Below are 55181 nucleotides of genomic sequence, written 5' to 3'. Positions count from 1 at the left end.
TACCATCTAAACCATGTTTTTACTTGAGTTTCATTTTTAATGTTTAACTCCTGCATTACTTGTTTTGTAGTATATCCCTGTAATTTCATTTCTACGGCTTTATTCTTTGTATCGACAGAATAGGCCACACGTTTTTTAACCATAAAAAGACACCTCCATGTGCATTTGATTATATTGTACCTAATCCAACTTGGAGGTGTTTTTATTTAATTCTCATTTACGGGGGTCAGTGCCGTGAGCATGCCCACCCTTTTTAAGAAGAAGGCCGATTGAGCTGGCTTCAAACAAATAAGTGCCTCAAAAGTTGGACCTAAGATCCAGCTTTTGAGGCTCCTTTATACTTTGCAGGCTCCTTATTCTTCCCGATATAAATCTGCCTGTAGGGCATACAAATCAGCATAGTAGGCGTTACGCTGAAGTAACTGGTCGTGATGATCAAAGCCGACGACTTGGCCGTCTTTTAGGACTAATACCTTATCGGCTTTTTTGACCATGGCCAAGCGGTGTGTGACAAAGAGAACAGTCTTATCTTCCGCCAGTTCAAGGAACTTGGTGACAAGTTGATTCTCTGCGCGTGCATCTAAGGCAGCAGTTGGCTCATCTAGGATGAGAATGGGTGCTTGAGAATAGAAGGCACGTGCCAAGGCAAGCTTTTGCCATTGGCCACCCGAAAGCTCGCGGGAATCTTCAAAACGTTTGCCTAGGGTTTGGTCCAAGGTTAGCAAGTCGCCTTCTTCAATTCCGCCACGTTGCAGGCTGGCTTGCAAGGCAAGGGGGTCATCGGCTTGGTCAATTCGTGATAAGGCCACATTCTCTCGGACCGTCAGGTCAAACTTAGCGAAATCCTGGAAGACGGCGCTGAACTGTTGCCGGTAGTGGACGATATCTAAGTCCAAAATATTATGGCCATCAAACTCTACCTGACCCTGATCCGCCAGATAGAAGCCTAATAAGAGTTTGATTAAGGTAGACTTACCGGCCCCATTTTCGCCGACCAGGGCGATTTTTTGACCACGTGCCATGTCAAAGCTGACCTGGGATAGGGTGGCTTTATCTGCGCCTGGATAAGTGAAGCTGACATTTTGAAATTCGAGTGAGTCAAATTCGCTCGGAACTTCTTGATTTCCAAAACTGGTTTCTTCCTCAAGTTCCAAGAAGTCAAAGAAATTAGACATATAGAGGAGCGTATCATAGAGCAAGCTCGAATCCTCTACCAAGCGGCTGACACCTTGAATGGTGTAGGTGATTGCAGTCGCAAAAATCATAATAGCGCCCACGGCGAAGAGTCCGGACTTGACCCCTTGAACAAGATAGGCAAAGCTCAGGACACTGACAAGGCCAGTCACTACTAGAAAGGCAGTTGAGAGCCAGAGCTGACGCCGTCGGTTGCCTTGAACTGCGGAGCGTATTTGGCTGAAAATTTGCCGATACTTATTTTGGAAGTAGCCATGCAAATGATAGAGACGGACTTCCTTGATATAGTCTGCTGTCAGTACAAGGCTCGCGTAGTAGCTTAGTTTGCGCGAATCCTCACTGTTAGCAACCAAGGTTTCAAAGGCCTGTTGCTGAATCCGATAAGCCATCAGACCTTGAGGAATCAGCACCATGATTAAGACCACCGCAATCAGCCAATGGAATTGGCTGAGGAGGGCGAACATGGAAATCACCAAGAGGGCATTGCTGATGAGACTGGTCCCGAAAACTAGCAGATTGACCGGACGCCAACTGGCTTCAGAACTGATTAAATCAATTTTATTGTAGAAGTCATGGTCTTCATACCAAGCCAAGGTCTGGATAGATTCCGCCTTTTTCATTATCTGATCATTAAGGGCAAAGGTTAACTGGTCAGTCAAGCGACCCTGTAAATAAAGGTTGAGAGGGGTCATGGCATTGCCCAGTATGAAAGCTAGCCCCCAAGCTAATAGGAGCCAGACTCCTTCTTGTCTACCACTTGCCAGTTCATTCATGAGCTGGTTAATCAGATAGAGCGTTAGGGAAGGCAGTAAGGCTTGTAGGGGAATGGTAATCAAAAGTCCCAGAGCTAAGCCACCCGCTGCCTGCCAGACAAAACGAAGACTGCGGTAGTAGAGCGACATATAGGATGTGAAAGTAGAAAATAAGCTCATAAATTATTGGCTCAAGCAGCTTATCGCGCTTGAGTCAGATTCCCTGAGTCGTAGGAGTGATTTGGGGAAGAGTAGCTTTCAGATAGACTAGCCACATCCTTACTAGTATGAAATGCTACCTTCCCATTGTTTGTTTGAGTCACTGAATCTTTACCCCAAATCATGTTAGCCAAAGGATACTTTGAGTCATGATTAAGGAATCCATAGAAAGCAAAATTCGACATGCATAAACCTCCGTTCATCGTGATGACTATTATAAGTGTTAATCGATGACGACTAGCATTGTAAATAAGTTTAAGGCACATCCTTTGTTTCAAGGAAGTGACCTAGTTAAATTGAGTCATGGGTATCACTTCTTTCAAGTAAGACTAGGGAGTCAGATACATAGGTTTACTAGTATTATACAAGGGAAAGTTAGAAAGTCAAACCAATTTCTAGTGTTAATCTAATTATATGTGTATAAAATTAGAATGGTGATATGCCCCAAATATGAGAGAGTGGCTAAGCGTAGGGATAGTTAGCTGCACGTTAGACCAAAAAGCAGTAAATCATAAGTGATTTACTGCTGATTGCTTTTTGGGCGCTTATTTAGATTTGTCAATTTCCTTAGCTATTTTGCTCTTTCTAAGTTTTCTCTTTGCCACCTTATTTAAGAGAACCAGGGGATTGAGGCTGTATGATAGTTGCCAGTGAAAGTAGTTGATCCACTCTATGAGGGCGAAGAGCCAAATGGCTACTGCTATCAGGCTAACTGGCCAGGAGCTGAATTCGATTAGGATGATTGGCATGCCGAGGGCTAATAGGATGAGGTCTACTTGTCTGAGTAGGCCATAAATCCGGCCTGTCTGCTTGATCGCAAAGCTGGGCTTGCTAAGGCGCTTGATCAGAATCCACCAATAAAGGGAACCTTGTAGCAGGATAAGGCTGACTAGCAAGAGGGGGTAAGTGATGGAAATCAGGGCTTGTGGTGTGGTCAACCATTTTTTGAAGAGGAAGAAATTGAGCCAGAAGACGGCAAGGGCGACTAATTCGCCACTGGCTAGACTATAGAGTTTTTGCTTGATATAAGCTTTCACAGTATGCAACACCTCCCTTATCTTAAATTCTAAAGGGCTTAGGAGCCAAATACAAGTTAAATTGAAAAAAGGGCTTCCATATTGCTTGACACTGGTGTATAATGAAAAAAACATTAAATCAAGAGGTGAATTTAATGAAAGAAACTAGGTCGCTTAATGTCAATTCCCTCAATAGCACGGGCTATTATTGTTCTTAATTTATGGTATCTAGCGAGTTAGGAGGAAACACCATGAGTCATACGCACTATACCCTAGCAACCAATCGTCAGTACGCAAGCAAGCGGACCTTATTTTATTCACTTCTAGCAACTTTCATACTAGTCCTATCGCTTCTCACGCCTAGTCTAGCCCTGGCTCAGTCTAATGCCTTGTCAGGTACTTATCTAGCGCAATCTGCCCACCTCATTAAGAAGGTAAGTGTTACGGAAACCGGTATGGAGCTTGAGATTGATGCTGAGCAACTAGCTAAGCAAAGTCAAGCCTTCCAAACTTTAATGACCGTCAACCAGCGGGCGCTGGCTAAGAAAATCAAGCCCGGCATGACTAGCCAGGAAATCGAGAAAACACGCCAAGAACTGGGTTTGGATGTGGCCGCCTATCAGAAAGCCCTAGGCCAAGAAGTAGAACCAGATAAGATGGTAGAAGTCCTTGAGAATCAAGTGTCCGGTCTCTACGCCAATGTTAGAGAGACAGGGACCATCTATCTGCGGCTAACTAAGCCTGAACTGAGCCAGTCAGAAAGCACTATTCGGGTTCGCCTACTAGGCGAAGAAGTTCTGACCTTGACTGAAGTCTCAGATCAGGGCTTTAAGTTGGATCAGGTTGCCTTTGTTAAGGAATAATCTCTTAAGCACCTTGCCTGAGGGCAGGGTGTTTTTGTCTTTGGGAAGGCCTTTTGGGCTTGCAGTTGCTACTTTATCCCGCTACAATAAAATGAGAAGACATAAGGAGGCCGGTCATGACATTTCCAGCAGGATTTCAAGCAAAATACTTAGCCCTATTGGGCCCAGAGGAGGGGCAGGCCTTCCTAGATTCCTTTAAGCTAGAGGCGGAGTCCGGCTTCCGGGTCAACCCTCTCAAGGCCAGTCAGTCAGCTTTGCCTGAATCAGCCCAGCCCATGCCGGGCACTCCTTGGGGTTACTATGGCAAGGTGGCAGGCAGCTCGACCGCCCATGTGACGGGCTTGGTCTACTCTCAGGAGCCAGCCGCTCAAATGGTGGGACAGGCAGCCGCACCCCAGCCAGGGCTCAAAGTCCTAGACTTGGCAGCAGCTCCTGGGGGCAAGTCGACCCATTTGCTGTCATACTTAGATAACCAAGGCCTCTTAGTAGCCAACGAAATTCATCCCAAGCGCAGCAAGATTTTGGCTGAGAACCTGGAGCGCTTCGGGGCTCGCAATGTGGTGGCAACCAATGAGTCGCCAGAGCGCTTGGCCCAGATCTTTCCGGCTTACTTTGACCTGATTGTGCTGGATGCCCCCTGCTCGGGGGAGGGCATGTTCCGCAAGCAGGCTGAGGCCATGGACTACTGGACGCCGGAATATCCCAGCCAGTGCGCGGCGCTGCAGCGAGAAATTCTGGAGCAGGCGCTGCTCATGCTTAAGCCAGGCGGGACCTTGGTTTATTCGACTTGCACTTGGGCGCCTGAGGAGAATGAGGACATTGTGGCTTGGTTGCTGAAGCACTATCCGCTGACCTTGCTTGAGGTGCCTAAGCTCAATGGCATGGTGCCGGGCCTGACCTATTCTGAGACGGCCCGCATGTATCCGCAACATTTCCGGGGCGAGGGGCAGTTTGTGGCCAAGTTCTGCTATGAGGGGCAGGAGACTGATAGCAAGTCTCGTAAATTCAAGCCCCTCAAAGCCAAAGTGACGGCTGAGCAGCTTAAGCTCTGGCAGGACTTTGCGGCTAGTCATCTGACCGTGACCTTGCCAGGCGTCCTCCAGACTTTTGGCGACCATCTCTATCTTTTGCCAGAGGGTCTGCCGGATTTAGGCAAATTACGGATTGCCCACAAGGGTCTGCATTTGGGTGAATTCAAGAAGAAGCGCTTCGAGCCTAGCTTTGCTCTGGGCTTGGCACTGCGTCCGGATGAGACGGTCAGCCAGGTGGCCCTGTCCGAAGAGCAAGTTACTCGCTACCTAGCCGGCGAGACGGTCGATTTGGCAGAGGACAAGCCAAATGGTTGGTACCAAGTCCTAGCGGGCGGCAACGGCCTAGGCTTCGCCAAGGTCACCGGCCGAGTACTCAAGAACTACTATCCAAAAGGCCTGCGCCTGCGCCGCAACTGAGTGGAAACAGGAGAAAGGCTAGGAGCTAGTGGACCACTCCGTCGAGTGGACCACTAGCTCGGGTCAGAAACCCGGAAAAAGGCGGAAACTGGGGCAAAAGCTGTGAGCCAGTGGACCACTCCGTCGAGTGGACCACTAGCTCGGGACAGAAGTCCGGAAAAAGTCGGGAACCGTGGCAAAAGCTAGGAGCCAGTGGTCCACTCTGTCGAGTGGACCACTAGCTCGGGACAGAAGTCCGGAAAAAGGCGGAAACCGTGGCAAAAGCTGGGAGCCAGTGGTCCACTTTGTCGAGTGGACCACTAGCTCGGAGAGGAATCCCGGAAAAAGGCGCAAACCGAGTCAAAAGCCAGCAACCAAGCAGCAACCACACAAAAAAAGCGAGGCAGCACTGGGCTGGCTCGCTTTTGCTTTGTCTAATAAGAGATTATTCAGCTTCAGCGTCTGAGGCTGGAATAATAGAGGTTGGGATTTCGTCGATGGTGCCGAAGTACCAGTCAACAGAGTCGCCGGCTTTGAGGACTTGAGTTTTAGCCCCGTGATCAGCCACTTGGCCGTTTAAGAGGTAAACCCAGGTATTTTCGCCGTCGTTGACGTTATCGAAGAAGTTGTCGATGACTTGTTCTTCTTCATTGTATTTGAAGCGGATTTCCTTGTTGGATTCCATTGCTTCGAAGACGGTCTTACCAGCGGCATTTGGTACATCAAAGCTACCGATGACTTCGCCGTGCACATAGAACTTGAAGGTAACGGTGGTAGATTTTTCTTCGCCAGAAGCTTTGGATTCGCTACTGTGACTTTCGCTAGAAGTGCTAGCAGAAGAACTAGAAGCAGCAGAAGAGCTAGATTCTGAAGATGAGACAACTTGGGCAATGTTAGAGCCAGAGACTTGAGGACTTGGTTGGTTGCCTTTCAATACCCCTGATAAAATAGCCCATAAGGCAATAATAATCGCAATTAAGAAGACAATCGCCGCAAGTACAAGTGCTAATCGTTTGTTTTTCATACGATCCCTCCTGATTAAGTGTAGTTACCTATACGTTACCAATAATCAAGCGGAAAGTCAAATCTTTCGCAATTGTAACCGGATTAGCTAGCATATTATTTCCGTCTTGACGGGCTTTTGGTTATAATATAATGAAGGAAATATATCATGTCAAAAGGAGTGCCGTCATGAGAGTAGAGACCCATTCAGCCCAAGACACCCAAGCCTTGGCAGCAAGCCTGGCTCCCGTCTTACCTGCAGGAACCTGGATTCGCTTGGAAGGGGATCTGGGGGCTGGCAAGACCACCTTTACCCAAGGATTGGGCAAGGCCTTAGGAATTGCGCGGGCTATTAAGAGTCCCACCTATACTATTGTGAAGGAATATGACTTGGAAGGCCAAGCGGCGCCTCGTCTCATTCATATTGACGCCTACCGACTGGAAGAAGGGGGCGCTGACACGGTGGACTTGGCTTCCTATCGCCAGCAGGGTGACTTGGTCCTGGTGGAGTGGGCTCAGTTTATCGAACCCGAACTCCCGACGGCCTATCTTGACCTGGCACTCTCATACGGTCAAGAGGTCGACGACCGGGTCTTGACCATCCAATGGGTTGGGGGCCAGGAGCCAGAATGGTTGAGCCAATGGAGCAAAGAGGTAGGCGACCATGCCAGATAAGCAGGATGTAGAAGTCATTATTCGTCAGGCAGAAGTTAGTGATGCTCGCGCTATTTTGGGTATGTTGGGCCAGATTCGCCAGGAATCACCCTATGTGGTCCTAGCCGATAATTCCGATGATGTGGATGCGCAAGTGACCATTATCGAGCAATATGACCAGCATCCCCACGCCCTCATGCTAGTCAGCGAAGTGGATGGACAGCTGGTGGGCTTTGCGACGGTTCAACCTCAAGGACTGCCGGCGCAAGCTCATGTGGCCGAAATCGGGGTATGCCTAATTGCCGAGTATTGGGGCTATGGCATTGGCTCCCTTTTGATGGAGACCATGCTAGACTTTGCCCAGGGGGTGGGACTGCGTGTCCTGCATCTGGAAGTCATTGCGGACAACCTGCCAGCCATCGGTCTTTATAAGAAATTCGACTTCCAGGAGCGAGGTCGACTGACGCAACGCGTGGCCCGTGGCGGCCGCTACTACGATACCATCCTGATGGAACATGTACTCAAGGATTCAGGCCAGTAAATTATGTGAAAAGAGGTTAATTTATGGTGGATTTAGCCAAATTACAAGATAGCTTAGGGACTTTGACTATCAAAGCCAATGAACCCTTATCCAATTATACCTACACCAAGACCGGGGGGCCTGCTGATCTCTTAGTCTTCCCACGTTCTGTGGAAGAAGTCCAAACGGTCCTAGCGGCAGTCAAGCAAGAAAACTTGCCTCTAACAGTTCTGGGCAATGCCAGCAACCTCATCGTCAAAGACGGTGGTATCCGGGGCCTAGTCATGATTCTAACAGACATGCAGGAACTGGTCCTAGAAGGTAACCAGTTGAAGGCAGCCAGTGGGGCGGCCTTGATTGAAGCCAGCCGTCAGGCGGCTGCTGCCGGACTGACTGGCTTGGAGTTTGCCTGCGGCATTCCGGGTTCCATTGGTGGAGCCATCTATATGAATGCCGGCGCCTACGGGGGTGAGGTCAAGGATGTCATTAGCCAGGTGCAAACCATGACGCGTGACGGCCAGCTCAAGACCTACGCGGGAGCAGATTGCGACTTCAGCTATCGCCACAGTCGTTTCCAAGAAGGGGACGAGGTTATTTTAGGCGTCACCTTCGATTTAGCGCCAGGAGATCAGAGCGCCATTGATAGCAAGGTGGCCGAGTTGACCCACCTACGTCAAAGCAAGCAACCGCTAGAATATCCGTCTTGCGGTTCAGTCTTCAAGCGGCCTGAGGGTTACTTTGCCGGCAAGCTCATTCAAGATGCTGGCCTGCAGGGCTATCAAGTAGGTGGTGCGCAAGTCTCGACCAAGCACGCGGGCTTCATTGTCAATGTAGACCATGCGACAGCTACCGACTACTTGGAAGTCATTGAACACATTCGGCTGGTGGTCTGGGCCCGGACTGGGGTCTTCATGGAGCCAGAAGTACGAATTATTGGCGAAGATTAAGAATTTGGGACAGGTTATAAGACCTGTCCTTTTTGCTTGGCGTTATGCAAACTTAATCTAAAAAATTCGCAAATATCGTTGACTATTGGGCGGAGATGGTTCACACTAGAACAGTGAGATGAATTTATGGACAAAGGAGTGGGAGACTATGACCTGCCGAGTCATCAAACTGGCCGTGTTTGCCCCCCCATTAAGTGGGCATCTCTATCCCGTTCTGGGCTTGATGCAACCCTTATTAGATAACCCTAACTATGATATTACCGTCTATACAGGCGTGACCAAGGTACCGGTAGTTCAGGCTTTGGGCTTTAAGTGCCAGGCCCTCCTGCCTGATCAGCCAGATGTCTTCGACAATATTGCCTCGACCGATACTAAACTCAATGCCTCCACTCTCTACGGGCAGATTCAGGCTGCCATCACCATGTGTCAGGACCTCATGACCCAGGTAGAAGCCATTCTGAGAGAGACTCAACCTGATGTGGCCACCGTGGACTTTGTCTTCGCCCCCCTCGGCATGGTCTGCGATAAGCTAGGCCTGCCATGGTTGACGACCAACCCGACACCTTTTTCAATCGAAAGCAAGACCGACGCGCCTGCCTTCCTAGGAGGGCTTAAGCCGCCTCTTAACTGGCGCCAAGCCTTGCGCAACCGTCTAGGGCGGGGCGCCGTCCATGGCTTCAAGCGCCTAGTCTATCGACTCTTTGTTAAGAAGGCCCTTAAGCGATTTGACCCCGTTATCTACCAGCAGTTTAAGCTCTATCGTCAAAATGGCGAAGAGGGCTTCTATTCGCCTTATGGCATTCTGGCTCTGGGTATGGAAGAATTGGAGTTCCGCAAGGACTTTCCAGCTCATCTGACCTGGTTAGGCCCGACCTATCCTAAGAAGCCAGTAGCCGATTTCCACTTGCCAACTGACCTGCCAACAGTCTTGGTGACCAATGGGACCCTGCTACCTTGGGGCAAGGAATCCCTGCTGACCATCGTCAAGCGTCTGGCGCAGGCTCATCCGGATATTTGCTTTTTGGTGACGGCCGGCAGTGAAGCCCGCCAAAACCAACCGGTAGAAGCCATTATGGACAATGTCTACCGCTATCAGTACATTGATTACGAGGCGGTTCTACCTCATGTCGATTACGTCATCCACCACGGTGGGGCCGGCATCCTCTATGCTAGCATCCGCCATGGCAAGCCGGCCTTGGTCATTCCCCATGACTATGACCAGTTTGACTATGCGGCGCGACTAGAATGGGCCGACGCCGCCTTGGTAGCTAGCCTCAAACGGCCAGACTCCATTGAAGCTGGCTTTAAACAGCTGCTAAGCCGGACGGATTGGACCGCTATGAAGACCTTGCAAGGCCAACTCCTGGATTATCCAACCCAGGAACGCCTAGAAGCGGCCATTGCCCGCGTCCTCAAATAAACTAGACTCAAAAGGTTGAAGCTTTTACTGCTTCAACCTTTTTGATTTGCCCACAAAAAAAGCCCGGGCAAAGCCCAGACTTAATTTACATGATTAAACTTGTTCTTGGTAGTTGGTCTTGGTTTGGTTAAGCCAAGTGTAGACAATCCCAATTAAGAGGCCACCACCTACTAGGTTACCAAGGTAAGAAACACCCCAGTGGCGTAGGACATTGACTAATTCAAAACCTTTAGCTCCTTTGAAAGGTGAGAAGAGCAAGATAGACATAGAAGCGAAGTTAGCTACCACGTGTTCGTTGGTCATGTAAACAAACATGAAGATTGCAGACAGCACTAAGGTGAGGCGTGCTGCTTGATCCTTAACTAAGACGAAGCAGAGAATGGCAATGTTAACTAAGACGTTAGCCACAATCCCTTCAAGGAAGACTTGGCCGTTGCCACGAGCCAGTTTTGTTTGGATAATGCCGACCAGGGCTGAGTTCTCATTGAGGTTAGCAAAGGCTGCGGTATTGCCTAAAAGATAGCCAGCGAATAGGGTCCCAACTAAGTTGAAGATGGAACAGATTAAGAGGACTTTGAGTGCTTTTTTCCAATCGATGGCCTTGCTGAAGGTCCCTGCCGAGAGGAACATCATGTTGGAAGTAGCTAGTTCCCCGTTGAGGAAGACAGCGTAAGCCAAACCGAAGGCGAAGATGAAGGCGAAGAAGAAGCGGCCTAAGCTTGGGTGCAGGGTGTTGATTTGATCAGCAGCAACAGCCCCAGCTGCGGTTGACAAGGTCAAAAAGGCGCCGGCGTAAATAGAGCGCGCTGCGTAGCGACCAAGGCTCTCTTCCAGAAGCGCTGCTTTCTTGGTGCAGGCTTTTTTAATAAAATCTACGAATGGTGATAATGACATATCTGACATGGTTTTCCCTCCAATAAAAGATAGTTTCATTATAGCGCATTTTTGGGGGCTTGATAAGTAGCTGAGGCAATAAAATGACAAATTTTCGACAGCCTTTTCATTTGGCTGAGCTTGTGCTAGAATAGGCCAGTAAATAAATTAAGTAAAGGAGTCTCTTATCTTGAGCCAACGCCGTCTCATCTTACCTAGCCTCATTGTCCTAACAGAGCTCGTAGGCCTCACCTTCAATCTCTATCCTAATAAATGGCACCAGTTAACCTACTATACCTTGTTATCCAATATTTTGGTCTTAGCCTTCTTCGCTTGGCTAGTGCTGGGGCGCCCGGCGCTATCTGCTAGCCTGACCCGCATCAAGGGGGCAGTGACAACGGCCATTCTCCTGACCTTCTTCGTCTACCTGGTCTTGTTGATGCCGACTGCGACACCCGAGCAGTTCTGGCGGGTCCAGAACTTTGCCCTGCATTTTATTGCGCCTGTTCTGGTCATTCTAGATTGGCTGCTCTATGATGCCAAGGGCCACTATCGTTGGTTTGAGCCCTTGACTTGGACGGTGTTGCCCCTTATTTATATGACCTTTGCCCTGATACGGGGCGCTGTCTTCCATCTGCCCATCCCTAACGAGAAGGCCTCGCCTTATCCTTACTTCTTCCTCAACATTGACCGGATTGGCTGGTGGGGCTTGGTCAAATATTTTGTCGCCATTTTGGCGGTCTTCCTCTTGCTAGCCTATGGCATGCTAGCCCTGAAACGGGCCCCAAAAGTAGGGCGTTCTCATGAAAAACACTAGTACAGATTAATTCTCATGTAAAACAGACCAAAGGCGGAATCTAAAAGATTTGCGCCTTTTTTGTTTTTTTTAGACTGAACACTTTTTTTTTAGGCCTAAAGGGTGTAAACTAGGAGTTAGAGTTTTATCACTAGAAAAAGGAAGTGGCCAAATTTTATGGTAATGTTCAAACGCTTAGCTAATAACATCAAGGGCAAACACCTCAAGATTGTTTTCCCAGAAGCTAACGACAAACGTGTATTAGGGGCAGCTGTTCGTCTACGTGTAGATGACTTAGTAGAGCCAATCCTCTTAGGGAATGTAGAAGAAGTCAAGGCCTTGGCAGCACAAAACAGCTGGAATATCGATGCCTTCACCATTATCGATCCAGAAACTTATGCAGAATATGACGCGATGGTAGCAGCTTTCGTAGAGCGCCGTAAGGGCAAAGCAACCGAAGAACAAGCACGCGACTTGCTCAAAGACGTGTCCTACTTCGGGACTATGTTGGTCTACATGGGCTTAGCTGATGGCTTAGTCAGCGGGGCCGTTCACTCAACTGGTGACACCGTTCGTCCAGCCTTACAAATTATCAAGACCAAGCCAGGCATTACCCGTACATCTGGGGCCTTCATCATGGTACCAGCTGAGAGCGATGGTCAAAAATTAGTCTTTGCCGACTGCGCCATCAACATCAACCCTTCAGCGCAAGAATTAGCTGAAATCGCAGTAGAATCTGCTCACACTGCTAAAATCTTTGACATCGAGCCACGCGTGGCCATGCTCAGCTTCTCAACCAAGGGCTCAGCTAAGGCACCTGAAGTGGACAAGGTGGTAGAAGCAACTAAGTTGGCACAAGAATTAGCGCCAGAAGTGCTCATCGACGGGGAACTCCAATTTGACGCTTCTTACTCAGAAATCGTGGCGGACCAAAAGGCGCCAGGTTCTGAAGTAGCCGGTCATGCGACCGTCTACATCTTCCCAGACCTCCAATCAGGTAACATCGGCTACAAGATTGCGCAACGTTTGGGTCGCTATGAAGCCGTAGGTCCAATCTTACAAGGTTTGAACGCGCCAATCTCTGACTTATCTCGTGGTTGCGTGGAAGAAGATGTCTACAAGGTAGCCATTATCACCGCTAACCAAGCTTTAGCAAAATAAGCCATCAAGAAGAGGCTGGGCAACCAGTCTCTTTTTCTTAGCCATGAGCCTGCAGGGCTCGTCGGATAGGCCTTCATGTGCTATAATAAACCATGTGCTAAGAGCACCTAGTCCCCGTACCTCAGTAGGATAGAGGATTCGCCTCCTAAGCGGACTGCCGCAGGTTCAATTCCTGCCGGGGACGTCATTAAGTAAGAGAGTCTGACCATTCGCCCGAGCGAGTGGTCAGACTTATTTTTGTGGGCAAAATTACTTGGGCTGCTAGCAAGATAGTGTTAGCTTATTGCCAGCTTGGCCCTGGCTAATGGTAGGGCTTCATTTGGCTAGAGAATAGGACTTTAATAGCCTCTTGAGGAGGGCTAGATTTCTAATTTATGAATTTATGATGAAGATTATTGATTTAATCTAGACTTCTTATTGACATGGCCCACAGGATTGATTGAATGTGGTAATATATGGATAAAGGAGGCGAGAGTATGAATCGCTTAAGAAAAATTGGCGCTGCCCTTGCAGTTGCCGGAATGTTAGCGACCTATGTACCTTCTGGACTGGTCCTAGCACAAGTGAATCCTAACTCACCGATTGAAGTATCGGTGGATATTCTGTTGCAAGTTGATGCCAATCCGCCAAAACGTCAGGAAAATGCAACCTATGAAATCCTGGACGAGGCAGGCAATGTCGTTTATCGTCATGAATCTGACGCACAAGCTAGCGAATCACCTAAGTTAACCGCAGGTAAGTATCGTTTACGCTTGTATGATGGTCAAGGTTTCAAACGTGCGGACAAGGTCCTCAAGGCACAAAAAGTTGAAACTTCTATTCCTAAGCGGTCAGAACAAGATATCGCCGCCAACAAGCAATTACAGGAACAGTCTGACAAGGGCAGTCTCAAGACAGACGACCAAGGTCAGGCCTACTATGAAGTGACCTTCGAAGTTAAGGCAGGCCCAGACTTAGAAAGTGCTGATCATCAAAAGATGGTGTCCAAGTTAGCCGTTACCCTGTCTGACCAAGATGGGGCAGCCAGTGCGCCACAAGCGCCAGCCCAATCCTCTAGCCAAGCACCAGCGGCTAAGCGTAACTTGACAGTCAAGGTCTTAGACCAAGCCCAAGAAATTGTGCCGGGTGCCACGGTCACCGTGGAAGGCCAAACAGCTGTGACGGATGAAAACGGGGATGCCCACTTCAAGGATCTCACTCCTGGAACAGTTCACTATGCCGTGACCCAATTGCCAGAAGGCTATGAAGGTACGCCAAGCGGTGAAGCTGAACTCCCAAGTGACACCGACCATTCTATTACCTTACAAGTGTCTAAAAAAGCTGAGTCTCAAGTGACTAAGCGCGACTTAACCATTAAGGTCTTAGACCAAGAACAAAAACTTGTACCAGGTGTCACTGTGACCGTTGAAGGTCAAACAGCCGTGACGGATGAAAACGGGGATGCCCACTTCAAAGGCTTGACGCCAGGGACGGTTCACTATGCGGTGACCCAATTGCCAGAAGGCTATGAAGGGACACCGAGCGGTGAAGCTCAATTACCAAGCGACACCGACCACTCAATTACCCTACAAGTAACTAAGAAGGCTGAATCTCAAGCTGCTAAACGTGACTTGACGGTTAAGATCTTAGACCAAGAACAAAAACTTGTGCCAGGTGTGACGGTGACCGTTGAAGGTCAAACAGTTGTAACGGACGAGAATGGGGATGCCCACTTCAAAGGCTTAACGCCAGGGACGGTTCACTATGCCGTGACTGACTTGCCAGACGGTTATGAAGGCACGCCAAGTGGTGACGCAGAACTACCAAGCGACACTGACCATTCCATTACTTTACAAGTGACCAAGAAAGCTGAAAATCCAGCAGTTCCTGCAGCCAAACGTGATCTGACGGTCAAAATTTTAGACCAAGACCAGAAGATTGTTGCGGGTGTCACTGTAACGGTTGAAGGTCAGACAGCTGTAACGGACGAGAATGGGGATGCTCACTTCAAGGGGCTGACACCAGGGATGGTTCGCTACGCAGTGACCAAGTTGCCAGACGGCTATGAAGGCACGCCAAGCGGCGAAGCTGAATTGCCAACGGATACGGATCACTCCATTACCTTACAAGTAACCCGTAAGGACCAAGCTTCCGCTTCAAGCTCATCTTCTTCTCAAACTGAGAAGCGCGACCTGACGGTTAAAATCTTGGACAATGCCGGTAAGGAAGTGCCAGGCGTTAGCGTCAAGATTGGCGACCAAGTACAAGTCACCAATGAATATGGCCAAGCTGTCTTCAAAGGCTTGACCCCAGGAACCTTCCACTATGAGATTGTCAACTTGCCAGAAAATTACACAGGTGCCCAAGCAGGTGATGCTGAATTACCTGCTGACACTGACCACTCCATCACTTTGACTGTTCAACGTCAACAGGCAGTAGCCAATGTAACGGTTAAAGTTGTAGACGAAAACAACCAGGTGGTCCCAGGTGTGACAGTTTACTTAGGTGAGTTGGAAGGCCAAACGGATGACCAAGGGAATATTCTCTTCGAAGCCTTAGAAGCAGGTAAGTATACTTATGGCATTAAGGAAGTGCCAGACAGCTATCAAGCTGAAACAGGTGCCCAAACCTTAGATGTAGCGCCAGGGGCGGATTTACATCCAGAACTCAAGGTGCGCCGTAAGTCTCAAGCAGCTAGCTTAGAACTCAATGTAGTCAATGTTTCAGGCCAGGCAGTAGCGGATGTGACCTTAGCAGTTGGCAGTCAACAATTGAAGACGGATGCTCAAGGTAAAGTGACCTTTACTGATCTCAAGGCAGGGGACTACGACTACTATGTGGTAGCAGTACCTGAGCCTTACCAATTGGATCAAACTAAGATTAAATTAACGCTAGCCAACGGACAGACAGCTAAGCGGACGATTCAATTAGCTGAAAAAGTTGCGGCATCATCCAGTTCTAGTGCTTCATCTGACAAGGTGACGGCCACTAAGACTTCTAATGTGGAACGTAAGGACGGCAAGTTGCCATCAACGGGTGAACAAGTCATGGCTTGGTTAACGCCACTGGCTTTAGCCCTAGTAGCTTTAGCTGGCGCTATTCTCTTCTTCCGTCGCCGCAAGACTCAAGCGTCTGCGGATGACAGTCAAAACGAGGATCATGAAGCTTAATAAAGAATAGCTAGTCACCTCGCTTTAGAAAGTATTCTAGGCGAGGTGATTTTTGTGTGAAGTAAGAAAATGCTTGGCATAAATCATAAGAAAGTGTCGCATTTTCTGGATGAGTGGAGTATAATAGGATTGTAGTCAAGGATATGAATATAGTGAGGGCGATAGCATGCGGTCAAAGGACAAGAAGAATCTACTTTATAATAGCTTATTGGCACTTATTTTGTGCCTGGTCTCTATTGTCTGCGTCTTATCCGTCATGCTCTTCCTACAGACCATTGAAGGACAGGACAGTTCCCAAGAGACTAGCTCAAGTCAGTTAGCCTTAACGGGTCAATCTCAGTCTTCAACTAGTCAAGAGTCCAGTAAGAAGGAAGCAGAAAGCAAGCCCCAAGATCTGGTTAAGGGTTCTAACCATAACCAAGCGGCTAATTCTTATGCCTATAAGGCCCAGGATGTGCGTAAGCTACTCTACGATTCTAAAGCCTCAGATAAAAAAATAGTATTTTTAACCTTCGATGACGGGGTTAACTTTGAAGTGACGCCTAAGATTTTAGATATTCTAAAGGCTAAAAAGGTGCCGGCCACCTTCTTCGTGATTGGCAAGACGGTGGGAGACAAGACCCGGCCCTTGTTAGAACGGCAAATTCGGGAAGGTCATGCCATCGGGATTCACTCCTACAGTCATGATTACAATCGTCTCTTTCCGGGCGGGGTAGTCGATGTCAATCAAGTAGTCAAGGAAGTCAAAGAAACCCAGGCCTCTATGCAGGAAGTGCTAGGTCGGGATTTCCACACGGCTGTCTGGCGTTACCCAGGTGGCCATATGTCCTGGAAGGGGACCGAAGAACTGGATGCCTCCCTTAAGAAACTAGATGTTGACTGGATGGACTGGAATGGCATGTCTGGCGACGCGGAAACACCGTCTGCTCGCCCAACCACGCCGAGTGACATGTTAGCCTATATGGAAAAATCCTTCTATGTAGCGCCAGATGCCAAGGTGCGGGTCATTCTCATGCACGATGCATCGGATAAGCAATTGACCATTGAGGCCCTGCCTCACATTATTGATTACTTCAAGTCTCAAGGCTATGAATTTGGGGTGTTAACATGAGTCCACTTGCTTGGTTAGGCCTAGGTTTGGGCATGACCGCCTATGCCTTGGCCACTTTTTGGGGCTGGCGCTTAGGCCCTAAGTTACAGGAGCGTCCCTGGATTCGCAGCCAACTACTCTTGTTGACCTGCGGCATCTGGCTAGAATTAGTCTTCTTCGATTTATTGCCTTCTACCCAGCCTACCCTTATGGGAATTTTGGGTTTCCGCATGGCTACTTTGTTTAGCCTCATTCTCTTCTTTACCCCGGTTATCCTCATGTCAGGTCTTCATTCCTTTGTGGGCTGGGCACCGAGCGGGCGCTTGCGCCTAGGGATGTTCACCCTCCAAAATATGCTGGAAGGGGTCCTGATTTACAGCCTCTGCCGGGTCAATCCCTGGTTAGGGACAGCCTATCTCTTCCTAACGGCGCCACACGCCTTAGTAGAAGCAATGACCATTCGGGAATTAAGCCGTCCAGCCAAGGCCGGTACCTGGCTCTGGTTGGTGGTTGGTAACTTGGCCGGGCTAGGCCTGGGCTTTGTCCTAATCGAGGGCATGGGCTCCTTAATCAGCCTAGCCGTCTTCAACCAACTCATGGCTGGCTATCTCTTCTATGTGGCCTTTGTAGACCTCTATCAAGAGGTTGTCCGCCAGGCTAAGCGCCCAATCATTCCCTACGCCGTCTTCCTAGGCATGGGACTTATGGGTCTCTTGAATGTGTTAGTTTAATTGAATATAAAAATAACGAGCTAGGAAGCATCCTAGCTCGTTTTTCTTATCCTAATAAATGTAAGCCCATCATATAGACGGCCGTGCCTAGCGCGATGCTAAGGAGGAAGTTACGCTTCCACAGGTGGCAGACAACTGTGATAAGGGCTGCGCCAATCATGAGCAGACTGTCTTGGGGCTGACTAGGGCTGAGATGGCGGAAGGCATAGACGACTAGGAGTCCCATGACGGCAGTGGGTAACACTTGGCCTAAGTAGCTAACGAAGGCTGGTGGCCGCTTGTGAGCTGGGAAGATCCAGAAGGCTAGAAAACGTGTCAGCACAGTTCCTAGAACGACTAGGGCGATGGTGATCGCTTGTTGCCAAGGTGTCATGCGCTCACCTCCTGGTCTGGCTGCTTCTTCTGTTGCCAGTAGCGGTAGCCAAAGAGGACTAACATGAGAATCATGGCCGGAATCATAAAGTTTTCCGGTCCGAAAAGGACCAAAGAGAGGACCGATGCGCCTAAGCCAATAAAGGCAGCGGAGTGTTGACGGTGGGAACGCCATTGTTCAATCAGCAAGACAATGAAGAGGGCATTGAGGACGAAGTCCATGCCCTTGACATTAATGGGCAGGTAGGGGCCAATAAAAGCCCCCATGGCCGTTGCGCAGACCCAGTAGAGCTGGTTGAGCCAGGTCACATGGAAGTAGGCCCAGCCGCGGTCAAGGTCTTGAGGTAAGTCGAGCGTCACATTAATGGAGAAGGACTCATCACACATGCCGAAGATTAGATAGGGCTGCTGCCAGCCCAAATGGTGGTACTTGTCCAACATGGCCAGGCCATAGAAGAGATGGCGGGCATTGACCATGAGGGTCAAGAGCAGGGCCTGGAGTGGGTTGAAGGCAGCAAGCAAGAGCTGCAAGGTCACAAACTCCATGGAACCAGCGAAAATAAAGAGGGACATTAAGACTGGCAAGTAGGGAGGGAAGCCCTTGCTGACGGCTAACATGCCCAGGGAGAATCCTAGGAAGAGAAAGCCCGTCATAATAGGAATGGTCTTAGGGAAAACATAGGAGAGTGCACGTTTCATTGATTCACCTCGGCATCGTTAATAGTCCCATTCTAATTGCCTTCCTTGGCCCTGTCAAGTCCACCTGACTTATGGTATAATGTCCAAGTGAAGATTTAACGTGAAAAGAGGGAAGTCACCATGACCTTATATTACCAAAGTACTCGTAACCCAGAAAACCGTGTCACCGCCTCTCAAGCCATCCTTAAGGGGATTGCGGAAGACGGGGGCCTCTATGTGCCTGTGGCCCATCCTAAGTTGCCAGTCCCTCTGGCTGACCTAGTGGGCAAGTCCTATCAGGAGGTTGCCTTTACCGTCATGAAGGCTTATTTTGATGACTTCAGCCAGGAAGAATTACAGGCCTGCATCGATGGAGCCTATAACAGTGACAAGTTTGACACGCCAGAATTGACCCCAGTCAAGAAGGTAGGGGATGCTTACTATCTGGAGCTTTTCCATGGCCAGACCATCGCCTTCAAGGATATGGCCCTGTCTATCCTGCCTTATCTCATGACCACTTCGGCTAAGAAACAAGTCTCTGACAAGGAAATCGTCATCCTGACTGCCACATCCGGTGATACCGGTAAGGCGGCCATGGCCGGCTTTGCGGATGTACCCGGCACTAAGATTGTGGTCTTCTATCCTAAGGGTGGCGTCAGCCATATCCAAGAACTGCAAATGCTGACTCAGAAGGGTGATAACACCTATGTAGTAGGCATTACCAGCAACTTCGATGATGCCCAAAGCCAAGTCAAGGCCCTCTTTGGGGATCAAGCGCTCAAAGAACAGATTGCTGCGGCAGGCTACCAATTCTCAAGTGCCAACTCCATCAACATTGGCCGGCTCATTCCCCAAGTGGCTTACTATGTCTTTGCTTACTTGCAACTGGTGAGCCAAGGTGTCATTGCCCTCGGCGACGCCATCAATGTGGATGTGCCAACCGGTAACTTCGGTAACATTTTGGCGGCCTACTATGCGCGTCAAATGGGCTTGCCAATCAAGACCTTTATCTGTGCCTCTAACAAGAACAATGTCTTAACTGACTTCTTCAAGACCGGCGTCTACGACCGTCAACGTCCTTTCTATGTGACTAATTCGCCATCCATGGATATCCTCATCTCTAGCAACCTAGAGCGTTTGATTTACCATGCGACCGGTAATGATGCGGCTCAAACGGCTGCTTATATGAAGCAATTAGTGGACCAAGGTCACTACCAAGTGACGCCTCAAATGCAGGCAACTTATGCTGATTTCTATGGGGGTTACGCCGATGAGGCCCAAATCGAAGCCAGCATTAAGGCCGTCTACGAAGCGACTGGCTATGTCTTAGATCCTCATACGGCAGTAGCCACTTCGGTTTACAGCGACTACCGTCAGGAGACAGGCGACACCACGCCAACCTTAATTGCTTCGACCGCTAGTCCTTACAAGTTCCCACGCTCTGTTATGCAGTCCTTCCAGGACTTAGACCCTGAGGTGGATGACCTGACCCTGGTGGACCAATTGGAAGCTATCTCTGGCGTGCCACAACCTGCGGCCGTTCTCGAAGTCAAAGAAGCCCAAATCCGTCATAATGAAGTCGTAGATGTAGCCGGTATGAAGGCCAGCATTCTGGCTAAGTTGGGGATTGAGTAATGGTTAAAGTAAGCAGTAAGAAGTTCCAAGAAGCGTTACTGCAGAAGAGAGGTTTTACGGGCTATAAATTGATTTTTGATGGGCTTTTGACCAGTATGGTGGGGGTCTTCCTACTATGGCAGGGGGCAGAAGCTACCCGTAAAATGTTGAGTGTGTTTGCCCTCTATCTCATTACTTTCGGTGGGTACAACTTGCTGACTCACTATTTACGGCGAGTCGATAATCGATCCGCTTCTTTTCTTGAATCTTTAATCCGAATCGTGATGGGTTCAATCTTATTATTCGTGAATCGGCGGACGGACATTACGGTGACGGTGCCGATTATTCTGGTGGCAACTTATCAACTATTAATGGGTTTGATTCACGCCATAACTTACTATCTCTATCGCAAAGATGGAATTTTACCTCGTGGACGTTATCTTTTTGATGCTATAGTCCTCTTGATTCTAGGCTTGAGCACTTTACTGGATCTGGCGACTAATCTAAGAGTCGAATATATTATCGTGGGTATCTACTTACTATTTTATGGTTTTAGTTCAATAAGGGATGGCCTCTTCTTCGAAAGTGATGCTTCTCGAACCAATCTCAAGCGACGAGGCCGAGTGTCTTTACCTATTATCTTGGTTGCCCTAATGCCACGGGCAAGTTTGGAGTTCCTTAACCGACATCTCTATGATTTAGATTATGAGCCTCAGGACGAATTCATCTATCGAGAGATTAAGAACAATCAGAAGCAAAACTTGGAAATCTTTGTCCATGTGGCCGAAGAGGGATTTGAGGCCCTGGGACATGTTGATGTTTGCTATCAGAATCAGGTGATTGCCTATGGTAACTACGATGCTTTGAGCGAGCGACTCATGGGCTCTATCGGCGATGGGGTGCTCTTCAAAGTCAGTCGTGACCTGTATATAGAGTTTTGTAAGGCGCAAGGCAAGATGACGCTCTTCGGCTATGGTTTGTGCCTATCACCAGAACAAAGCCAGGCTCTTGAGCAAGAGATTGCAAAACTTGATGCCCAATTGGTTCCTTGGCAGCCTTCCGACCAGATCATTGGTCAAGGAGATCAGGCCCAGCCCATGTATGCCTATCGGCTACAGGCCGGAACAGATGCGCGCTTTTATAAGTTTAAGTCTAGTAAGTTTAAGACTTATTTCGTTTTAAGTACCAATTGTGTGCTTCTGGCAGATACCCTTATTGGCCGAGCTGGGACGGATATTTTGAGCCCACGAGGTATTATCACGTCAGGAACTTATCAAGCATATTTAGAAAGAGAATATGCCAAGCCTCATAGCTTGGTCGTCAGTCGTACGATTTATAAGGAGATTCAAAACTATGGTGATGCAGAACAAAGAAATCAATTATCGTCATGATAAGGACCTTGCTGATGCCCAGCTGAGGCCGCTCTATCAGGCAGTCGGTTGGACTGCCTACCTAGACCAGGTATCTGACTTGGGTCAGATGCTGGCGGCGTCTCAAGATGTCATTAGCGCCTGGGACCAGGACCAACTAGTGGGGCTAGTCCGCACAGTGGGCGATGGCCACTATGTGGCCTTGATCCAAGACATCTTAGTTCTGCCAGCCTATCAGAAGCAGGGCATAGGCCGACAATTGCTGAATCGTATTCAGGAAGCCAGCCAAGCCTATCGCCAGGTCTTCCTGGTGACGGACACCACGCCTTGGAACCAGTCTGTCCGGGAATGGTACGGGCGCCGCGGCCTAGTGGGCTTTGCCCAGGCCCAGCTAACGGGATTTATCGCCAATCAAGGAGATTAGGACGCTGTCCTAGTCTCTTTTTATTTGCTATGGCTAGGCAAATAATTCGTACTGGGGACCTTAACGTGGTAGACTAAAGTCATCATAGTAGAAAGGAGGGGACTGAGATGTTGGAAGATAAACTCGACCAAGCTGCTGGCAAAGCCAAGGAAGTGGCAGGTAAAGTAACTGGCGACAAAGGCCTTGAAACTGAAGGCGTCGTAGAAGGCGTAGTTAGTAAAGCCAAAGAAGTGGCTCATGACGTGGCTGAAGCTGCCAAAGGTGCAGTGGAAGGCATCAAAAATTCCTTGGGCAAATAATCCAAGTAAAATAAGCTTAGCATCACCAGTACCCCTCGTTCTAGGGGTGCTTTTTTTGTGCGTGGAGGAAAATAAATTGATAAAAACGACATAGAAAAATATGAAATGAAAGGCGGTAACAGTAGAATATTTTAATAGTACCAAAGTTAATAGAAGAATTAAGCCTGGTTCAAAGTGGATTTATCTCAAACTTACCCTTTTACTTTTGTTGTTTTATGCTATACTAATTTTGGAGAGAGGAAAATCCAAACATTAGGTGATAATATATGCGAAGACAACTATTAGATGGTGTAATCATAAATGAATTTGATGAATATAAGATTATTGAGATAACAAATCTTTCTGATGAATTAAAAGATAAAATTAAGGATGAGCTTACAGTTATTTGTCACGGACAGTGTGCTTTGAGCGGTATCACACAATATTATAGTTTTGAAAAAACAATTCTTGAACTAGTCAACTGTAGATTATCTCCAGATAAAAATAAGAGAGTAGGAGCAATTGGAGAGTTGCTATTAAATGTTATAATTCGAATGGTAGGAGGTTTGGAAATCATTTCTCCTTTCTTTAATATGGAAGAAAGGAATGTAAAAAAAGGATTTGATATCATAGCATGTGATGCAAGTAATGGTATTTGGATAATAGAATCTAAAGCTGGTGAAGTAGGGTCTGACTCTAATTCGAACAAAAAAGTGGAAGAGAGAATTAATGAAGCGAAAAGGGATTTGCAGAAACGGCTAAACGAAGAGAATGCTCAACTTTGGCTTAATGCTATTAATTCAGTTCGTGCTAGTATGGGTGGGTCGGATGAAAAGAATGTAGTTCTTAAAATCCTTGGAGAAAAAAGCGATACAAATGTTAGTACTGATAAAAATGTAGTCCTTGGCGGGACTGTATTTTGTAGCTTTGATTCAAATATCGATGAAGCAAAAGTTGAGTCTATTTATGAAAAAATAAGAGAGCAAGAATTGTTCTCAAATGTGAAAATCATAGCGATACAAAAGAAAACAATGGAAGCTGTCGTTGAGTATTTAAGCGGCTTAACAGAGGTTGTAAAATGAAAAAATTAACATTAAAAAGATTATATAATACAACATTTAAAGAGCTGTATTGGAAATTACTTACTACACCGGATAAGATGGATGTTAAGGATTATGAGGTTTTGCTTTCTCTAGGTACGTATTTTGTTGGACGAGAGAATGAACATATTCGTAAATTGGGATATAGACTTTTTCTTTTATATAGTAAGCATACTAAAGACTATAAGCCACTTTATGAATTGAGCCTAAATAAAGGTCTTATCCCAATCTCGCAGTTTATTTATGAGAATATGCGATATGGTGAAGACTTTGGTAATTTGCATACTGAGATTAATACCGCAGTTAATAAAGAATATAAAGTTGGAGATCAATACAAAACAGTGGGCCAAAGTGAATTGCACGAAGCGGTTATGGCTTGTAGACATAGTTCTTATATCGTAGTAGCACCAACCTCTTACGGTAAAACTGAATTAATCTTGTCATTTCTCGATACCTCTAAGTATCAAAATATTTGCATAGTAACACCAACTAAATCACTTTTAGCTCAAACTAAGAAACGTATTCTAAACCATATAGGCACTCGGAAAATAATCACGCAACCTGAAATGTATTCAGAAGGCGAGTCTAATATTATAGCTGTGTTAACACAAGAAAGGCTTTTGAGATTGTTGCAAAACAATCCAAATTTAAAATTTGACATTCTAGTAATTGATGAGGCGCATAATTTACTGGATAAATTCTCTAAAAGTAGTTCTCGTAGCATCTTGCTTGCTTCTGTTATTATAATATGTCATACAAGAAATGATCATCTTTCTTGTAGATATCTAACCCCTTTTTTGAGTTCGAAAGATAGCATTATTTTAAAGTATATAGCTGAACAACCGGAATGGTTTACTGTATCTGAGACTATGAAATCTGAAATGTTCTATGTACATGATCTTGATGACAGTACATTTGGTGTACTTGATCAATTCTCAGGAGACAAAGAGAAAATAATATATAAAGAGAAAAAGAGAATATACTCAAAAGATGCCGAAATAGTTATTGATTATGCCGATAAAAAGAATATTATATATTTAAATACGCCTAAAAAGATTGAGAGTTTTGCAAATGAGTTAACTAGTAATCTAGGTATTTCTATGAACGACAAAATAAAGAAAGCTGTCTCTGATTTAAGGGAATTTATCCATGAAGATTATGAGTTGGCAAACAACTTAGAACGAGGGGTTATTTATCACCACGGATCAGTGCCAGAATTCGTTAGATATTACATAGAGAATTTATATTCTTATGTGCCAGAAATTCGTTATATTATAGCTAACTCTACTTTACTGGAGGGAGTAAATATTCCTGCTACTAAGATGTTTATTTTAGATCCTAAAAGAGGTAATGGAAACTTAAAATCTTCTGATTTTAAGAACTTAATTGGGCGAGTTTGTCGTTTTGGTGATATTTTTAATCCTGAAACAGGGAGTTTAGATTACTTACTTCCGGAAATCCATATAATTAAAGGGAGGTATTGTAGTAAGAACTTCAATGTATTGAAATTCTTTAAAAGTAGACATGTTTTAGCCGAAAATGAAGATGATATAAAAGATGAGATTTTCAATCCTTTATTAAAGAATCACATGCAGATTGATAAAGATGTTATCGAGCAGGCAGAAGTAATGCTCGAGAATTTCTCAGATGATAATATTTTAACGGAGAAAACAGTTGCAACGCCGAAGAGCCTAATAGGAAGGCTGTGTTTTCAAAATAATGTGAGGATATTCGATGTTTTACTTGTTGAAGAAAAACTAAATGCTCAGCTTGCAGGAATGCAACAAGCGCACAAACTGGAAAATGTTTTTAGTCTAATGAAGTCTCTTTTCTTTGATTATATAGCAGAAGATGAGAACTCATCGAACAACATAAAACGTTTAAAAGAACAACGTGCTCAACAATTTTATATGATGCTTATCAATTGGCGCATGAGCGGAAAAACTTTAAAGGAAATGATTACTCAAATCGTGGCCTACTGGAATAGGCTAAATAAGCAGCAATCTAAATTTGTCTATGTTGGAAATTGGGGAGACAAAACTAGAGGAACAAACAGTCACCAAAAATACTGGACGGACATAGGCGAAAAAAGTAATCAGGAAAAAGTAAATTTAGCGATAGTGAGACTCAAAGAGGAATTTGATTTTATTGATAATGAAATAATCAAGTACATAGAAATTCTATATTCTCTTGAATTGATTGAGGAAAAGCTATACCTTAAACTCAAATATGGGACAAGTAATAAAGACAAAATAGCATTGCTAAACTGTGGAATTAGTAATACCTTGACGAATATCCTTTTTGACAAATATAAGGAATTTTATGAAGTAAATACCCTAAATAATGAAGTATCTTTTAAAAAGAAACTAATCGAGACTATGGAAAGCAATGGTGAAAATGGTATTCTAATATCAGAACTTTCTATAAATTTGCCAGTTAACTAGCGCTGTTTGTTATAAAATACAGTGAAGTCATAGGGGAATTTGAGTTTTGTATTCTCAATGACTAGCATACAAGGAGTTAGGAATAATTGACGTCACCTTATGAGTATTTGTTCAGATGTAGTGAGGAAAATAGTTGCTGATAAAGCACTTGCATTCCCAACAAAGTAAGCGTATACTAAAGGTAATTCACCAAGGAGGTACTTGTGCCGATGAAAGTTAACTAAAATTGTCAATTACTAAATAAAGGATTAAGATGGCTTTATTTAGTGCGGTCAATTTTAGTGAAGAGGTACAAGCAGCTAGGGTAGGTGCAGCTTATATGAGGGCGCAGACTCTTTCTTTGGCTTCATCCATTTGCTTCCAAACAGGGACCGACGCTAGATAGGGCATCGGTCCCTCTTTATATAGGAGGTAGCAGATGTTACACGTTGAAAATTTTACCATGACCCATCAACAAGACCTCAAGGTCTTAATTCCCTCCCTGTCCTTTGACTTGAAGCCAGGCGACAAGCTAGCCCTGATTGGCGAAGAAGGCTGTGGCAAGTCCTCGCTCTTGAGCTGGCTCAGGCAGCCCGATCAGTCCCTACCTTATGTCGAGGTGACGGGCACCTGTTCTAATGCCTTCGGCCGGACGGTCTGGATTGGCCAGACTTTCCCGGCTCAAGATGAAGGCCTGACCATCGAGGCTTATTGCTTTGATCCGGTCTTAGCCGAGCAAATAGACTATGGTTACTTCTATCAGCTAGTCAGCCAATTAGGCTTTGACCCCGACCGTCTCACCAGCCAGCAGCTCATGGGGACTCTGTCAGGGGGCGAAAAACTCAAGTTACAGTTGGCCCGGACCCTGGCCTTGGAACCGGACTGTCTTCTCTTGGATGAGCCTTCCAATGACTTGGACTTGGCCACGCTGAACTGGCTCAGTCGGACCCTGGCTAGTTTGCCGGCAGCGGTTCTCTTTATTTCCCATGATGAGGCCTTCCTGTCTCAAGTGGCCAATCGCATGCTGCATATTGAGACCATTCATAACCACAAGGCCAGTCGGGTTCATCTGGTCAATCTGGACTATGAGACCTATCGCAGTCAACGGGAGGCCCAGTTCCAGCGTCAGGGCCAGCTGGCCCGCAAGCAGCAGGAGGAGCAGGCTAAGCAGGAGGCTCGACATCGGCAAATGCATGACAAGGTCCAGCATCAATTGCGTCAGGCCCATGATTCTAGCCTTGGTCGTCTCTTGGCTAAGAAAATGCGCAACGTTAAGTCTGTAGGCCGTCGCTTGGAGCGTCAGGCTGAGAACCTACTGGAGATTCCCATTCAAGAGGATGCCATCTTGGTCAAACTGCCTTGCCCCCATCCCTTGCCCGCCAGCAAATGGCTGATCAACCAGCCGGACTATGTGGTCCGCCTAGAGGGGCGCGCGCTGACTCAACCCCTGACCCTGGAGTGGCGAGGCCAGGAGAAAATCGGACTAGTGGGCCCCAATGGGGTGGGCAAATCCACCTTGTTGAAGCAAGTCCGTGACTGGCTGACCGACCGGCCGGGCATTCGTTTGGGCTATATGCCCCAAGATTATCGCCAGGTCCTGCCTCAGGATCAGACGCCCTTGGACTTTCTCCAGGAATCGGGTAGCCAGGAGGAGAAGACTAAGCTCATGACCTATCTGGGTAGCCTACGCTTCGACCCTGATGAAATGCGTCATCCCATTAGCCAACTGTCTGGGGGCCAGCAGGCCAAGTTGCTCCTGCTTAAGTTGAATCTGATGGAGGTCAATGTCTTGTTACTGGACGAGCCTAGCCGTAACTTCTCGCCCTTGTCTCAGGCTGAAGTAAGGCAAATTTTCCGCGACTTCCCTGGGGCCATTCTGGCGGTTTCCCATGACCAACGCTTCCTAGACCAAGTCTGTGACCGGCGTCTGGCTTTAGCACCGGCTGAGAAGCAATAGCGGGCTTGCCTTGCCTTGTTGAAGGCTAGGTCTTTGTGATAGAATGAATAGGTATTGGACTTGAGAGGAGCAAATCAATGAAACACCACGAAGGAATCCTGCTAGCTATTTGGATTGGTTTACTAAGTAGCCTGGCGGGGGCAGTCAATATGACCACTCTGTGGCTGGTAGCCACGCCATCGACCCATATGACGGGCAACCTGTCCCAACTAGTCCTAGCCTTGGTGCGGGGTGATGGGGAAGCGACCAGCCGTCTGGCCTTGACCTTGCTGGCCTTTATGGCTGGGAGCATTTTAAGTGGCCTCTTATTCTCTGATAAATCCTTTCGCCTGGCCAACCGTTACGGCGTTTTGCTGATTAGCTTTGGCCTCTTATTGGGCTTAAGCTATGCCCTCAACTGGCAGGCTAGCTGGCTCTATCTCTTGGCCTTCGGTATGGGGACCCAAAATGGTATGTTTATCTACTATCGAGGCATGATTGTCCGCAGTTCGCATTTTACGGGTTACTTGACTGATACGGGCTTTGCGCTAGGACGTTACTTGCGGGGCTATAAGGAAGATGGCCACAAGATTATCTTCTACATGGCAAGCATTGCCTGTTTCCTAGTAGGAGGGCTCCTGACCTATATATGGCTTAATCATTCTGCTATCAGCATGATTTTGGTCTTGGCCCTGGCCTATCTGGTGACGGGGACCTATTACTTTATCCTCCGCCACTGTCATCAAGCAGCATAAGCAAAATCCCCTTATATCTTATAGGATATAAGGGGATTTTTTATAGGGTGAAAAAGAAGCTGAGACTTAGTCTCAGCTTTTTGCTTCTAGTTGAACTTTTTTCTGTGCTTTAGCCTTAAGTAGATAGACTAGAATCAGAATGGCAAGGACTTCGATGATCAGGCAATAGAGACCACCTTCTAGTCCGAAGTCGCCACCAGTCCAGAGCTTAGGGCCTTCTAGGCGGGTGTGCCAGATAGGATAAGGCAGGCTCATGCCTGATACTTGGATGCCCAGAACAGGCCCTTGCACGAAGTTCCAAGCCGAATGGGCCGCCCCCACAAACCAGATATTTTCCGTATAGGCGAAGAGGAGGGAGAAGGTCAAGCCGGCCAGGGTCAGGTTGACCAGGGCCAGGGATGAGACATTGGGGTTACCCAAATGCATGGCGGCAAAAATCAGGGAGTTGGCCAGAACCGCTAGCCAGGTTGGGAAGCGTAGGGCCAGGCCATTCATGAGATAGCCCCGGCAGATGACTTCTTCGCTCAGGCCCTGAACCAGGAAGCCGGCTAGGTAGAGTAGGGTCACTAAGACGGGCGTCTGACTAATGCGCTCTAGCGATAAGTGGCCTAGCAAGGCGGGGATGATGAGGCAGGCCAGCAGTTGTAGCCCACCCAGGATAAAGCCCAGTAGATAGGGGCCAATCAAGGGGCGCTTGAAGCCCATGGATTGCCAGGACCGTCGGCCCAGGGTCCAACCGTAGAGGGCGAAGCCCAAGAGGGGAATCAAGGTCGAAAAGAGGGCTAAGCCGATTAGGAGTGGGGCCACAAAGTCGGGGTGGGTCCAATTGAGGATTTGGAAGCGGGGGTGTGTGATGACCCATAGGGTGGCCTTGGTCTGCCAGTCCTGAAGATAGTGAAACAAGAGGGGGAAGGCCAGCATGGAAAGCATCCAGCCCCAACCGGATGCTTGGCTTGATTTAGCTTTGATAAATGGCATTAAGCCACCTCCTTTTCTTCTAGTATAAGGCTCTTGGCAGGTCAAGGCAAATGTAAAAAATCAGCCAATATCGGAATCAGTTCCATACTTTTCTTGATTTTTCGCCCATTTCCTAAGCTTAGGAAATAACTTTAGCGATTAGAGGGCACATAAAATGTTATAATAGAATTGAAAGAAAGCGATGTCACAGCCTAGGAGGAGGGCGCTTATGCAGACACGACAGGAACAGCTCATGGTCATTTTGGCCCAGTCACAAGGCTGGCTCAAGGGGCGGGACCTAGCGGCTTTGTTGGGTGTCTCCGACCGGACTATTCGCTCTGATATGAACAAGTTAAAGCAAGACTATCCAGGAGCCATCCAGACCCATCACCACAAGGGCTATCGGCTAGTGGCTCATACCCTGGAAGACTCCAATCAGCCCAGTCCTCTGGGCCTGCCACAGAGTCAGGAAGAAAGGCTACATTATATACTCAAACTCCTATTGGCTGACAGTCAGCCTCAGACCCTTAAGGAGCTGAGCCAGGACCTCTATGTCAGCCCCCAAACCCTGACCATGGACTTGCATCAAGTTGGTCAGCTAGTGGGCGCCTATCCGGACTTAGACCTGCAGCATGATGCCAAGGGCTGGCAGCTTAAGGGCCCTGAATTCCAGAAGCGCCGGCTCTATCGGGAGCTCCTGACCTCAGAACTTCAGGGCGATTTCTTGAATCTGGATAAGGTCTTAGCTATCTATGAAGAATTCGATATGGCCTGGGTGGCCCACTATTTCCAAGGCCTGCTCCAACAGGCAGACTATCAGCTTCGACCTGCCAGTTTGCCAATCTTACTCCTGCACGTCGGGATTGCGGTTCAGCGTATGCTGGCCGGTCAATTTCTCTATCATCGTCAGAACCTACCGCCTCTGGTGCCTAAGGAAGAAGCCTTGGCTCGCAAGTTCTTGCAGGGGGTAGGTAAGCAATATAAGTGTCGGATTCCAGCCTCTGAAGCCTATAGTATTGGCCGTCTGCTGGAAGCCTATCAGGCTATGCATGAGCTAGCCTCGCAAGTCATCTATCATGGCCACCCCCTGGATTTGACCCGCTTGGTTGAAGACTTGGGTCTGCACCTACAAGACTTGGCGGGCTTGGATTTTCTCAGCGATGCCGACTTTAAGGATCGCTTCCATCTCCACCTTCAAGGACTAATCGAGCGCCTCCATTATCAGGTGGAGCTGCCCAATCTCTTCCTGCAAGATATGAAACGCCAGTATCCGCTGGTCTTCGACCTGGCGGTAACGGTCAGCACTTGGTTGGGTGCCCGTCTAGGCGTGGTCTTATCCGAGGCCGAAATCGGGCTGATTGCCGTCCACATCGGCAGCTCCTATTCTCGCCTGGAGCGGCCTTGGAAGGCGCGAGCCATTTTGTTGGCGCCCCAACACTATCCCCTTATGCAATCTTCAATCGACCGGCTCAAGGCTAGCTTTGGCCACCGGCTGGAAATCCTAGCCCAATATGATTATGTCAGTGAAGCCCAGCTCCTACATCAACCGGTCGACTTAGTCATTAGTTTTATGCCTCTGGCTCAGAGTTTGGGCCTCCCGACCCTACAGGTCTCTACCTTCTTCAATGAGGAAGATGAGCTAGCCTTGGTTAGTCTGCTTAACCAAGTAGAACAGCGTCAGACAGCCATCCAGCTGGCCCTACAATTGGGGGACTTTCTGGAGTCACGCTTCTTCTATCAAGACTTGCAGGCCAATAGTCCCGAGCAAGTCCTGACCCTCATGGCCCAGGATTTGGCCCAAGCCGGTTATGTAACGCCGGACTTTCTGTCTTCGGTCTTGGAGCGCGAAGCCCTATCGTCGACGGACTTTGACTATGCCTTGGCCATTCCCCATCCCTTGCGAGCCCACAGTCACCAGTCGGTGCTGGCCATCGCTAATCTAGCCAGTCCCATTGAGTGGGGGCGCTACCCGGTTAAACTCGTCATTCTCTTGGCGCTTAAGGACAGTGACTGGGCCTTCACCCAAGTTTTCTTCAAATGGCTTGGCCAGTGCCTAGCCCATCCGCGTCAGCTCAAGTCCCTCTTAGCCGCTAGCAGTCGCGACGACTTCTTGGCCGCTATTGTGGGCGAATTTCCCCATCCATCTTGTTAGCAAGTTTATTTTATAGGAAAGGAGGTAATGGTATGGATGACTTAGAGTTGGTATTCTTCAAGATGATTTCTTCCTTGGGATCCGCCCGATCTTCCTTCATGGAAGCCATGGCGCTAGCCCGGACAGGCGACTTCGCCCAAGCCCAGGCGGCCATTGAGCAAGGGGAGAGCCAACGGATTGCCGGGCATGATCAGCATTTTGACCTCTTGCAGGCGGATGCGGCAGGGGACCATCCACCTTTCTCGCTCTTGTTAGTTCATGCCGAGGATCAACTCATGAGTGCTGAACTGCTCAAGGTGACAGCCGAAGAAGTTCTGGCCCTCTATCAACGTTTGGACCAGCTCACCACCTAGATTAGGAGGAAATACCATGAAACGTGTCTATTTATTCTGTAGTGCCGGCATGTCGACCAGCCTGGTTGCCAGCCGTATGCAGGCCGTGGCGGACGACCACAACCTGCCCATTGAAGTCAAGGCCTTCTCAGATTCTAAGCTAGATATCATTGTGGAACAGTATCATCCCGATGTTATCTTATTAGGGCCTCAAGTCAAATACAAATTCAATGCCACCCGGGACAAATACGAGCCCCAAGGCATTCCCGTTGAAGTTATGAACCTAGACGATTATGGTAACGTCAATGGCGAACGCATTCTCAAGCGCGCCATTCAATTACTCAAGCAAAACAAGCAAGGCTAAGAACAGATCTCATTATAAGAAAAGAGGTAAGTCACATGTTTGCAAATCTTGAAAAAGTCATGGGCGGGACAGCCGAGAAACTCAGCAATAATAAGGTGTTAATTGCTATTCGTGATGGTTTCTTGGTGACCACGCCACTCATTATTGTCGCTTCCTTCTTCATTTTGGCCGGTAACTTCCCAATTGAAGGTTATACCGACTTTATGGCCCAATTCTTCGGCCAAGGTTGGGAAAACCACATGGATGCTGTGATTGATTCCACCTTTAGTGTCATCGCCCTCTTAGGGGCTATCGGGATTGGTTATGCCTATGCCCGTCAACTGGAATCAGACCCTATTGCTGGGGCAGCCATTTCCGTCGTCTGCTTCTTGATTCTGACACCTAAATCTCACCCTGCCTTCACTAACGAAGCCGGCAAGGTCTTCAATGGTTTGGCTAATGCTAATATGGGGTCCGCCGGCATGTTCGTTGCCATGATTACGGCCATTGTCTCGGTTCGCATCTTCGTGGCCATTGAACGTAAGGGTTGGGTCATCAAGATGCCTGACGGGGTGCCACCAGCAGTTTCTCAATCCTTCGCAGCTTTGATTCCTTCGCTCTTTGCCATGTTAACCTTCTTCTTGGTTTACCTGGGCTTCTCACTCACCGATTATCACTATGCGCATACCTTTATCTATACCAATCTGCAAGCACCTCTCTTAGGGATTGGGCGCAGCGTCTTCCTAGAACCTCTGACCCAGTTCCTGTCCACCTTCTTCTGGTTCTTCGGGATTAATGGGCCGTCTGTTACCAATACCGTCTTCGGGCCAATTGGTCTGGCTCTGACCACTGAAAACTTGGAAGCCTTCAAGAATGGCTTGCCATTGCCTAACATCTTCACCAATGGTTTCAGTAACTTCTTCACCAACTTCGGGGGTGGGGGTTCTACCTTGGCTTTGGTCTTCCTCATGGTGGGGATTGCCAAGTCCAAACGTATGAAGACCTTGGGCCGTTTGGCTATTGTACCTGGGATTTTCGGGATTAACGAAATGATTATCTTCGGGCTGCCAGTCGTACTCAACCCAATTATGTTGGTGCCATTCCTTGCAACACCACTGGTTAACACCATTTTATCCATTATCGCAACAGTCATCGGTATTCTGCCACGAACTACCGGGGTCAGCATCCCATGGACAACCCCGTTCTTCTTCTCTGGTTGGTTGGCTACGGGGCATTTGATTGCCGGCTTCTGGCAAATTATCTTAATTGTCATCGACTGCCTGATCTACTATCCATTCTTCAAGGTAATGGACCGTCAATTCTTGGCTGAAGAAGAGAAACCAGTTCAAGACCTTAAAGATGACTTAGATGATATTTCCTTGGACGACTTGTCCTTTGATGATTTATAGACAACTGAAGAGTTCAGCCCTATCCTGCTGAACTCTTTTTGCTGAGGAGGGAATAAGGATGAAAGTAATCCTATTATTCGACCAAATTCAGGCCGGTTATGGGGGCAAGGAACGCCCCAACACGCCACTGGGATTGGAAAAGGGCGGGATTGGCTCTTATCTCATGTTTAAGGACGTCTTCGCGGCTCACGACCTCAAGGTCCTGGCGACCGTCTACTGCGGGCCTGATTATTTTCAGGCTAATAAGGAAGAAGTCCTACACAAGATTGCCAATCTCATGAAGAAGGCGCAACCTGATGTCCTCTTGTGTGGCCCTTGCTTCAACTACGACACCTACGCCCAAATGGCGGCTGAAGTCGCGGCCTATATTCAAGACCAGACGCCGGTCCGCACCTATGTGGCCTGCTCCGCCGAAAATGAGGCCGTGGTCGACCGCTACAAGGACCAGGTTAAAATAATCCAGATGCCTAAGAAGGGCGGGGTAGGGCTGACAGATGCCCTGCACCATATTGCTGAAATTCTCAGTGGCCCAGCAGAGGCCGATTGGCCTCACTTCTTCCACTAGGAGGTGCCTTATGGATTGGACCGCCTTCTATGATTTGCCCGCCTTGTCGGGAGATGAATTCGATCTACATCAAGCCCTGTCACAAACCCTGACCGACCAAGGGCTCAGTCTCTATCGGGATCAACTGGGCTCCGTCTTGGGCCTCAAGCCCCGGGAGCAGGCGCCCTTTCGGGTCATGCTGACCACTAACCTGGATGAAAATGGCGGTCTGATTCAGGCCATTCGTCCGGATGGCCTCTTGGACTTCGTGGCCCTAGGCCGCTATCAGAAGACCGACTATGTCAACCAAGTGGTCCGCCTCTTAACCCGGGACCATGTGCCCCATCTGGGCTATGGGGTCCTGGTAGAGGGCCAGCCCTATTTAGCGCTAGGTGCGGCCTCAGCCCAGCAAGTGGCTGACTTGGGCATCCAGGTAGGGGACAGCTTTGTCTTAGACTTTTCCCGCCGACAAATAGGTGGGGGCGCCTGGCTAGGCCGTAACTTGGCCAATCGCTCCAGCCTAGAGCTGATACTGGATATGAGTCGCCAACTTCAAGATAAGATTACCTATGAGTTGGCTGTGGGTGGCATTAGCCAGTCCCTAGTGGGGACTCGGGGGGCCATTACCGCCACCAATCTTATTCAACCAGACTTGGCCCTAGTGCTAGATGCTAGCCCAGTACCTGATTCTGACTATGACCCTAAGTGTCTCTATTTGCGTTATTTTGATAAGACCCTCTTACCTAACACGGCCTTGCTGGAAGCCATTCGCCAAGTGGCCCAGGGTCTGGGTTACCAAGTCAAGGGCCAGGTTCAAGAGGCCGGGACCGATGGGGCCTTTATCCATAAGACAGGCGTAGGGGCACCGACCTTGGTTATTGCCTTGCCGCTCCTCCAGTCGTCAGGCCTCTACCAGTGTCTGGATCCAGCTAGTTTCGAGCCCGTGAGAGACACCCTGGTGGCCTTCTTGAGCCAACTGACCCCAGAACAAGTCCGAGACTTTGGCTTTGGCAGTCGGGGAGGTGGCCCTTATGACCACTGAGGCTCAAGGCAAGGTAGACTGGCAAGTCCTGTCAGATTTATGTTGCTTACCTGGGGTGTCGGGCCATGAGGCAGGTATTCGGTCCTACTTGGATCGGCAGCTAACCATGTGCCAGCCAGGTACCGATCCCTTGGGGTCTGGCCTCTACGGCCTAGCAGGTCAGTCCCAGTCGCCCCTGTCCTTGCTCTTTTCCACCCACATGGATGAAATCGGTTGGGTGGTGCGGGCCATTGATGAGGCCGGCTATGTCTTCATTCAGGAAGTGGGGCGCTCCTGGTCCCATACCCTCTTGCAACAGGAGGCCCAAGTCTTCACCCAAGACGGTCGCGTCTATACGGGGATTCTGGCGGGGCCTCAGGTTCATAGTCTCAGCCCTGAGCAGCGCCAGCAAGTGGTGCCCATGGACCGGGTCTATCTGGATCTGGGGGTGGACAATCGCGACCAGGTTAAAGCTCTGGGTATTGAGGTGGGCGATTGGGTTTGCCCGGTGACCACTTTTCAGGCTCTAGCCAATCCTGACTATCTGGCTGCCAAGGCCTTCGATAATCGGGTCAGTGTGGCTTTGGGAGTCTGGACCATGCAGGCCCTGGCCCAGGGTTCTTGTCCTAACAAGGTGACCCTGGGGGCGACCGTTCAAGAAGAAGTGGGCTTGCGGGGGGCGCGGACCGTGGCCCAAGCCGTCAAGCCGCACATTGCCCTAGCAGTGGATACCTGCCTAGCAGGCGATACGCCAGCTGACCACAATCCCATTAAGCTAGGCAAAGGGGTCTCCCTAACCGTGGCCGACAATATGACCGTAACCCACCGGGGCCTCTTGCGTTACTTGGAAGGCATCTGCCAGCGGGAGGCTATTCCTTACCAACTGGGCTGCTTCCTAGACGGCGGGACGGATGCGGGTAATATCCATAAGTCCCAGACCGGGATTCTGGCGACGACCCTGTCCATTCCCATGCGCTATATGCATACCCACCGGGGTATCTTGCATCGGGCCGATGTCCTAGCGGCCTACCACCTCATGGTGGCCGTGGCGCGGGACTTGACGCCGGCTATCTACCAGCAGCTGCTGGACCAAAATTATCATTATCAAGTATAGAATCAATGACAGAAAGAAGGTGACAGCCATGTGGGGAATCATTGCGACCTGGCGGATGGCCCTAGAAGGAGTCCAGGCCACCCTGCCTAGCTTGGCAGGCGGTGGCTCTGCGGGTGACGCCATTGAGCAAGCCATCAAGGCCGTCGAAGACTTTCCTTATTATAAATCCGTCGGTTATGGCGGTCTGCCTAACCGCCAAGGCCAGGTAGAATTAGATGCCGCCTATATGGACGGCAGTCGCCTGGACTTTGGGGCCGTTTGCGGGATTCAGGATATTGCTAATCCCATTGGTGTGGCGCGCCGCCTTAGCCAGGAGCCGGTCAATAATGTCTTGGTCGCCCAAGGTGCCCGCCAATATGCCCTAGACCATGGCTTTGAAGCCAAAGGAATGCTGACAGACCGGGCTCAAATCCACTACCACAATCGCCAGGTGGAGCTAGCTCAAGAACAAGGCCTAGCTGCCTACGACGGCCATGACACGGTGGGCATGGTGGCCCTGGACGGCCATAATCACATGGTGGCAGGCACTTCGACTAGTGGCCTCTTCATGAAGCATCCCGGCCGGGTAGGAGACTCGCCTATTATTGGCTCGGGTCTCTATGTAGACTCCCAGATTGGAGGTGCCACCGCTACTGGCCTAGGGGAAGATTTGATGAAAGGGGTCCTGTCTTACGCCATCGTTCAGCTGATGGCTGCGGGCTACCATCCCCAAGAGGCCTGCGAAAAGGCCGTTTATGACTTAGACAGACGTCTCAAAGCCCAGCGCGACCAAGCTGGCGATTTGTCGGTAGTGGCCATGAACGCCAAGGGCCAGTGGGGAGCCGCAACTAATATTGATAACTTCTCCTTCGTGGTGGCCAGCAAGACCACGCCTTTGACCGTCTACCGACTTCATCCGCTGGCTTCTGGCCAGATGGAGTTGGAGCGGGCGAGTCAGGAATGGCTGGACGATTATGTGCGTCAACGCATGCGGCCCCTGGAGGTGAAGTAGGCATGATCCTCAAGCAAATCCAAGCACTATATGACTTGCTGGAAGACTTGCTGCCCCAATACTGGCAGGACCTAGCCCAACTGGTAGCCATTCCCAGTGTGCAGGGACCGGCGGAGCCAGACGCTCCCTATGGTCCTGGACCTAAGGCTGCCCTGGCCTGGGTGCTAGACCGGGCCAAAGCCATGGGCTTTGAGACGGTCAATTTAGACCATAAGGTTGGCTATGCCCAGTGGTCGCCTGACCCTAACCAGGCGACCTCAGGTGCTGGCTATTATGGGATTTTCGGGCACGTGGATGTGGTGCCGGCCGGTCAAGGCTGGCGGCAGGATCCCTGGACCCTAACCAAGAATCAAGCACAAGGTCGCTACGAGGGGCGTGGTGTCCTAGATAATAAGGGGCCCATTCTGGCTAATCTCTATGCCGTCTATACCCTCAAATGTCTGGGCTATCGTTTCCGCCATCCCATTCGAGTGGTCTTTGGGACCAATGAGGAGACAGGCTTTGGCTGCATCCGGCATTATCTGGCTCAGGAAGCTGCGCCCCTCTTCGGTTGGACACCCGATTGCAAATGGCCGGTTGTCTATGGCGAGCGAGGGCGTTTGCGGGTAGCTCTTAGCGTGGATTCGAATCAAGTGGCTAGCCTCTTTGACTTTGTCAACGCCTATCTGCTGACCGGCACCAAGGATGGTCGGGAATTGGGCATTGCCTATGAGGACCAGGACTTTGGTCGCATGATGCTAAGAGGCTACCAACTAGGCTTGACGCAGGGACGGACTTGGGTGGCTTGGTCCATGGCCTATCCGGGAGCCTGCAGTCAGGAAGACATTCTGGCCCAAATCAGGACGCATCTACCTGAGGGGGCCCAGCTAGAGGTCCTCAGCCATTGGGCGCCTGTCCTCAAGGACAAGCAGTCGCCTTATATTGAGGCTTTGCAGCAAGTCTACAATCAGGTGACCGGCCAAGCCCTTGAGTCCGTCACAACCACAGGGGGCACCTATGCCAAGTTTGTACCTAACATCGTGGCCTATGGGCCTTCTTTCCCGGGCCAACGGGACATCGCCCATTTGCCTCATGAATGGTTAGGCATTGAGGATTTAGAGACTGATTTAAAAATTTATAGCCAGGCCTTATTGGCCTTATGGCAGCTAGAACAAGAAGTGGAGGAGGCAAGTCCATGACCCTCATCGAGTTGTGTGCCGGCAGTGTTAGAGATTGTCTGATTGCCCAAGAAGCTGGCCTGGACCGGATTGAGCTCAACAGCGCCCTGGCCCTGGGAGGGCTGACGCCAACGGTGTCCTGTCTGGAATTAGCCAAGGCCAATGGCGTGACCCTGCCCATTATCTGTATGGTCCGCCCACGTGGCGGTGGCTTCGCCTATGATAAGCTGGAAATCAGGCAAATGCTAGCAGAAGGCCAAGCCTTGTTGAGAGCAGGTGCCCGTGGCCTGGCCTTTGGCTGTCTAACTGAGACGGGTCAGCTTAATTGGGATGCCAACCAAGCCCTGATTGAGCTCTGTCAGACCTATGGCGCCCAGTCGGTCTTCCACCGGGCCATTGATGTGGTGGCCCAGCCTGACCAAGCCATTGAAGGCTTAATTAAGCTAGGTTGCCAGCGGATTTTGACCAGTGGGGGAGCCAAGAGCATTGAGGAAGGTCGAGACCGACTGGCTCATTATCAAGCCCAATATGGCGCTGACATTGAATTTGTCATGGGGGCCGGCCTGAATTTGGCTAATGCGGCGGACTTGGTGGCCTATACGGGCATTCAACAAGTCCACGGCAGCTTCAAGACCTGGTACCAAGACCCTACGACCCAGCAAGGCCCCGTTTCATTTGCTTACGATCCTCGTGGAGACTATGAAGGGGCCGACCCGGACCTAGCCCTCGCGCTAGGCCAAGCACTAGGAAAGAAGGAGTAATATGGTAAGACGTGTATTAGAATGCCTGCCCAGTGACTATGCTGGCTACAGCGCAGAAGAACTCAAGCAAGCCATCTGGGCAGCTGAAGGCCGGACCGTTTGTTGTGAAATGGTGGCACCTGTGCCTGCCTATATCAGCAACTTGACCAATGCGGAAATCGCGAAGGCCTTCGGGGCAGACCTCATGCTCTTAAATGGGCTAGATGTCCTTAATCCGGTCATTTGTGGCTTGGATCAAGGGACAGAAGATCCCATTCGCCGCCTCAAAGCCCTATCAGGGCGCCCTATTGGGGCCAACCTAGAGCCAGTCGATGCCGACGCCATTATGGTGGAGGCACGAAATGTTCTGCCTAAAGGCCGGACCTGCTCGATTGAGACCCTAGAAGCGGCCGACCGCCTAGGCTTAGACTTCATTTGCTTAACAGGTAACCCTGGGACAGGGGTAACTAATAAGGAGATTGCCCACTATGTCAAGGTGGCCAAGCAACATTTCTCTGGTCTGGTCATTGCCGGCAAGATGCATGGGGCAGGGTCCAAGGAGCCAGTGGCCAGCATTGAAACTGCCAAGGACTTCATCGAGGCCGGGACGGATATTCTCCTAGTGCCTGCGGTAGGGACGGTGCCGGGCTTTACCGATGATGAGCTGGTGGCTATCGTCAAATACGCCCACGCTCACGATGTCCTAGTCCTATCCGCCATCGGGACCAGCCAGGAATCTAGCAGCCCGCGGGTGGTGGAAGACATTGCCATTCGCAATAAGGTGGCTGGCGTGGATATTCAGCATATTGGCGACGCAGGCTTTGGTGGCCTGGCCAATGTGGAAAATATCTTCGCCTTATCAGTAGCCATCAGGGGCATGCGGCATACGGTGAGTCGTGTAGCCGGCTCCGCCATTCGTTAATGAAGCAAAATTAGACAAAGAAAGCCAGGTAGTTGAGCTACCTGGCTTGTTTTAGTGTGGGTTGACCACTGATTGGATAATGGTAAGGACGACTTGGCTGGCCTTTTCCATGCTTTCTAAGCTGACAAATTCATACTGGCCATGAAGGTTTTCAGCACCCGTGAAGAGGTTGGGCGTCGGGATGCCCTTATAGGTGATGATGCAGCCGTCGGTCCCGCCCCGGAAAGGCTTGATAATAGGCTCAATGCCACAGGCCTTGTAGGCGGCAATGGCCACCTCAACCGGTGTCATGTCTTGCTTGAGGATATCGTACATATTGTAGTACTCGTCATAAATTTGGCATTGGATGCGGGGCCGGTCGTAGCCTGCATTCTGCTGGGCCACAATCTGATGGAAGAAGTCCTTGCGAGCTTGGAAGTGTTCCTTGTCATGGTCGCGAATAATGTAGGTGGCCTGAACTTGGCCAATGTCGCCACTTTGGCTGGACAGCATATAGTAGCCCTCGTGGCCCTCGGTCAATTCTGGCACCTGGTCTTGGGGCAGGCGGGCGAAGAGTTTGGCGGCCTCGGCCAGGGCATTGACCATGAGGCCCTTGGCAGTCCCGGGATGGACGCTGGTCCCGTCGATGGTCAGCATGACCCGGGCGGCGTTGAAGGTCTCGTATTCCAACTTGCCCACTTGGCCACTATCCAGCGTATAGGCAAAGTCTGCCGGGAAGTCTTGGGCTTGGAAGCGATGGGCGCCCTTGCCGATTTCTTCATCAGGTCCGAAGGCCAGCCAAATATCGCCGTGAGGCAGGTCAGGATGGGCTAATAGATGGATGACAGCTTCCAAAATGCTGACCAGCCCCGCCTTGTCGTCGGCCCCCAGCAGGGTGGTACCATCCGTGGTAATCAGGGTCTGTCCCACATAGTGTTTCAAGTTAGGAAATTCGGACACCCGCATGACAATGTCCAGGTCAGGATTCAAGACAATATCCTGACCGTCATAGTCCGAATGAACCTGGGGCTGGATATGGTCAGCATTGAAGTCAGCCGTATCCACATGGGCAATAAAGCCAATGGCTGGCGCTTTTTGATGGGCCGGCAGGTTGCTTGGCAAGAGGGCGGTGACAAAGGCATCCACTGGATTGAAGCGGACTTGGCTGAGCCCCAGGTCCCTGAGTTCGGCCTCCAACATGCGGAGGAAGTCCAGTTGACCGGGTGTAGTCGGCACGGCATCGGAGTGCAGGTCGGATCGGGTGTTGATTTTAGCATAGCGGATAAAGCGTTGGAGCATGGATTCCATAGCGGATCCTTCTTTCTCTTAATCAGTTAAGTCTAGTATAGCACTATGACGGGCCAGACCCAAGTTAGACCTTGTTGGCAAGGACGGGGATTTGTGATAGACTGGGGGGCAGTAAGGCGTGGTGCAGAGGAGAAAGTCGCATGCAGATTAGACAGACAAAGAATGGGGATTTGCCGGCTTTGATGGTCTTATACGCCCAAGCCCGGGCATTTATGCGGGCCAAGGGCAATCCCAATCAGTGGCCAGACGGCTATCCGCCTCTAAGTCTCCTAGAAGCCGATATTGCTCAAGGCCATTCCTATGTCCTAGAGGACGAAACTGGCCAGCTAGTGGGGACCTTCGCCCTGATTGGTGGCCAAGATCCGACCTATGGCCAGATTGATGGTCTGGGCTGGCGCAGCCAAAGTCCCTATGTGACCATTCACCGCCTGGCTTCCAATGGCAAGGCCCGCGGCGTGGCGCGGGCAGCTTTCGACTTCGCTAAGTCCGTCTGCCCCCACATCCGGATTGACACCCACGCCCAAAACCTTCCCATGCAGCAAGCCATCCTGGCCTACGGCTTCCAGGAGCGAGGCACTATCTATCTCCAAGACGGCTCGCCCCGGCAGGCCTATGACTATCTAAGTGAATAAATGTGTGAGGGCTGGCACTGGGGTGCCGGCTCTTTTTTGCTCGGGTCAGTTCATTGGTCCCGGCTTCTTTTTTGTTGTATAATAGCAAGGTTACGAAAGGAGAATGTGTCATGTCACTCATTCGCAAATTAGGCTGGTTCTTCAAGTTGGAAGCCCGCCGCTATATCATTGGGATTCTGGCCTTATCCTTGGTCAACGTCTTCAACCTGATTCCGCCTCGTATTATTGGGCAGGTTATTGATGCCATTGTTGGTGGCAAGCTGACCCCTAGCGATCTGGCCATCAATCTGACCTGGCTAGTGGGGGCCGCCCTCATTATGTATGCCCTCCGCTATGTCTGGCGGCTCTTTATTTTAGGGACAGCCAATAGCCTGGGCCGGATTCTGCGGACTCGTTTATTTGAACACTTTACCCGTATGGCGCCGTCCTTCTATACCCGCTATCGGACCGGGGACCTGATGGCCCATGCCACCAACGATGTCCAAACCCTGGTCATGATGGCAGGGGGTGGGGTCATGATGGCCGTGGATGCCACGTTTACTGCCTTCGTTACTCTGGCTACCATGTTCTGGATTCTGGATTGGCGCCTGACCCTAGTGGCGATTTTGCCTCTGCCAGTACTGGCCTGGGGGACTAGTCGCCTGGGACGCATCAACCATGAAGGTTTTAAGCAGGCCCAAGAGGCCTTCTCTGAGCTTAACAACTCGGTTCAGGAATCAGTCTCTGGTATTAAGGTGACCAAGTCCTTTGGCTATGGGGCCCAGGAGACAGCTAAATTCCAGGCCACTAACCAGATGGTCTGGGCTAAGAACCTGCGAGCTGCCAAGTACAATGAGCTCTTCCAACCCATGGTCTTGATATTCGTGGGGGCTTCCTATCTGATTAGCCTGCTCTACGGGGGCTATCTGATTAGTCAGGGCCAGTTCACCGTCGGGGAAATGGTTACCTTCATGACTTATCTGGACATGTTAGTCTGGCCCCTGCAAGCCATCGGCTGGCTCTTCAACATTATGCAAAGGGGCTCGGTCTCCCTGGATCGGATTGACAAATTGCTGCATGAGGAAAGCCCAGTCCGTGAGACGGAGCATCCTCTGCCTAGTATTCAAAATGGGCGCTTGGACTATGACATTGAGTCCTTTGCCTATCAAGATTTGACCACCTTAGAGGATGTCCACTTTGGCTTGGAAGCCGGTCAAACCCTGGGCATTGTCGGGGTGACCGGATCTGGTAAGACCAGTCTCTTGCGCCTACTCTTGCGGGAGCAGGATGTCAATGTGGGTAGCATTCGACTAGATGGCCATGACATCCGCGACTACCGCCTCAGCGACTTGCGGAGCTTGATGGGCTATGTACCTCAAGACCAGCTGCTCTTCGCCATGAGTATTCGGGATAATGTCCGCTTCGGCCAGGCTGACTTGGATGATGCGGCCATTGTCAGAGCCACGCAACTCTGTGGTGTCTACCAGGATATCCAGGCCATGCCTGAAGGGCTAGATACCCTGATAGGGGAGCGGGGGGTCTCCCTGTCCGGTGGTCAGAAGCAACGTCTGGCCATGAGCCGGGCCCTGATTTTGGATCCAGACATTCTGATTCTGGACGATTCGCTGTCTGCCGTGGATGCCAAGACTGAGCATTTGATTTTAGAAAATCTTAAGTCGGAACGTCAAGGCAAGACCACCATTATTACGGCCCACCGTCTGTCAGCCGTCGTCCATGCCGACCTGATTCTAGTTATGGAAGAGGGCCGTATTAAGGAGCGGGGCAATCACCAAGAATTGCTGGCGCAAAATGGCTGGTATGCGACCACCTACCGTAGTCAACAACTGGCTCAGAGTTTGGAAGGAGGGGACTTAGATGCCTAATCGTGCTAAAACTTTTAGACGCCTCATGGCCTATATGTGGCGTTACAAGGGGACTGCCCTGATGGCTCTGGTCTTCATCTTCCTAACGTCGGCCGTGACGACTGCCATTCCACTCCTGGCCCGGTATTATATCGACCACTTTATTGGGGGTGGCTTGGTGGCCCAAGGAGGCTTAATCCTCCTGGCCTACTATAGCCTCTTCCTGGTGCGGGTGGCCTTTACCTTCTTAGGTAACTACACCTTCGCCCGCGTAGCCCAAAGCGTGGTTCGCGACTTGCGCCAAGAGTCCTTCGACAAGCTACAAAGCCTGTCCATGTCTTACTTCGACCAGACGCCAGCAGGGGCCATCGTGTCCCGCCTGACCAATGACACTCAGGCAGTGGCCGATATGTTCAGCGCCATCTTCTCTAGCTTCCTCACTTCCTTGGTCATTGTGGCCGTCACCATTGGGACCATGCTTAGTCTCAATGTGCCCCTGACCCTGCTTATGCTGGTCTTTATTCCCATTATGTTTGGATCGATTGCCCTCTACAACAGTAAGTCGCGCGATTTGATTGCCATGACCCGGGCTAAGCTGAGCGACCTGAACGTTAAGCTGTCGGAAAGCATTGAGGGCATGCGAATTGTCCAGGCCTTTGGCCAGGAAGGGCGTCTCTTGGCGGAATTTGAAGCCATTAATGCAGACCATGTGGCCTATTCCAATAAATCCCTCAATGTCAACAGCCTCTTCCTGCGGCCGGCCATGTCCTTGCTTAAGCTCTTGGCCTATGCCGTTATCCTGGCCTATTTCGGGGTCACCTGGCAGGTAGCCGGTGTGACCGCAGGGCTTATGTATGCCTTTATTCAATACTCCAACCAGCTCTTCAACCCGCTGATTGAAGTCACCCAGAACTTTTCCATTCTGCAGACTTCCATGATTGCAGCCGACCGGGTCTTTGCCTTGATTGACCAAGAGGACTATGAACCAGCCCAAAGCGGTCAGGTCACGGAAATCGGGGCGGGCAGCATTGAATTCAAGGATGTCAGCTTCTCCTATGATGGCAAGCGGGATGTCCTCAAGCATATTAGTTTCAAGGTGGAAGCCGGCCAGACGGTGGCCTTTGTGGGGGCGACCGGATCTGGTAAGTCTTCGATTATGAATCTCTTCTTGCGCTTCTATGAATTTGATCGCGGCCAGATTCTGATTGATGGCCAGGATATTAAGTCCTATTCGGCTGAGCCCTTGCGGTCGGCTGTGGGCTTGGTCTTGCAGGATCCTTTCCTCTTCCATGGGACCATTGCCTCCAATATCCGCATGTATCAAGAGGACTTGACGGATGAAGCCATGCGAGAGGCGGCGCGCTTTGTCGATGCGGCTGACTTTATCGAGAGTCTGCCAGCGGGCTACGACAGTCCGGTGACGGAGCGGGGGGCGACCTTGTCGAGTGGCCAGCGCCAGTTGCTGGCCTTTGCCCGGACCATGGCCACCCAGCCTAAGATTTTGATTCTGGATGAGGCCACGGCCAATATTGACTCGGAGACCGAGGAAGTCATTCAAGCCTCGCTAGCCAAGATGCGAAAGGGACGGACAACCTTGGCTATTGCCCACCGTCTGTCGACCATTCAGGATGCGGACTGCATCTATGTCCTGGACCAAGGGCAGATTGTCGAGTCGGGCAACCACCAGGAGCTACTAGCTCAAGGTGGGCTCTACTACCGCATGTATCAGCTCCAGGCGGGCATGATGAACTAAATAAGACGAGCTTGAGGCTGGGACTGGTGTCCTAGCCTCATTTTTGTGTGGTAAAAGCATGACTAAGGCGCGACACTCTAGCCAAAAGTCAGGTCCGTGAGGTGGGACCGGCTGCAGCCTCCCTGCGGGAGTCTTCCGCCTTGCCTAGCTATGGAAGCTCTAGGTCGCTGGCGCTCCCAGAGCTTATCATGCGCTCGGCATCCTGAGGCACCACACGGACCCGATTTTGACCGTGTCGCGTCTTAGTCACTGGCTTGAGAGCTTAAACAAGTACCTATTAAAAGTAAAGAATAGGGCCTGCCTTTTTTGAAGTCCAAGACAGGCTTTGTTATAATGAGAAAGTAAGCGAAAGGGGGCGACCGTATGACCATTACAGCACAGGATATTTTGGCGCAAAGGCTCTATCATCAGGCCTTGCTTGAGTCTAAGTTGACGGGGACAGAGGTCTTGGCCAAGAGTCTGGGGATTCAGTCTCAGTATGTGACCCATGGCATCTATAATTACTTCAACCGTCTGGCTGATCCTAAGGCGGATAGCTATGTGGACTTGACAGAGCAAGGCATCTTGGCTTGGGGCCAGCGGGGGACCTACCACTTCTATGATCGTCCGACTTGGGAGGCCTTGTCACTACTTCTGTCGGAGACGGTCTCCTGGCCCTGGAGTCATTTGGCTGAGCAAGGGGTAGAGGTGGCGGCCCAATTAGAGCGCCTGGCCGGCTATCTGGCTGACGGTCCTCTGACGCGTGATGCCCTTAAGGATCGCTATGGTCAGGAAGAGTGGCGCCAACTCTTCCGTTGGGGTGGGCTCTTCTTGGCGGCTTCGCGTCAGGGCCAGCTCTATCAGACCCTGAGTCAGGGCGACCGACAAGTTCATTGGCAGCCAGCGCCAGAAGGGCAGGACTTGCACCTCCTTAAGCATCAGCTGCTGGCGACTTATTTCTCTTTCTATGGTCCGGCGACTCTGGCGGATGCAGCCCACTTCTTCGGGGTGCCCCAGGCCTTCTTCAATCAGGTGGACCTATCTGACTGGTCAAGTTGTCGCTATGGCAAGCAGACCTTCTACTATGAAAGCTGGCAGGATGCGGCCAAGTTACCGACTGTCTTGGTCCTGGGTAAATTCGATGCCCTCTTAGTTTCCTACAAGTCCAAAGACATCTTGGTAGAAAAGGACCGCCACCACACTATTTGGCAGAAAGCAGGCCAAATTCCAGCCCTGATTCTGATTCGGGGCCAGGTCAAGGGCGAGTGGCAGCTACGTCAGCAAGGCGACCAAGTCAGCTTCCAAGTAACTAGTCCCCAGCCTTTGGCAAAGGCTCACCAGGCCACTATTCGCGCTCGCTTCAAGGCCTTTGCCCGCTGGTGGGGCAAGAAGGTCAAGGCCATTGACTTTGTGGTGCAAGCCTAATACTGATTGAGAGGCGAATGATGATGAAACTTTTAATGGTTAATCTGCCTTTTTCGGGGCATACTAATCCAACGCTAGAGCTTGCTCGGCAATTGGTCAAGGCTGGCCATAGGGTTGGGTATATACATGCAGAAGAATGGCGCCATAAAATTCTAGCGACAGGCGCAGATTTTATCCCCTATGACCCGGTGACAACAAAAGGAAAATGGTTGGGTTCTGAGGTTCAAGCCTGGAATCAGGCCTATCAAACTCTAATCAGAGTGGGGGTTGATTATGATGCGTTGATTTATGAAATGCTTTTTCTGCAAGGTAAGCAAGCTGCTGACCAACTAGGGATTCCTGCCTTCCGTCTCTTTTCTACCTTCGCTTTGAATGAAGCGGTACTCAGTGATTTTGCTCATTCAGGTGGTTGGTACATGACCAAAGCCTTCCAGTTTCCTTGGCTTTGCCGTTTTATCGGTCGTAGATTGCAGAAGAAGCAAATGATTAGCCGAGGGGATATTGTAGCCGAGCTCTGTCATAATCAGCCCAAGTATAATTTCGTTTATACGCCAAGAGAATTTCAGCTCTATTCCGATCAATTCGCGCCGGAACTGTTTGACTTTGTTGGCGCGTCGATTCCTCAAGCAAGCAAACAGGATGATTTCACCTTGCCTGATATTAAGGGCAAGCTAATTTATGTGTCACTTGGGACCTTGCTTAACACTAGCCGGGCGGGCAGACGCTTCTTCAAACTCTGCGTCGAGACCTTTGCCAATCAAAATGTCACCCTCATCCTATCGATTGGTCAGGGGCAGAATCTCGCTCAATATGGTTCCTTGCCTGATAATATTCATATCTATGAGCGAGTTCCACAACTAGAAGTCCTGCAGAAGGCTGACTTATTCATTACACATGGCGGCATGAATAGCGTTAATGAGGCCATTTATTTTGGAGTTCCCATGATAGTACTGCCGATTGGTAATGACCAACCTACTGTGGCCAAACAGGTGCAGGCTTGTGGCCTAGGGCAGGAACTCGCCATTCGATCTATTGACTCGTCTCATTTACAAGAAGCGGTGGAGGAAGTGCTCAGCAATCCACACTACGCTGACCAAGCCAGATACTTTGCTGACTTATCAGTCCAAGCGGGTGGCAACCAAGCCATTGTTGCCAAAATTGAAGCTTTGATGTCTGAGCGGCAAGCCTAGACCCTGTTTTCTGCCAGTCAATCTGCTATAATATAGAAGTACAAAGAATTTACACAACGAAGGAAGATAGAATGAAACTGATCTCATGGAACATCGATTCACTCAATGCGGCCCTAACTAGCGACTCGGCTCGGGCCCAACTCTCCAAGGCCGTCCTAGACCAGCTAGCACAAGCAGGGGCAGACATTATTGCCATTCAAGAAACCAAATTATCGCCAACAGGTCCAACCAAGAAGCATGAAGAAATCTTGGCAGAATACTTCCCGGGTTATGCCCACACTTGGCGGTCCTCTCAGGAGCCAGCCCGCAAGGGATATGCTGGGACTCTCTTCCTCTATCGGGATAGCTTGAAGCCTAAGGTGACCTTCCCTGAAATCGGGGCGCCGTCGACCATGGACTTAGAAGGCCGGATTATTACCCTAGAATTTGACGACTGCTATGTGACCCAGGTTTACACGCCTAATGCGGGGGATGGCCTCAAACGTCTGGCTGAACGTCAGGTCTGGGATGCTAAATACGCCGACTACCTGGTCAGCCTGGATGCTAAGAAGCCAGTCTTGGCGACCGGGGACTTCAACGTTGCCCACCAGGAAATCGACCTGGCCAACCCAGGAGCTAACCGCCAATCTGCGGGCTTTACTGATGAAGAACGAGCGGGCTTTACTCATTTGCTCAGTCGGGGCTTTACCGATAGCTTCCGCCACCTACATGGGGACGTGCCGCATCAATATACCTGGTGGGCGCAGCGTAGCCGGACCAGCAAGATTAACAATACAGGCTGGCGCATTGACTACTGGTTGGTATCTGATCGCATTGCAGATAAGGTAACCAAGTCCGAGATGCTGGATTCAGGGGCGCGCCAAGACCATACACCGATTTTGTTAGAAATTAACTTATAAGAGGAGGCAGACCTATGACACACTATCCTGTGGAAATCACAGAGCTCATGCCGGAAGATTTCTATGAGAGAGTCTTCACTCACGGCTATGAGACCCACTTCAATCAGCCTAAGCCTGAGGGCTTGGACCAGTCCTTCATCTGGCAGATGAAAGACGGGGAGCGCTTGGTAGCTGCCATGAATGGCAAGATTCGTTATCAGGCCATGAAAATCGAGAACTTGGCTATCGACCCGGACTATCAAGGGCAGCGCCTGGGCAGCCAGTTTATAGACTATGCCAAGAGCTATGCCCGTCAAATAGGGGTGACCAGCATCCTCCTAACTACGCGGACCTATCAGGCCAAAGACTTCTATCTCAAACATGGCTTTGAGGTCTATGGCTTCTTGGAAGATGTCCCAATGCCAGGGGTCGGGGTCTACTATATGATTTATCGACTTAAATAAGCAAGCTAAGGTCGGGAAGGGATTCCCGGCCTTTTTACTAGCTCTACTATCTATAATCAGTATCATTAAATAATACAATCTTGACGATAAATATTATTGACATTCTAAATTAGAGAAGCTATAATAAGAGTGTAAAGTAAATTGATTATAAATAAGAGGTGAGATCATGAAGTGTTTAAGATACAACAAACGAATTATTGAGACCGTGCTCTGCCTAGGCTTTATCCTATTGGGACTAGTCTTTTTAGAAAGTCAACCTGTCTGGGGACAGGCAAGTTTTATTCTGGCTTTCTTGATTGGAGGCTATGAGCCAGCCCTGGAAGGTTGGAAGGAGTTAGTGGAGGAGCATCACCTTAATGTCGATGTCCTCATGGTCCTGGCTGCCTTGGGTGCAGGCATTATTGGTTACTGGTTAGAAGGGGCCTTGCTGATTTTCATCTTTGCCCTGTCTGGGACTTTGGAAGAATTAGCTATGAAGAAGAGCCAGGATGCCATTACAGCCCTCATGGCCCTACGGCCAGATAAGGCTTGGCGCATTCTATCCGACGGTCAGTTGGAAGAAGTAGAAACCGGCGAGCTCATGATTGGCGACCGTCTGCGGGTCAAAAAAGGCCAGGCAGTGCCAATCGATGGCAAGTTAATCAGCGACTGGGCTAGTTTAGATGAAGCCATGGTGACGGGTGAGCCGATTCCAGCAGATAAGACATCGGGCGACCTAGTATTAGGCGGGACCCTCAATGTGGGCGCGGAATTGGACATGGTAGTCACCGTAGCCCAAGAGGATACCCTCTTCGCTAAAATCGTAGCCCTAGTCAAACAAGCCCAAGGCCAAAAGAGCCGGGTGTCTAGCCTGATTGAAAACTTAGAAGATGGCTATGTGAAGGCAGTGCTCTTCCTGGTTCCGACCTTTATCGTGGCGGTCCACTTCTTGCTGGGCTGGTCCTGGTTGGATAGCTTCTACCGTGGCATGATTCTCTTGACCGTGGCTTCTCCTTGTGCCTTGGTGGCTAGCTCCACACCGGCTGTCCTAGCGGCCATTAGTCGGGCTGCGCGTATGGGTGTTATGGTCAAAGGCGGTCAAATTATGGACCAGATTGGCGATGTCAACCTGGTGGTGATGGATAAGACCGGGACCTTGACCCAAGGTCAACCCCAAGTAGAAGAAGCCTGGTTTGCAGAAGAGGCGACTGACTTGAATGCCTTGGTGGCAACGGCTGAAGCAACCTCTACCCATCCTGTGGCGCAAGCCATCTTGAACTATGTGGGCGACTATCAAGCGGTGAATTTGGATCAGCTTGAGGACGTGACCGGGCGTGGTTTTACTTGTGCCTATCAAGGGCATGACTGGCGGATTGGTAAGGCTGATTTCGTCTTAGAAGTAGTGGGGCAAGTACCTGCTGACTTAGAACAAGTCCTAGCCAAGCAAGAAGCAGCCGGCAAGACCCTGGTCTTGGTGTCTCGTGACCAAGAATTAGTGGCTTGGTATGCGCTCTTTGACCGGGTTAAGGCAGAGAGTAAGGCCACAGTGGAGTTACTGCATCAATTAGGAGTCCAAGTGGTCATGATGACTGGGGACCACCAGGCAGCGGCCCAAACCATTGCTAATGACTTGGGCATTGACCAAGTGCAGGCTAACTGTCTGCCGGATGACAAGGCCCGTTTGGTGGCCGACTACAAGGCCCAAGGCTATTGTGTGGCCATGGTGGGGGACGGCATCAATGATGCGCCTGCCTTGGCTCAGGCTGATGTTAGCTTTGCCATTGGTTCAGGGACTGACATTGCCATGGAAACAGCGGACTGCGTCATTATGGATGACTTGACTCGGGTGCCTCAGGCCATCCGCCTCTCTCGTCGCATGAAGACCATTATTATGCAAAATATTATCTTTGCCTTGGCCGTGATAGTCTGCCTGATTGCAGCCAACGTCTTCCAAGTGGTCAGTCTACCGCTGGGTGTGGTGGGCCACGAAGGTTCTACGATTTTAGTTATTCTCAACGGCTTACGTCTCTTAGGTTTTCGGCATAACCCATCAGACCTTAAGTCAGTCCAAGCGGCACAAGTAGCCCAATAGGTAAGAGGCTGCGCCACTTGGAGGTGCTTTTCAGATGACTGGCTCACGCTGCGTGTGGGGCAGTCGTTTTTTTGTAAGCTTTTCCTTAGGCTCAGAATGTGCTATAGTAAGGGAAAGCAAGAAGGAGGGCGTCACATGAGATTATGGCATCAAGCCTTGATTGACAAGTTGCCAAGACAACAGCTGCTAGGACAGCATCGGGAGTGTGCGGCCTTGCGGGGCAAGGGTTGGGGCAAGCCCCACAGTGTGGTTAACTATGTCTTTGAACATTCGCCCTACAAGCTTTACGCCTACCACCGCCTGATTATGGAGGAAATGGTCCGCCGGGGCTATCGGCCGGACGACCAGTGGTGGGAGCCCAACTATCGTGGCAAAGTTATGCCAGCTTACCAAGCTAGCCAAATCCAATCTCAGCCACTGGGCTCTCCTATTTATGCGGAGCATGACGCGGCTTATCTGGCTGAGTGCTTAGCTAACTTGCGAGCCAAGGGCATTGAATTAGAACCGAAAGACTAGAAGGGAGATATAAATCATGATTAAAGGATGGAAGAAACTAGGGCTCTTAAGCCTGACTGCGACTATTTTGTTGGGGGTTGGCGCGCCGGGTGTGCAGGCTCAAGACGAGCTGATAAACCGGGTCATTAAGACTAGCCTCCAAAGCAAAAGCGTCCACACTAAGATCAAAGTTTCCATGACCCACAGTGATCTTGAAGAGAATCATACACAGACCGTGCTAAAAAGCGAGGTAGATGCAAGCCTTGACTTAGATAAAATGACGGGCAAGGCTGAAGTGGATCAGTTTGCCGGGATAAACAAAATCAAGTTAGCCTTAGTAGATGGCTACTTGTATGGTAAGGCGGACGGTAAGGATTTGGATCCAATTGACCTCCAGTCTCAAGTGCCAAGTTGGAAGTCAGACTTGGAGAATTTGCGTCAGGTGGAGACTTGGAATAGTCCTCAATACAAGGGGGAGCTAGCGAAGTATTTCAAGAGTGTCCAAGAAGATCAGGGTTACCTCTTGCAATTATCAGAAGCTATTGATGGCAAGCAGCTCTATCGTGACTATCAGCAGTTATGGGACCAGGTCAAGCAAGAGGCCTTGCACCAAGTGCTGCTGGAGACTAGTAACCCTACCATCTATGGCGATTTTGCGAGCTTTATTGACTATGTCTTAAATGAAGAGGCCTTTGGTGCTTTCATGGCTCGTAAGCCAAAGATTCTGGTGCAGACCGACAAGGATTTCCGTGTAACCCATGTTACGATTGATTTTCAGTTTAGTATTGACCAGGGGATGGAACTATTCTCTGGCTTAACAGGAATCTTCCATGTCAAGTTGGAAGCGGACTTGGATCAATATGACCAAGCGGTGTCAGTAGAAAAGCCTTAGGGTAGTTGAGGAGGAAAGTGGATGAAATGGTTTAAAAAAATAAGCCTTCTGGCCATGGCTGGCGGCCTTTTGGCTGGGGCTGGTGGGGTGGCGCCAGCAAGCGTTAGTGCGCAAGCTCCGTCCGTGGACCAATTACTGAATGAGACGGTCAAGAAGATGGTCAACACCCAGACGGTACATACTAAGGGTGAGTGGAAGATAAGCAATACGCTCCCAAGCCAGGAGGAAGATATCCTCATAGGAGGCCATTTTGAAGCAAATGTAGATTTGGACCAAGCGTCCGGATTTGGCTCCTTTGATATTGGTAGCTTCTTGGGCGGCTACCACTTAATTGCCTCTGTCAAAGACGGGCAGCTTCATGGCAAGGAGAACCATGCAGAAGAGGTCAGAAGTCTAGATATCAAGACTGAAGTTCAGGAATTTCAAGACTCACTTAAGCAATTACGTAGCTTGGATCAATTCTATACGCCTGAAGAAATCGCCTTTTACTCAGAGATTTACGAGATTAAGGAGCTAGAGAATGGCTACGAGTTGCGTCTGAGAGAGGATGTAGACGGGAAGAAGGTTTACCGCGACCACGAAGCTGTGTGGAATCTATTAAGTGCAGCTGCGGTTTATGGGGCTTATCAATCGGACCACCCAACCGACGCTAAAGAGATTAGCACGGAACTGATCCGCTACATCTTTAACGAGGATGCTTTCGCGGCTTTCTTTGCCAGCAAGCCTAAGTTTAATTACCAAGTAGATAAGGACTTCCGACTTCAGAGCCTTGAAGTGGATATGGTCTTTACTGTTGAAGAGGGCAAAACACGTCACTTGAACTATTTAGCAGGCACCTACCGTATTCAAGGTAAAATCACCTTTGACCAATACAACGAACCGGTTCAAAGTCCAAGACCTTAAGCCATCTAGCCCCCTGCATGAATCTGTAAGAATTTTTCATATTGAAAATAATCAAAAATGTGGAAATATAAGTGATTTCTAGAAGATGCTTGGAGCGTTATTAAATATAATTATTTCAAAATGGGCCAAAAGTAGGGCAAAGAACCATACAGATTCTATACTGTATGGTTCTTCTTTTTTATCTAACCAAGAAAGGTTAAAACCCATTAAAATAAATCCCAGTCAGGTGTTGAATATTTTCTAGTCTGGGTCATGTAAAAATGAACAAAAATGAATTTCTATGATTAAGGCTAAGAGGATTATTTGCTAGAACAGCAGCCTGAAAGAGTCCAATTCTGATATAGAAGAAGCATGTCACGCATTACGCTGTTGCTCGTAGTGTCAATAAAATAAATAGACAATTTGGAAGTTTCAGTCTGGTTCGCAAAAAGAAAAGGAGTTTTCACTCCTTTTCACACGTTATATTTCGCTTTGCTTTTCTTTCTTTTGCAATCATATAGGTGCCAAGAATGACGAGTACGCCGAAAATGATACTTCCCAAAGTGATGTTCATAAAAGCAATTTTTTGAGGACTATCGGCTGTTCCGTACTCTTTCATCATCATACCAGACAACGGTATGATGGAATCCTTCTTTGGTATTCTTAAGTCTGAGATGTTTTATGGTTATGAGAAAACATTTAAATCACTTAACCAATTGGAACAAGCTATTGTTGACTACAATGAGTACTACAACAACAAACGAATTAAGGTAAAACTAAAAAGGGCTTAGTCCTGTGCAATACAGAACTAAATCCTTCACTTAAATTATTTGTCTAACTTTTTGGGGTCAGTACAAACAGTGCTTTTTTTGTTGAAATCGCAAAAAATCCAAGCTTTCTTTTTGCAGATAACATTCGCTCTTTTATTTTCGGTATGATTGAGTCG

50 protein-coding genes, 1 tRNA gene and 2 pseudogenes are annotated in these 55181 nt (G+C 49.4%); 43 read left to right on the top strand and 10 right to left on the bottom strand.

Annotation, left to right across the window (positions count from 1 at the left end):
- The 3 genes and pseudogenes from Q0339_RS01150 to Q0339_RS01140 form a co-directional block, all read right to left on the bottom strand.
- Positions 1–143, bottom strand: a pseudogene (locus Q0339_RS01150) (IS3 family transposase); the annotation flags it as partial.
- Between the two features lie 210 nt (positions 144–353).
- A complete protein-coding gene (locus tag Q0339_RS01145; protein WP_298076934.1) occupies positions 354–2126 on the bottom strand; it encodes an ABC transporter ATP-binding protein in 1773 nt (590 codons plus the stop codon).
- 584 nt (positions 2127–2710) lie between these two features.
- On the bottom strand, positions 2711–3202 hold the full coding sequence (locus tag Q0339_RS01140) for a hypothetical protein (protein ID WP_298076933.1): 492 nt from the start codon (positions 3200–3202) through the stop codon (positions 2711–2713).
- Positions 3203–3432: 230 nt separating this feature from the next.
- Here Q0339_RS01140 and Q0339_RS01135 point away from each other — a divergent pair, with 230 nt between their 5' ends.
- A complete protein-coding gene (locus Q0339_RS01135) occupies positions 3433–4044 on the top strand; it encodes a hypothetical protein (RefSeq protein WP_298076932.1) in 612 nt (203 codons plus the stop codon).
- Between the two features lie 116 nt (positions 4045–4160).
- Positions 4161–5492, top strand: a complete 1332-nt coding sequence (locus tag Q0339_RS01130; RefSeq protein WP_298076931.1) for an RsmB/NOP family class I SAM-dependent RNA methyltransferase — start codon at positions 4161–4163, stop codon at positions 5490–5492.
- 424 nt (positions 5493–5916) lie between these two features.
- On the opposite strand, the gene Q0339_RS01125 is transcribed toward Q0339_RS01130, so the two are convergent.
- Positions 5917–6495 carry a DUF4430 domain-containing protein gene (locus tag Q0339_RS01125; RefSeq protein WP_298076930.1) on the bottom strand — a complete coding sequence of 193 codons (579 nt, stop codon included), beginning with the start codon at positions 6493–6495 and terminating at the stop codon, positions 5917–5919.
- 167 nt (positions 6496–6662) lie between these two features.
- Between Q0339_RS01125 and tsaE the strand changes: the two genes are divergently transcribed.
- The 4 genes from tsaE (at position 6663) to Q0339_RS01105 (ending at position 10014) form a co-directional block, all read left to right on the top strand.
- Positions 6663–7148 carry a tRNA (adenosine(37)-N6)-threonylcarbamoyltransferase complex ATPase subunit type 1 TsaE gene (gene tsaE / locus Q0339_RS01120; protein ID WP_298076929.1) on the top strand — a complete coding sequence of 162 codons (486 nt, stop codon included), beginning with the start codon at positions 6663–6665 and terminating at the stop codon, positions 7146–7148.
- Positions 7138–7668, top strand: coding sequence for a GNAT family N-acetyltransferase (locus tag Q0339_RS01115; protein WP_298076928.1), 531 nt, complete (start codon positions 7138–7140; stop codon positions 7666–7668). Before tsaE ends, Q0339_RS01115 begins: the two co-directional genes overlap by 11 nt.
- 23 nt (positions 7669–7691) lie before the next feature.
- Complete coding sequence (gene murB, locus Q0339_RS01110; protein WP_298076927.1) at positions 7692–8594, top strand: UDP-N-acetylmuramate dehydrogenase; 903 nt, start codon at positions 7692–7694, stop codon at positions 8592–8594.
- A 148-nt stretch (positions 8595–8742) separates the two neighbouring features.
- On the top strand, positions 8743–10014 hold the full coding sequence (locus Q0339_RS01105; RefSeq protein ID WP_298076926.1) for a nucleotide disphospho-sugar-binding domain-containing protein: 1272 nt from the start codon (positions 8743–8745) through the stop codon (positions 10012–10014).
- A 93-nt stretch (positions 10015–10107) separates the two neighbouring features.
- Here Q0339_RS01105 and Q0339_RS01100 read toward each other — a convergent pair whose 3' ends face one another.
- Complete coding sequence (locus Q0339_RS01100; protein ID WP_298076936.1) at positions 10108–10908, bottom strand: formate/nitrite transporter family protein; 801 nt, start codon at positions 10906–10908, stop codon at positions 10108–10110.
- 169 nt (positions 10909–11077) lie between these two features.
- Between Q0339_RS01100 and Q0339_RS01095 the strand changes: the two genes are divergently transcribed.
- The 6 genes from Q0339_RS01095 to Q0339_RS01070 all read left to right on the top strand — a co-directional run bounded on the left by Q0339_RS01095 (position 11078) and on the right by Q0339_RS01070 (position 17814).
- The gene (locus tag Q0339_RS01095; protein WP_298076924.1) at positions 11078–11704 is read left to right on the top strand and encodes a Pr6Pr family membrane protein; all 627 of its coding nucleotides are present in this window, start codon (positions 11078–11080) and stop codon (positions 11702–11704) included.
- A 156-nt stretch (positions 11705–11860) separates the two neighbouring features.
- A complete protein-coding gene (gene pta, locus Q0339_RS01090; RefSeq protein ID WP_298076923.1) occupies positions 11861–12844 on the top strand; it encodes a phosphate acetyltransferase in 984 nt (327 codons plus the stop codon).
- Positions 12845–12954: 110 nt separating this feature from the next.
- Positions 12955–13028, top strand: a tRNA-Arg gene (locus Q0339_RS01085).
- Between the two features lie 292 nt (positions 13029–13320).
- Complete coding sequence (locus tag Q0339_RS01080; RefSeq protein ID WP_298076922.1) at positions 13321–15993, top strand: SpaA isopeptide-forming pilin-related protein; 2673 nt, start codon at positions 13321–13323, stop codon at positions 15991–15993.
- 166 nt (positions 15994–16159) lie between these two features.
- Positions 16160–17104: a polysaccharide deacetylase family protein gene (locus tag Q0339_RS01075; protein ID WP_298076921.1), complete on the top strand. Its 945-nt coding sequence runs from the start codon at positions 16160–16162 to the stop codon at positions 17102–17104.
- The gene (locus Q0339_RS01070) at positions 17101–17814 is read left to right on the top strand and encodes a hypothetical protein (RefSeq protein WP_298076920.1); all 714 of its coding nucleotides are present in this window, start codon (positions 17101–17103) and stop codon (positions 17812–17814) included. Before Q0339_RS01075 ends, Q0339_RS01070 begins: the two co-directional genes overlap by 4 nt.
- A 46-nt stretch (positions 17815–17860) precedes the next feature.
- Here Q0339_RS01070 and Q0339_RS01065 read toward each other — a convergent pair whose 3' ends face one another.
- Both Q0339_RS01065 and Q0339_RS01060 read right to left on the bottom strand, forming a co-directional pair.
- Entirely contained in the window at positions 17861–18187 is a 327-nt protein-coding gene (locus Q0339_RS01065) for an AzlD domain-containing protein (protein ID WP_298076919.1), read from the bottom strand.
- Positions 18184–18885, bottom strand: coding sequence for an AzlC family ABC transporter permease (locus Q0339_RS01060; protein ID WP_298076918.1), 702 nt, complete (start codon positions 18883–18885; stop codon positions 18184–18186). Before Q0339_RS01060 ends, Q0339_RS01065 begins: the two co-directional genes overlap by 4 nt.
- Before the next feature lie 120 nt (positions 18886–19005).
- On the opposite strand from Q0339_RS01060, the gene thrC reads away from it, so the two are divergent.
- The 8 genes from thrC (at position 19006) to Q0339_RS01020 (ending at position 28764) form a co-directional block, all read left to right on the top strand.
- Complete coding sequence (gene thrC / locus Q0339_RS01055; protein ID WP_298076916.1) at positions 19006–20499, top strand: threonine synthase; 1494 nt, start codon at positions 19006–19008, stop codon at positions 20497–20499.
- Positions 20499–21869 carry a DUF308 domain-containing protein gene (locus tag Q0339_RS01050; protein WP_298076915.1) on the top strand — a complete coding sequence of 457 codons (1371 nt, stop codon included), beginning with the start codon at positions 20499–20501 and terminating at the stop codon, positions 21867–21869. The genes thrC and Q0339_RS01050 overlap by 1 nt, the downstream gene beginning before the upstream one ends.
- Positions 21832–22272, top strand: coding sequence for a GNAT family N-acetyltransferase (locus tag Q0339_RS01045; RefSeq protein WP_298076914.1), 441 nt, complete (start codon positions 21832–21834; stop codon positions 22270–22272). The genes Q0339_RS01050 and Q0339_RS01045 overlap by 38 nt, the downstream gene beginning before the upstream one ends.
- A gap of 107 nt (positions 22273–22379) precedes the next feature.
- Positions 22380–22571, top strand: a complete 192-nt coding sequence (locus Q0339_RS01040) for a CsbD family protein (protein ID WP_023391648.1) — start codon at positions 22380–22382, stop codon at positions 22569–22571.
- A 266-nt stretch (positions 22572–22837) separates the two neighbouring features.
- On the top strand, positions 22838–23632 hold the full coding sequence (locus tag Q0339_RS01035; RefSeq protein WP_298076913.1) for a Hachiman antiphage defense system protein HamA: 795 nt from the start codon (positions 22838–22840) through the stop codon (positions 23630–23632).
- A complete protein-coding gene (locus Q0339_RS01030; protein WP_298076912.1) occupies positions 23629–26094 on the top strand; it encodes a DEAD/DEAH box helicase in 2466 nt (821 codons plus the stop codon). The genes Q0339_RS01035 and Q0339_RS01030 overlap by 4 nt, the downstream gene beginning before the upstream one ends.
- Positions 26095–26512: 418 nt before the next feature.
- The gene (locus Q0339_RS01025; protein WP_298076911.1) at positions 26513–28030 is read left to right on the top strand and encodes an ATP-binding cassette domain-containing protein; all 1518 of its coding nucleotides are present in this window, start codon (positions 26513–26515) and stop codon (positions 28028–28030) included.
- Positions 28031–28107: 77 nt separating this feature from the next.
- Positions 28108–28764: a YoaK family protein gene (locus tag Q0339_RS01020; RefSeq protein WP_298076910.1), complete on the top strand. Its 657-nt coding sequence runs from the start codon at positions 28108–28110 to the stop codon at positions 28762–28764.
- 72 nt (positions 28765–28836) lie between these two features.
- Here the strand turns inward: Q0339_RS01020 and Q0339_RS01015 are convergent, their stop codons facing one another.
- On the bottom strand, positions 28837–29742 hold the full coding sequence (locus tag Q0339_RS01015; protein WP_298076909.1) for a CPBP family intramembrane glutamic endopeptidase: 906 nt from the start codon (positions 29740–29742) through the stop codon (positions 28837–28839).
- A 208-nt stretch (positions 29743–29950) separates the two neighbouring features.
- Here Q0339_RS01015 and Q0339_RS01010 point away from each other — a divergent pair, with 208 nt between their 5' ends.
- The 11 genes from Q0339_RS01010 to Q0339_RS00960 are packed head-to-tail and all read left to right on the top strand — an operon-like array spanning position 29951 to position 40446.
- Positions 29951–31873 (top strand): PTS sugar transporter subunit IIA, encoded by a 1923-nt coding sequence (locus Q0339_RS01010; protein WP_298076908.1) that lies wholly within the window; start codon positions 29951–29953, stop codon positions 31871–31873.
- A gap of 32 nt (positions 31874–31905) precedes the next feature.
- Positions 31906–32226, top strand: coding sequence for a PTS lactose/cellobiose transporter subunit IIA (locus tag Q0339_RS01005; protein WP_023391653.1), 321 nt, complete (start codon positions 31906–31908; stop codon positions 32224–32226).
- A gap of 16 nt (positions 32227–32242) precedes the next feature.
- Positions 32243–32569 carry a PTS sugar transporter subunit IIB gene (locus Q0339_RS01000; RefSeq protein WP_023391654.1) on the top strand — a complete coding sequence of 109 codons (327 nt, stop codon included), beginning with the start codon at positions 32243–32245 and terminating at the stop codon, positions 32567–32569.
- Between the two features lie 35 nt (positions 32570–32604).
- Positions 32605–33957 (top strand): PTS transporter subunit EIIC, encoded by a 1353-nt coding sequence (locus Q0339_RS00995; protein ID WP_298076907.1) that lies wholly within the window; start codon positions 32605–32607, stop codon positions 33955–33957.
- Positions 33958–34015: 58 nt separating this feature from the next.
- Positions 34016–34522, top strand: a complete 507-nt coding sequence (locus tag Q0339_RS00990) for a GrdB-related putative oxidoreductase (RefSeq protein WP_023391656.1) — start codon at positions 34016–34018, stop codon at positions 34520–34522.
- 10 nt (positions 34523–34532) lie between these two features.
- Positions 34533–35543 carry a hypothetical protein gene (locus Q0339_RS00985; protein ID WP_298076906.1) on the top strand — a complete coding sequence of 337 codons (1011 nt, stop codon included), beginning with the start codon at positions 34533–34535 and terminating at the stop codon, positions 35541–35543.
- A complete protein-coding gene (locus tag Q0339_RS00980) occupies positions 35533–36636 on the top strand; it encodes a M42 family peptidase (protein ID WP_298076905.1) in 1104 nt (367 codons plus the stop codon). Before Q0339_RS00985 ends, Q0339_RS00980 begins: the two co-directional genes overlap by 11 nt.
- A gap of 28 nt (positions 36637–36664) precedes the next feature.
- Positions 36665–37627: a N(4)-(beta-N-acetylglucosaminyl)-L-asparaginase gene (locus tag Q0339_RS00975; protein WP_298076904.1), complete on the top strand. Its 963-nt coding sequence runs from the start codon at positions 36665–36667 to the stop codon at positions 37625–37627.
- Positions 37576–38805 carry a M20/M25/M40 family metallo-hydrolase gene (locus tag Q0339_RS00970; protein ID WP_298076903.1) on the top strand — a complete coding sequence of 410 codons (1230 nt, stop codon included), beginning with the start codon at positions 37576–37578 and terminating at the stop codon, positions 38803–38805. The genes Q0339_RS00975 and Q0339_RS00970 overlap by 52 nt, the downstream gene beginning before the upstream one ends.
- Positions 38802–39545, top strand: coding sequence for a copper homeostasis protein CutC (locus tag Q0339_RS00965; RefSeq protein ID WP_298076902.1), 744 nt, complete (start codon positions 38802–38804; stop codon positions 39543–39545). The genes Q0339_RS00970 and Q0339_RS00965 overlap by 4 nt, the downstream gene beginning before the upstream one ends.
- A 1-nt stretch (position 39546) precedes the next feature.
- The gene (locus Q0339_RS00960; RefSeq protein ID WP_298076901.1) at positions 39547–40446 is read left to right on the top strand and encodes a haloacid dehalogenase-like hydrolase; all 900 of its coding nucleotides are present in this window, start codon (positions 39547–39549) and stop codon (positions 40444–40446) included.
- A 51-nt stretch (positions 40447–40497) separates the two neighbouring features.
- Here the strand turns inward: Q0339_RS00960 and pepT are convergent, their stop codons facing one another.
- On the bottom strand, positions 40498–41733 hold the full coding sequence (gene pepT / locus Q0339_RS00955) for a peptidase T (RefSeq protein ID WP_298076900.1): 1236 nt from the start codon (positions 41731–41733) through the stop codon (positions 40498–40500).
- A gap of 140 nt (positions 41734–41873) precedes the next feature.
- Between pepT and Q0339_RS00950 the strand changes: the two genes are divergently transcribed.
- From Q0339_RS00950 to Q0339_RS00900, 11 genes are all read left to right on the top strand, one after another.
- Positions 41874–42365, top strand: coding sequence for an N-acetyltransferase (locus Q0339_RS00950; protein WP_298076899.1), 492 nt, complete (start codon positions 41874–41876; stop codon positions 42363–42365).
- A 110-nt stretch (positions 42366–42475) separates the two neighbouring features.
- A complete protein-coding gene (locus Q0339_RS00945) occupies positions 42476–44227 on the top strand; it encodes an ABC transporter transmembrane domain-containing protein (RefSeq protein ID WP_298076897.1) in 1752 nt (583 codons plus the stop codon).
- Entirely contained in the window at positions 44220–45959 is a 1740-nt protein-coding gene (locus Q0339_RS00940) for an ABC transporter ATP-binding protein (RefSeq protein WP_298076896.1), read from the top strand. Before Q0339_RS00945 ends, Q0339_RS00940 begins: the two co-directional genes overlap by 8 nt.
- Before the next feature lie 363 nt (positions 45960–46322).
- Positions 46323–47363, top strand: coding sequence for a crosslink repair DNA glycosylase YcaQ family protein (locus Q0339_RS00935; RefSeq protein WP_298076895.1), 1041 nt, complete (start codon positions 46323–46325; stop codon positions 47361–47363).
- Positions 47364–47380: 17 nt separating this feature from the next.
- Positions 47381–48553, top strand: a complete 1173-nt coding sequence (locus tag Q0339_RS00930) for a nucleotide disphospho-sugar-binding domain-containing protein (RefSeq protein ID WP_298076894.1) — start codon at positions 47381–47383, stop codon at positions 48551–48553.
- Between the two features lie 71 nt (positions 48554–48624).
- Positions 48625–49452, top strand: coding sequence for an exodeoxyribonuclease III (locus tag Q0339_RS00925; protein ID WP_298076893.1), 828 nt, complete (start codon positions 48625–48627; stop codon positions 49450–49452).
- A 14-nt stretch (positions 49453–49466) separates the two neighbouring features.
- On the top strand, positions 49467–49895 hold the full coding sequence (locus Q0339_RS00920) for a GNAT family N-acetyltransferase (RefSeq protein ID WP_298076892.1): 429 nt from the start codon (positions 49467–49469) through the stop codon (positions 49893–49895).
- A gap of 166 nt (positions 49896–50061) precedes the next feature.
- On the top strand, positions 50062–51966 hold the full coding sequence (locus tag Q0339_RS00915; protein ID WP_298076891.1) for a heavy metal translocating P-type ATPase: 1905 nt from the start codon (positions 50062–50064) through the stop codon (positions 51964–51966).
- Between the two features lie 135 nt (positions 51967–52101).
- Positions 52102–52482, top strand: a complete 381-nt coding sequence (locus tag Q0339_RS00910) for a TIGR02328 family protein (protein WP_298076890.1) — start codon at positions 52102–52104, stop codon at positions 52480–52482.
- A 16-nt stretch (positions 52483–52498) separates the two neighbouring features.
- Positions 52499–53353: a hypothetical protein gene (locus tag Q0339_RS00905; RefSeq protein WP_298076888.1), complete on the top strand. Its 855-nt coding sequence runs from the start codon at positions 52499–52501 to the stop codon at positions 53351–53353.
- A 21-nt stretch (positions 53354–53374) separates the two neighbouring features.
- Positions 53375–54256 (top strand): hypothetical protein, encoded by an 882-nt coding sequence (locus Q0339_RS00900; RefSeq protein WP_298076886.1) that lies wholly within the window; start codon positions 53375–53377, stop codon positions 54254–54256.
- A 442-nt stretch (positions 54257–54698) separates the two neighbouring features.
- Here the strand turns inward: Q0339_RS00900 and Q0339_RS00895 are convergent, their stop codons facing one another.
- Complete coding sequence (locus Q0339_RS00895) at positions 54699–54860, bottom strand: hypothetical protein (protein WP_180363273.1); 162 nt, start codon at positions 54858–54860, stop codon at positions 54699–54701.
- A gap of 1 nt (position 54861) precedes the next feature.
- Between Q0339_RS00895 and Q0339_RS00890 the strand changes: the two are divergent.
- Positions 54862–55060: pseudogene (locus Q0339_RS00890) on the top strand (IS3 family transposase); the annotation flags it as partial.
- Between the last annotated feature and the right edge of the window lie 121 nt (positions 55061–55181).

Source organism: uncultured Abiotrophia sp., assembly GCF_938010525.1.
In the GTDB taxonomy this organism is placed as follows: Bacteria; Bacillota; Bacilli; order Lactobacillales; family Aerococcaceae; genus Abiotrophia.
Note: the sequence above shows the minus strand (reverse complement) of the source record. Positions and strands in the feature narration are given on the sequence as shown.

Coding starts and splice junctions, on each gene's coding strand:
- Q0339_RS01145 (WP_298076934.1), bottom strand. CDS start 2,126: ATGAGCTTATTTTCTACTTTCACATCCTATATGTCGCTCTACTACCGC.
- Q0339_RS01135 (WP_298076932.1), top strand. CDS start 3,433: ATGAGTCATACGCACTATACCCTAGCAACCAATCGTCAGTACGCAAGC.
- Q0339_RS01130 (WP_298076931.1), top strand. CDS start 4,161: ATGACATTTCCAGCAGGATTTCAAGCAAAATACTTAGCCCTATTGGGC.
- Q0339_RS01125 (WP_298076930.1), bottom strand. CDS start 6,495: ATGAAAAACAAACGATTAGCACTTGTACTTGCGGCGATTGTCTTCTTA.
- tsaE (WP_298076929.1), top strand. CDS start 6,663: ATGAGAGTAGAGACCCATTCAGCCCAAGACACCCAAGCCTTGGCAGCA.
- Q0339_RS01115 (WP_298076928.1), top strand. CDS start 7,138: ATGCCAGATAAGCAGGATGTAGAAGTCATTATTCGTCAGGCAGAAGTT.
- murB (WP_298076927.1), top strand. CDS start 7,692: ATGGTGGATTTAGCCAAATTACAAGATAGCTTAGGGACTTTGACTATC.
- Q0339_RS01105 (WP_298076926.1), top strand. CDS start 8,743: ATGACCTGCCGAGTCATCAAACTGGCCGTGTTTGCCCCCCCATTAAGT.
- Q0339_RS01100 (WP_298076936.1), bottom strand. CDS start 10,908: ATGTCATTATCACCATTCGTAGATTTTATTAAAAAAGCCTGCACCAAG.
- pta (WP_298076923.1), top strand. CDS start 11,861: ATGGTAATGTTCAAACGCTTAGCTAATAACATCAAGGGCAAACACCTC.
- Q0339_RS01080 (WP_298076922.1), top strand. CDS start 13,321: ATGAATCGCTTAAGAAAAATTGGCGCTGCCCTTGCAGTTGCCGGAATG.
- Q0339_RS01075 (WP_298076921.1), top strand. CDS start 16,160: ATGCGGTCAAAGGACAAGAAGAATCTACTTTATAATAGCTTATTGGCA.
- Q0339_RS01070 (WP_298076920.1), top strand. CDS start 17,101: ATGAGTCCACTTGCTTGGTTAGGCCTAGGTTTGGGCATGACCGCCTAT.
- Q0339_RS01065 (WP_298076919.1), bottom strand. CDS start 18,187: ATGACACCTTGGCAACAAGCGATCACCATCGCCCTAGTCGTTCTAGGA.
- Q0339_RS01060 (WP_298076918.1), bottom strand. CDS start 18,885: ATGAAACGTGCACTCTCCTATGTTTTCCCTAAGACCATTCCTATTATG.
- thrC (WP_298076916.1), top strand. CDS start 19,006: ATGACCTTATATTACCAAAGTACTCGTAACCCAGAAAACCGTGTCACC.
- Q0339_RS01050 (WP_298076915.1), top strand. CDS start 20,499: ATGGTTAAAGTAAGCAGTAAGAAGTTCCAAGAAGCGTTACTGCAGAAG.
- Q0339_RS01045 (WP_298076914.1), top strand. CDS start 21,832: ATGGTGATGCAGAACAAAGAAATCAATTATCGTCATGATAAGGACCTT.
- Q0339_RS01040 (WP_023391648.1), top strand. CDS start 22,380: ATGTTGGAAGATAAACTCGACCAAGCTGCTGGCAAAGCCAAGGAAGTG.
- Q0339_RS01035 (WP_298076913.1), top strand. CDS start 22,838: ATGCGAAGACAACTATTAGATGGTGTAATCATAAATGAATTTGATGAA.
- Q0339_RS01030 (WP_298076912.1), top strand. CDS start 23,629: ATGAAAAAATTAACATTAAAAAGATTATATAATACAACATTTAAAGAG.
- Q0339_RS01025 (WP_298076911.1), top strand. CDS start 26,513: ATGTTACACGTTGAAAATTTTACCATGACCCATCAACAAGACCTCAAG.
- Q0339_RS01020 (WP_298076910.1), top strand. CDS start 28,108: ATGAAACACCACGAAGGAATCCTGCTAGCTATTTGGATTGGTTTACTA.
- Q0339_RS01015 (WP_298076909.1), bottom strand. CDS start 29,742: ATGCCATTTATCAAAGCTAAATCAAGCCAAGCATCCGGTTGGGGCTGG.
- Q0339_RS01010 (WP_298076908.1), top strand. CDS start 29,951: ATGCAGACACGACAGGAACAGCTCATGGTCATTTTGGCCCAGTCACAA.
- Q0339_RS01005 (WP_023391653.1), top strand. CDS start 31,906: ATGGATGACTTAGAGTTGGTATTCTTCAAGATGATTTCTTCCTTGGGA.
- Q0339_RS01000 (WP_023391654.1), top strand. CDS start 32,243: ATGAAACGTGTCTATTTATTCTGTAGTGCCGGCATGTCGACCAGCCTG.
- Q0339_RS00995 (WP_298076907.1), top strand. CDS start 32,605: ATGTTTGCAAATCTTGAAAAAGTCATGGGCGGGACAGCCGAGAAACTC.
- Q0339_RS00990 (WP_023391656.1), top strand. CDS start 34,016: ATGAAAGTAATCCTATTATTCGACCAAATTCAGGCCGGTTATGGGGGC.
- Q0339_RS00985 (WP_298076906.1), top strand. CDS start 34,533: ATGGATTGGACCGCCTTCTATGATTTGCCCGCCTTGTCGGGAGATGAA.
- Q0339_RS00980 (WP_298076905.1), top strand. CDS start 35,533: ATGACCACTGAGGCTCAAGGCAAGGTAGACTGGCAAGTCCTGTCAGAT.
- Q0339_RS00975 (WP_298076904.1), top strand. CDS start 36,665: ATGTGGGGAATCATTGCGACCTGGCGGATGGCCCTAGAAGGAGTCCAG.
- Q0339_RS00970 (WP_298076903.1), top strand. CDS start 37,576: ATGGCTGGACGATTATGTGCGTCAACGCATGCGGCCCCTGGAGGTGAA.
- Q0339_RS00965 (WP_298076902.1), top strand. CDS start 38,802: ATGACCCTCATCGAGTTGTGTGCCGGCAGTGTTAGAGATTGTCTGATT.
- Q0339_RS00960 (WP_298076901.1), top strand. CDS start 39,547: ATGGTAAGACGTGTATTAGAATGCCTGCCCAGTGACTATGCTGGCTAC.
- pepT (WP_298076900.1), bottom strand. CDS start 41,733: ATGGAATCCATGCTCCAACGCTTTATCCGCTATGCTAAAATCAACACC.
- Q0339_RS00950 (WP_298076899.1), top strand. CDS start 41,874: ATGCAGATTAGACAGACAAAGAATGGGGATTTGCCGGCTTTGATGGTC.
- Q0339_RS00945 (WP_298076897.1), top strand. CDS start 42,476: ATGTCACTCATTCGCAAATTAGGCTGGTTCTTCAAGTTGGAAGCCCGC.
- Q0339_RS00940 (WP_298076896.1), top strand. CDS start 44,220: ATGCCTAATCGTGCTAAAACTTTTAGACGCCTCATGGCCTATATGTGG.
- Q0339_RS00935 (WP_298076895.1), top strand. CDS start 46,323: ATGACCATTACAGCACAGGATATTTTGGCGCAAAGGCTCTATCATCAG.
- Q0339_RS00930 (WP_298076894.1), top strand. CDS start 47,381: ATGATGATGAAACTTTTAATGGTTAATCTGCCTTTTTCGGGGCATACT.
- Q0339_RS00925 (WP_298076893.1), top strand. CDS start 48,625: ATGAAACTGATCTCATGGAACATCGATTCACTCAATGCGGCCCTAACT.
- Q0339_RS00920 (WP_298076892.1), top strand. CDS start 49,467: ATGACACACTATCCTGTGGAAATCACAGAGCTCATGCCGGAAGATTTC.
- Q0339_RS00915 (WP_298076891.1), top strand. CDS start 50,062: ATGAAGTGTTTAAGATACAACAAACGAATTATTGAGACCGTGCTCTGC.
- Q0339_RS00910 (WP_298076890.1), top strand. CDS start 52,102: ATGAGATTATGGCATCAAGCCTTGATTGACAAGTTGCCAAGACAACAG.
- Q0339_RS00905 (WP_298076888.1), top strand. CDS start 52,499: ATGATTAAAGGATGGAAGAAACTAGGGCTCTTAAGCCTGACTGCGACT.
- Q0339_RS00900 (WP_298076886.1), top strand. CDS start 53,375: ATGAAATGGTTTAAAAAAATAAGCCTTCTGGCCATGGCTGGCGGCCTT.
- Q0339_RS00895 (WP_180363273.1), bottom strand. CDS start 54,860: ATGATGATGAAAGAGTACGGAACAGCCGATAGTCCTCAAAAAATTGCT.